Origin of the sequence: Actibacterium ureilyticum (assembly GCF_002285435.1) — a bacterium.
GTDB classification, from domain to species: domain Bacteria; phylum Pseudomonadota; class Alphaproteobacteria; order Rhodobacterales; family Rhodobacteraceae; genus Actibacterium_C; species Actibacterium_C ureilyticum.
On the sequence record NZ_NSBT01000018.1, the window covers coordinates 282012 to 339682 of the forward strand.

The 57671-nt window shown below is 63.0% G+C and carries 52 protein-coding genes and 1 tRNA gene (2 of these 53 cut by a window edge); 18 read left to right on the forward strand and 35 right to left on the reverse strand.

Features of this window, described 5'->3' with window-relative positions; translation table 11 throughout:
• From CLM60_RS04250 to CLM60_RS04270, 5 genes are all read right to left on the reverse strand, one after another.
• Positions 1 to 155, reverse strand: the beginning of a protein-coding gene (locus tag CLM60_RS04250; protein ID WP_095587911.1) for a flagellar basal body P-ring protein FlgI. It extends 952 nt beyond the left edge of the window; only the first 155 of its 1107 coding nucleotides appear in the window; it begins with the start codon at positions 153 to 155; its stop codon lies off the left edge, out of view.
• A complete protein-coding gene (locus CLM60_RS04255; protein ID WP_176473780.1) occupies positions 152 to 1165 on the reverse strand; it encodes a flagellin in 1014 nt (337 codons plus the stop codon). The genes CLM60_RS04250 and CLM60_RS04255 overlap by 4 nt, the downstream gene beginning before the upstream one ends.
• Positions 1166 to 1167: 2 nt before the next feature.
• A complete protein-coding gene (flgK, locus tag CLM60_RS04260) occupies positions 1168 to 2601 on the reverse strand; it encodes a flagellar hook-associated protein FlgK (protein ID WP_095587913.1) in 1434 nt (477 codons plus the stop codon).
• 30 nt (positions 2602 to 2631) lie between these two features.
• Positions 2632 to 3930, reverse strand: a complete 1299-nt coding sequence (locus CLM60_RS04265) for a flagellar hook protein FlgE (RefSeq protein ID WP_095587914.1) — start codon at positions 3928 to 3930, stop codon at positions 2632 to 2634.
• 91 nt (positions 3931 to 4021) lie between these two features.
• Positions 4022 to 4873, reverse strand: a complete 852-nt coding sequence (locus CLM60_RS04270; RefSeq protein WP_095587915.1) for a flagellar motor protein MotB — start codon at positions 4871 to 4873, stop codon at positions 4022 to 4024.
• Positions 4874 to 5100: 227 nt separating this feature from the next.
• Between CLM60_RS04270 and CLM60_RS04275 the strand changes: the two genes are divergently transcribed.
• The gene (locus CLM60_RS04275; protein WP_095587916.1) at positions 5101 to 6033 is read left to right on the forward strand and encodes a carbohydrate kinase family protein; all 933 of its coding nucleotides are present in this window, start codon (positions 5101 to 5103) and stop codon (positions 6031 to 6033) included.
• A gap of 82 nt (positions 6034 to 6115) precedes the next feature.
• Positions 6116 to 7537: an aminotransferase-like domain-containing protein gene (locus tag CLM60_RS04280; protein ID WP_281256658.1), complete on the forward strand. Its 1422-nt coding sequence runs from the start codon at positions 6116 to 6118 to the stop codon at positions 7535 to 7537.
• Here the strand turns inward: CLM60_RS04280 and CLM60_RS04285 are convergent.
• On the reverse strand, positions 7527 to 7991 hold the full coding sequence (locus tag CLM60_RS04285) for an Lrp/AsnC family transcriptional regulator (RefSeq protein WP_095587918.1): 465 nt from the start codon (positions 7989 to 7991) through the stop codon (positions 7527 to 7529). The two genes, CLM60_RS04280 and CLM60_RS04285, sit on opposite strands and share 11 nt — an antisense overlap.
• 106 nt (positions 7992 to 8097) lie before the next feature.
• Between CLM60_RS04285 and putA the strand changes: the two genes are divergently transcribed.
• Positions 8098 to 11520: a bifunctional proline dehydrogenase/L-glutamate gamma-semialdehyde dehydrogenase PutA gene (putA, locus tag CLM60_RS04290; RefSeq protein ID WP_095587919.1), complete on the forward strand. Its 3423-nt coding sequence runs from the start codon at positions 8098 to 8100 to the stop codon at positions 11518 to 11520.
• Here putA and CLM60_RS04295 read toward each other — a convergent pair.
• The 4 genes from CLM60_RS04295 to CLM60_RS04310 all read right to left on the reverse strand — a co-directional run bounded on the left by CLM60_RS04295 (position 11517) and on the right by CLM60_RS04310 (position 15092).
• A complete protein-coding gene (locus CLM60_RS04295; RefSeq protein ID WP_095587920.1) occupies positions 11517 to 12974 on the reverse strand; it encodes an ArnT family glycosyltransferase in 1458 nt (485 codons plus the stop codon). The genes putA and CLM60_RS04295 overlap by 4 nt on opposite strands.
• The gene (locus CLM60_RS04300) at positions 12952 to 13257 is read right to left on the reverse strand and encodes a lipid-A-disaccharide synthase N-terminal domain-containing protein (RefSeq protein ID WP_095588025.1); all 306 of its coding nucleotides are present in this window, start codon (positions 13255 to 13257) and stop codon (positions 12952 to 12954) included. Before CLM60_RS04300 ends, CLM60_RS04295 begins: the two co-directional genes overlap by 23 nt.
• Positions 13250 to 13984 carry a glycosyltransferase family 2 protein gene (locus tag CLM60_RS04305; RefSeq protein ID WP_095587921.1) on the reverse strand — a complete coding sequence of 245 codons (735 nt, stop codon included), beginning with the start codon at positions 13982 to 13984 and terminating at the stop codon, positions 13250 to 13252. Before CLM60_RS04305 ends, CLM60_RS04300 begins: the two co-directional genes overlap by 8 nt.
• Before the next feature lie 70 nt (positions 13985 to 14054).
• Positions 14055 to 15092 (reverse strand): LacI family DNA-binding transcriptional regulator, encoded by a 1038-nt coding sequence (locus tag CLM60_RS04310; protein ID WP_245848177.1) that lies wholly within the window; start codon positions 15090 to 15092, stop codon positions 14055 to 14057.
• 111 nt (positions 15093 to 15203) lie between these two features.
• On the opposite strand from CLM60_RS04310, the gene CLM60_RS04315 reads away from it, so the two are divergent.
• A tRNA-Arg gene (locus tag CLM60_RS04315) sits at positions 15204 to 15280 on the forward strand.
• Between the two features lie 26 nt (positions 15281 to 15306).
• Here the strand turns inward: CLM60_RS04315 and CLM60_RS04320 are convergent.
• Both CLM60_RS04320 and CLM60_RS04325 read right to left on the reverse strand, forming a co-directional pair.
• Positions 15307 to 16305: a tyrosine-type recombinase/integrase gene (locus CLM60_RS04320; RefSeq protein WP_176473781.1), complete on the reverse strand. Its 999-nt coding sequence runs from the start codon at positions 16303 to 16305 to the stop codon at positions 15307 to 15309.
• Positions 16306 to 16645: 340 nt separating this feature from the next.
• A complete protein-coding gene (locus CLM60_RS04325; RefSeq protein ID WP_095587923.1) occupies positions 16646 to 16867 on the reverse strand; it encodes a hypothetical protein in 222 nt (73 codons plus the stop codon).
• A gap of 122 nt (positions 16868 to 16989) precedes the next feature.
• Between CLM60_RS04325 and CLM60_RS04330 the strand changes: the two genes are divergently transcribed.
• Complete coding sequence (locus tag CLM60_RS04330; protein WP_095587924.1) at positions 16990 to 17634, forward strand: helix-turn-helix domain-containing protein; 645 nt, start codon at positions 16990 to 16992, stop codon at positions 17632 to 17634.
• Here CLM60_RS04330 and CLM60_RS04335 read toward each other — a convergent pair.
• From CLM60_RS04335 to CLM60_RS04350, 4 genes are all read right to left on the reverse strand, one after another.
• Positions 17631 to 18707 carry a beta family protein gene (locus tag CLM60_RS04335; protein WP_095587925.1) on the reverse strand — a complete coding sequence of 359 codons (1077 nt, stop codon included), beginning with the start codon at positions 18705 to 18707 and terminating at the stop codon, positions 17631 to 17633. The two genes, CLM60_RS04330 and CLM60_RS04335, sit on opposite strands and share 4 nt — an antisense overlap.
• A gap of 11 nt (positions 18708 to 18718) precedes the next feature.
• The gene (locus tag CLM60_RS04340) at positions 18719 to 19231 is read right to left on the reverse strand and encodes an ImmA/IrrE family metallo-endopeptidase (RefSeq protein WP_095587926.1); all 513 of its coding nucleotides are present in this window, start codon (positions 19229 to 19231) and stop codon (positions 18719 to 18721) included.
• An 11-nt stretch (positions 19232 to 19242) separates the two neighbouring features.
• Positions 19243 to 19644, reverse strand: a complete 402-nt coding sequence (locus CLM60_RS04345) for a hypothetical protein (RefSeq protein WP_141246458.1) — start codon at positions 19642 to 19644, stop codon at positions 19243 to 19245.
• Between the two features lie 143 nt (positions 19645 to 19787).
• Positions 19788 to 20006 carry a helix-turn-helix domain-containing protein gene (locus CLM60_RS04350; RefSeq protein WP_095587928.1) on the reverse strand — a complete coding sequence of 73 codons (219 nt, stop codon included), beginning with the start codon at positions 20004 to 20006 and terminating at the stop codon, positions 19788 to 19790.
• Positions 20007 to 20081: 75 nt separating this feature from the next.
• Between CLM60_RS04350 and CLM60_RS04355 the strand changes: the two genes are divergently transcribed.
• The 6 genes from CLM60_RS04355 (at position 20082) to CLM60_RS04380 (ending at position 23578) form a co-directional block, all read left to right on the forward strand.
• Positions 20082 to 20924, forward strand: coding sequence for a hypothetical protein (locus CLM60_RS04355; RefSeq protein ID WP_095587929.1), 843 nt, complete (start codon positions 20082 to 20084; stop codon positions 20922 to 20924).
• 4 nt (positions 20925 to 20928) lie between these two features.
• On the forward strand, positions 20929 to 21225 hold the full coding sequence (locus tag CLM60_RS04360) for a hypothetical protein (protein ID WP_141246459.1): 297 nt from the start codon (positions 20929 to 20931) through the stop codon (positions 21223 to 21225).
• Between the two features lie 10 nt (positions 21226 to 21235).
• A complete protein-coding gene (locus CLM60_RS04365) occupies positions 21236 to 21415 on the forward strand; it encodes a hypothetical protein (protein WP_095587931.1) in 180 nt (59 codons plus the stop codon).
• Between the two features lie 182 nt (positions 21416 to 21597).
• Positions 21598 to 22164: a metallophosphoesterase gene (locus tag CLM60_RS04370; protein WP_095587932.1), complete on the forward strand. Its 567-nt coding sequence runs from the start codon at positions 21598 to 21600 to the stop codon at positions 22162 to 22164.
• Position 22165: 1 nt separating this feature from the next.
• Positions 22166 to 22768, forward strand: coding sequence for an HAD family hydrolase (locus CLM60_RS04375; protein WP_176473782.1), 603 nt, complete (start codon positions 22166 to 22168; stop codon positions 22766 to 22768).
• Positions 22769 to 22774: 6 nt separating this feature from the next.
• Complete coding sequence (locus CLM60_RS04380; protein WP_095587934.1) at positions 22775 to 23578, forward strand: metallophosphoesterase; 804 nt, start codon at positions 22775 to 22777, stop codon at positions 23576 to 23578.
• 21 nt (positions 23579 to 23599) lie between these two features.
• Here CLM60_RS04380 and CLM60_RS04385 read toward each other — a convergent pair whose 3' ends face one another.
• The 5 genes from CLM60_RS04385 to CLM60_RS04405 form a co-directional block, all read right to left on the reverse strand.
• Positions 23600 to 24517, reverse strand: a complete 918-nt coding sequence (locus tag CLM60_RS04385; RefSeq protein WP_095587935.1) for a NotI family restriction endonuclease — start codon at positions 24515 to 24517, stop codon at positions 23600 to 23602.
• A 3-nt stretch (positions 24518 to 24520) separates the two neighbouring features.
• Positions 24521 to 25732 carry a DNA cytosine methyltransferase gene (locus CLM60_RS04390; protein WP_095587936.1) on the reverse strand — a complete coding sequence of 404 codons (1212 nt, stop codon included), beginning with the start codon at positions 25730 to 25732 and terminating at the stop codon, positions 24521 to 24523.
• Between the two features lie 111 nt (positions 25733 to 25843).
• The gene (locus tag CLM60_RS04395) at positions 25844 to 26497 is read right to left on the reverse strand and encodes a hypothetical protein (RefSeq protein WP_141246460.1); all 654 of its coding nucleotides are present in this window, start codon (positions 26495 to 26497) and stop codon (positions 25844 to 25846) included.
• Entirely contained in the window at positions 26494 to 27900 is a 1407-nt protein-coding gene (locus CLM60_RS04400) for a plasmid recombination protein (protein WP_141246461.1), read from the reverse strand. Before CLM60_RS04400 ends, CLM60_RS04395 begins: the two co-directional genes overlap by 4 nt.
• Positions 27901 to 28137: 237 nt before the next feature.
• Positions 28138 to 29238: a helix-turn-helix domain-containing protein gene (locus tag CLM60_RS04405; protein WP_095587939.1), complete on the reverse strand. Its 1101-nt coding sequence runs from the start codon at positions 29236 to 29238 to the stop codon at positions 28138 to 28140.
• Positions 29239 to 29774: 536 nt separating this feature from the next.
• On the opposite strand from CLM60_RS04405, the gene CLM60_RS04410 reads away from it, so the two are divergent.
• The gene (locus CLM60_RS04410) at positions 29775 to 31373 is read left to right on the forward strand and encodes an ArnT family glycosyltransferase (protein ID WP_176473783.1); all 1599 of its coding nucleotides are present in this window, start codon (positions 29775 to 29777) and stop codon (positions 31371 to 31373) included.
• 17 nt (positions 31374 to 31390) lie between these two features.
• On the opposite strand, the gene CLM60_RS04415 is transcribed toward CLM60_RS04410, so the two are convergent.
• Both CLM60_RS04415 and CLM60_RS04420 read right to left on the reverse strand, forming a co-directional pair.
• Complete coding sequence (locus CLM60_RS04415) at positions 31391 to 32662, reverse strand: hypothetical protein (RefSeq protein WP_095587941.1); 1272 nt, start codon at positions 32660 to 32662, stop codon at positions 31391 to 31393.
• Positions 32659 to 33402: a hypothetical protein gene (locus tag CLM60_RS04420; protein ID WP_095587942.1), complete on the reverse strand. Its 744-nt coding sequence runs from the start codon at positions 33400 to 33402 to the stop codon at positions 32659 to 32661. Before CLM60_RS04420 ends, CLM60_RS04415 begins: the two co-directional genes overlap by 4 nt.
• Positions 33403 to 33744: 342 nt before the next feature.
• Here CLM60_RS04420 and adh point away from each other — a divergent pair, with 342 nt between their 5' ends.
• Positions 33745 to 35265, forward strand: a complete 1521-nt coding sequence (gene adh / locus CLM60_RS04425) for an aldehyde dehydrogenase (protein ID WP_095587943.1) — start codon at positions 33745 to 33747, stop codon at positions 35263 to 35265.
• Positions 35266 to 35409: 144 nt separating this feature from the next.
• On the opposite strand, the gene CLM60_RS04430 is transcribed toward adh, so the two are convergent.
• From CLM60_RS04430 to CLM60_RS04460, 7 genes are all read right to left on the reverse strand, one after another.
• Entirely contained in the window at positions 35410 to 37641 is a 2232-nt protein-coding gene (locus CLM60_RS04430; RefSeq protein WP_095587944.1) for a hybrid sensor histidine kinase/response regulator, read from the reverse strand.
• The gene (locus CLM60_RS04435) at positions 37634 to 38776 is read right to left on the reverse strand and encodes an FIST N-terminal domain-containing protein (RefSeq protein WP_176473784.1); all 1143 of its coding nucleotides are present in this window, start codon (positions 38774 to 38776) and stop codon (positions 37634 to 37636) included. The genes CLM60_RS04430 and CLM60_RS04435 overlap by 8 nt, the downstream gene beginning before the upstream one ends.
• Before the next feature lie 28 nt (positions 38777 to 38804).
• A complete protein-coding gene (locus CLM60_RS04440; RefSeq protein WP_245848183.1) occupies positions 38805 to 39488 on the reverse strand; it encodes a response regulator in 684 nt (227 codons plus the stop codon).
• 86 nt (positions 39489 to 39574) lie between these two features.
• A complete protein-coding gene (locus tag CLM60_RS04445; RefSeq protein ID WP_095587947.1) occupies positions 39575 to 41329 on the reverse strand; it encodes a PQQ-dependent methanol/ethanol family dehydrogenase in 1755 nt (584 codons plus the stop codon).
• 209 nt (positions 41330 to 41538) lie between these two features.
• Positions 41539 to 41982, reverse strand: a complete 444-nt coding sequence (locus tag CLM60_RS04450; protein WP_095587948.1) for a cupredoxin domain-containing protein — start codon at positions 41980 to 41982, stop codon at positions 41539 to 41541.
• A gap of 10 nt (positions 41983 to 41992) precedes the next feature.
• Positions 41993 to 42964, reverse strand: coding sequence for a YVTN family beta-propeller repeat protein (locus CLM60_RS04455; RefSeq protein WP_095587949.1), 972 nt, complete (start codon positions 42962 to 42964; stop codon positions 41993 to 41995).
• A 1-nt stretch (position 42965) separates the two neighbouring features.
• A complete protein-coding gene (locus CLM60_RS04460; RefSeq protein ID WP_095587950.1) occupies positions 42966 to 44141 on the reverse strand; it encodes an ABC transporter substrate-binding protein in 1176 nt (391 codons plus the stop codon).
• Between the two features lie 119 nt (positions 44142 to 44260).
• Here CLM60_RS04460 and pedF point away from each other — a divergent pair, with 119 nt between their 5' ends.
• On the forward strand, positions 44261 to 44968 hold the full coding sequence (gene pedF / locus CLM60_RS04465) for a cytochrome c-550 PedF (RefSeq protein WP_095587951.1): 708 nt from the start codon (positions 44261 to 44263) through the stop codon (positions 44966 to 44968).
• Positions 44969 to 44973: 5 nt separating this feature from the next.
• A complete protein-coding gene (locus CLM60_RS04470; RefSeq protein WP_095587952.1) occupies positions 44974 to 45879 on the forward strand; it encodes a substrate-binding periplasmic protein in 906 nt (301 codons plus the stop codon).
• On the opposite strand, the gene CLM60_RS04475 is transcribed toward CLM60_RS04470, so the two are convergent.
• From CLM60_RS04475 to CLM60_RS04495, 5 genes are all read right to left on the reverse strand, one after another.
• Positions 45880 to 46806, reverse strand: a complete 927-nt coding sequence (locus CLM60_RS04475; protein WP_176473786.1) for an FAD:protein FMN transferase — start codon at positions 46804 to 46806, stop codon at positions 45880 to 45882.
• A complete protein-coding gene (locus CLM60_RS04480; protein WP_095587954.1) occupies positions 46758 to 48821 on the reverse strand; it encodes a 4Fe-4S binding protein in 2064 nt (687 codons plus the stop codon). The genes CLM60_RS04475 and CLM60_RS04480 overlap by 49 nt, the downstream gene beginning before the upstream one ends.
• Before the next feature lie 127 nt (positions 48822 to 48948).
• Positions 48949 to 51381, reverse strand: coding sequence for a caspase family protein (locus CLM60_RS04485; protein WP_176473787.1), 2433 nt, complete (start codon positions 51379 to 51381; stop codon positions 48949 to 48951).
• The gene (locus CLM60_RS04490; protein WP_095587956.1) at positions 51359 to 51847 is read right to left on the reverse strand and encodes a peptidoglycan-binding domain-containing protein; all 489 of its coding nucleotides are present in this window, start codon (positions 51845 to 51847) and stop codon (positions 51359 to 51361) included. The genes CLM60_RS04485 and CLM60_RS04490 overlap by 23 nt, the downstream gene beginning before the upstream one ends.
• 91 nt (positions 51848 to 51938) lie before the next feature.
• Positions 51939 to 52796: a hypothetical protein gene (locus CLM60_RS04495; protein ID WP_095587957.1), complete on the reverse strand. Its 858-nt coding sequence runs from the start codon at positions 52794 to 52796 to the stop codon at positions 51939 to 51941.
• A gap of 298 nt (positions 52797 to 53094) precedes the next feature.
• Between CLM60_RS04495 and CLM60_RS04500 the strand changes: the two genes are divergently transcribed.
• The 3 genes in view from CLM60_RS04500 to CLM60_RS04510 are tightly spaced (at most 28 nt apart) and all read left to right on the forward strand, a layout consistent with a single transcriptional unit that may run on beyond the window.
• Entirely contained in the window at positions 53095 to 56145 is a 3051-nt protein-coding gene (locus CLM60_RS04500; protein WP_095587958.1) for a hypothetical protein, read from the forward strand.
• A gap of 28 nt (positions 56146 to 56173) precedes the next feature.
• Positions 56174 to 56641 carry a hypothetical protein gene (locus CLM60_RS04505; protein WP_095587959.1) on the forward strand — a complete coding sequence of 156 codons (468 nt, stop codon included), beginning with the start codon at positions 56174 to 56176 and terminating at the stop codon, positions 56639 to 56641.
• Positions 56642 to 56647: 6 nt separating this feature from the next.
• On the forward strand, positions 56648 to 57671 hold the 5' portion of the coding sequence (locus CLM60_RS04510; protein WP_095587960.1) for a caspase family protein. Its footprint extends 1886 nt past the window's final position; the window shows 1024 of its 2910 coding nt (coding positions 1–1024); it begins with the start codon at positions 56648 to 56650; its stop codon lies off the right edge, out of view.

Here is a 57671-nt window from a genome sequence, read left to right on the forward strand (position 1 = left end):
GTGCCGTTCAGCCCGACGACCAGCCCGTAACCCACCAGATCGTTGCCGCGCACCCCGTCGAATTCCACCAGGTCCTTAATCCGGATCGGTGTCGACCAGGCGGCGGCGGCCAGGCCCATCAGCGCCGCGATTGCCAGGATAAGGGGTCTGATCATCGCAGGTAATCCACCAGGCTCAGCGCGGAAAGCCGCGCGGTGATCGTGTAATGCGTCTGAAGCTGCGTCTCGACCGCCTGCAGCCTGGTCGCGGTGTCATAGGGATCGGCGCCGGTGATATCGTTCTGAGCCAGTTCCAGCGCATAGCGTTTTGTGGCGTTTTCGGCCTGAATCGTCTCGATCTTGTTCTGTGCGACGCCGACCTCGCCCGACAGGGCCGTGACATGTGGTGTGGCATTCAGGACCCGGTTGGCCGACGCGGCGATCAGCGCGCTGCGCTCGGTCAGGTCGCCGGACATCAGGTTCGGATCCTCGGCCAACGCCGCGGCGGCGACGGATTTCAGAACCTCGCGGATGCCGGTGTCGTTTGCGCTGACCGACAGCGCCATCGATTGTGTCTGCGACAGGCGGACCGCGCCCACCGGCGTGTCCGCGCCCAGATACCCGACCGTGTCATAGCCCCCGCCCGGCACGTCGAACCAGGCGTCGACCGCATCCAGAACATCATTGGCGGTGGTCAGGCCCGCAACCTCGGCCTTGAGGGCGGTCAGCAGGGTGTCGGCCGATGCAATCGCGGGCTGGTCGGTCGCGGCCCCCGCGAACAGGCTTTGCCCGGCGCCGGTGACATTCAGCGCCGAAACGATCTGTTCCAGCGTATTGCGGGCCTGCAACCCGGCGGTTTCAATCGGCACGTTCTTTTCCAGATTGCTGGCGATCAGCAGATCGCCCGCCAATTGATCGGCGGTATCCCCGATTTGCGTCAGGCTGTTCTGGACAAGCCCCGCGCGCAAGGTTGCTTCCTGTGTGGCGGTGTCGAACCCGTTAAGCACGCCCAATTCGTGCCGGATCTGTGCCAGCGGAGCGTAATCCCCACCGGTCTTGCGGCCGATATCGGCGACCTGGCCGGTGCCCAGCTCTTGCGACAATTGTCCGATCTGGGCGGACAGGGCCTTGTTCTGTTGGCTCAGCACAAAGCTGCGGGCCAACGTGGCGGTGGAAATCCAGGTCATGGTCATAGCCTCAGCAATGTTTCGATCATTTCGTCCGCGGTCTGGATCACGCGGGCGTTCGCGGCATAGCTTTGTTCGATCAGCAGAAGCCGCTGCAGTTCCTGGTCGGTGTCCACACCGGTGCCCAACTCGGCGGTGTAAAGCGACTGGTGCCGGGCGGTTGCAAAGCTCTGATCGGCCTCGGCCGATTGCCGGGCCGCGCCGATATCGGAGACCAGCGCGCCAGCCAGATCGCTGGCGGAATAGGCCCGCGCGCTGAACTGGCCCGACGCGGGGGTGCGGGGCGTGGACAGTGCCTGGGCAAAAGCGTTCAGAACGCTGCTGTTGCCGGTCAGCCCCGGCGCGGCGGCATCCAGACCGTCACGCAGGCGCCATGTCGCGCCGCCCTGATCGGGGTCGACCACCGGGTTGACGGCGATGCGGGCGGCCAGCCCGACCTCGTCCGTGGTGGCAAAAACCGCACCGTTATCGGTAAAGAGCCCCGGGTTGCCCAGGGCGGTGCCGACGCCCTGAAACCGCTCGACCAGATCGCGGGCAACGGCGTCAAGCTCGGCCTGTGCCGTCACGGCCCAGTTGTCGCGGGTGTCTAACAGCGCCTGCAGCCCGCCGCCCGCGATGGGGGCGTGCGCCCCTTGGGTGGCGATGGGTTGACCGTTCAGCGTCAGCCCCGACAATGCACCGCTTTGCAGCGTCATTTCCGGCACGATCAGCCCGGCCCCGGCGAAACCGAAGGTCGCGGCGGTCGCATCGACAAGCTGCGCGCCGGTGGTGGTAAAGATCGCGACCTGGCCATTGTCGCGCTGATGGGTCTGGATCGGCACAAGCTGCGCGATCTGGTCGATCTGCTGCTGCCGCGCATCCATCAGCCCCGAGGCATCACGGCCACTGGCGACCTGGGTGCGGATCTGCCCGTTCAGATCGGCGATACGCTGCAACGACTGGTTGAGGTTGCCGATCTCGGTCTCGATCCGTGTTTCTGCGGCCATGCGCTGATCCTGAATCCCGTCCGAGATCCGGTTGAACGCCCCCGCAAGATCCTGCGATGCCGTCAGGACATCGCCCAGCCGGATATCGGACGACGGCGTGCTGGCGGCCTGGGCCAGGGCGGTTTCCAGCGCCGCGATCTGCGTGCCCAGCGCCCCGGCCGTGCCCGGGATACCCACGGTTTCCTCGAGCTTTTGATAGAACGCGGTTTGCTGCGCGCTATAGCCGACACCGGCATCGGCGAGCCGCCGGTCGCCGATCAGCGCCTCGTCGGTTTCGCGGCGTATGCCGTCGATCCGGACACCGCCCAGAACCGCGCTGGACAGGTCGACGGCGCGCCGGCCATAGCCTTCGGTCGTTGCATTGGCGATGTTGGTCGACACCGTTTCGGCGGACCGCTGCATGGCGGTCAGGCCGGACAGCGCGTTGGACAGGGTGGCAGAGATGCTCATGTCATGACGTTCCTGGGGGCCTCATGGGGGTCAGCGAATGATGTTGGTGGTTTCCTGCAACATCTCGTCGACGGTCTGGATCACCCGGGCGTTCGACGAATAGGCGCGCTGGGTCTGGATCATCTGCGTCAGCTCGCTGGCCACGTCGGTCGACGATTCCTCGCGCGCATAGGCGATGATTTCGCCCGTGGGGCCATCACCGGCGGTCCACAGGAAGAACGCGCCGCTTTCCGGCGTGACCTGATAGGATTGCCCGTTCAGAACCTGCAGCCCGTTGGGATTGGGCACATCGACCAGCGGCACCTGGAAAATCGCGCGGGTCAGCCCGGAATCATAGACCGCATGCACCACGCCGCGCTCGTCGATTTCGACCCCGGTCATGCTGCCGACCGGCAGGCCGTTCTTGCTGATCGCATTGGGGGCGAAGACATCCGAAAGCTGGGTCATGCCGGTGGGCTGACCGGGTTGGCCGATATTCAGGCTCATCGGTCCGCCCGCGACGGTCAGGGCGATCTCGCCCGTGGCCGCGTCATAGGCCCCGCCCGACACCACAGCCACGGAGGCCAACGTGCCGCCATCGGCGCGGCTGGTGTCGAAGGTCAGGGTATATTCCCCCACCGTCGCCCCGCCCGAGGCCGAGTCGGTCACCGTCATTGTCCACTGGTTGGACGCGCCGGTCGCCGGGACGACGGGGGTAAAGCTGATGTTCAGCGATTCCGACGTGCCCAGATTGCCGAAATATTCGGCCGAGATGCTGACCGGATCGCCCGTGGCGCCGGCCTCGGTCTCGGTCGCGGGCAGGTTCACGCTCAGCGACATTTCGGTGGTGGGCTGGCCCGCGAACTGGTTGCGGTTGATCTGCACCGGTTCCAGCGCATCGAAGGAATCCCGCGGATAGCTGGGCAGCGTGCCATCGGCGGCGATCGGCCACCCCATCAGGACCATGCCGGTTTCGGTGGTCAGATACCCCTCGTCATCCGGGCGGAAGGCGCCGGTGGTGACCATCCGCATCGGCAGTGCGCCGCTGGTCTGATCGATGGCCGAGGCTTCGGTGACCGGCAGCATGCCGCGCCCGTTGACGGCCAGGTCCGTGGCGTTGCCGGTCGACAGGATCGGCCCGCTCTGGTCGATCAGCCGCGTGGTCGTGGCGCGCACGCCGCCAGCGGTATAGCCCGTGGTGCCGTTGATCACCATCGACTCGAAATCCGCCTGCGCCTTTTTATAGCCGTAGGTCCCCGAATTCGCGATGTTGTCCGAGATCGTTGCCAGTTTCGTTGCGTTTACGTTCAACCCGGCGACACCGGCATTCAACGAGGAGGAAATGGTCATCAACTGCGCCTTTCTGCTGCTTCGGCTCCTGCTGGGCCAAGCGTTACAGCGGCGCGCTTAACAGCCCGCTAACGGCTAAAATCCGATCTATTTAGTTCACGTCGCGCCGCAGCAGGGTCAGTTCGATCCGGTTGTTGCGCACAGCCATCGGGTCGCGCGCCACAAGCATGCGGTCGGCAAACCCCGTGACGCGCACGATCCGCTCGGGCGCAAGCCCGGCGGTTTCGATCAGGCCCCGTGTGCGATGCGCCTGCTCTGTCGATCTGTCCCATTCCGGGCGCTGGGCCAGCACCAGCGGAAAGGCGCGGCTGTGCCCCCCGATTGCCACCGGGTTCTGTACCAGCGCGAAGACGGTCGCGATCATCCGCGACAGCTCGACCATGATCGGGGTCGGCGCGCCGGTCGCAGGGTCGAACAGCGGGTGGCCGTCCAGATCGAACAGTTCCACGATCAGCCCCTCGTCCGTGACACGGGTCAGGATATGCCGCAGCGCGCGGGGGCTGACCATGCTTTCGCCGGAACGGGCGGACATCATCTCTTCGAGCTTGGCCAGCGCGGCGTCCTGCTCGGCCGCGGCGGCGTCGGTCTGCATGCTGCCCGGCGCCGACAGGCCCTGGGCCTGACGTTGCGGCGTGGAATGCAGGCTGGACGCCCCGGTGCCGGTATGCGCCAGGACCTGTTCCGAGAACACGCTTTCGCCGCCGAACGATCCGTCGCCGCCGCCCGAAATGCGATTCACCGGGATCGTGGGATTGAAATAATCCGCGATCCCCTTGCGTTGTTTTTCCGTCGTCGCGTTCAGCAGCCACATCAGCATGAAGAAAGCCATCATCGCCGTGACGAAATCGGCATAGGCGACCTTCCAGGCCCCCCCGTGATGCCCGTCACCGCCGACGACTTTCTTGCGCTTGATGATGACTGGCGCGTTTTGGCCTGCGCTCATCTTCACCACCTCGTATTCACCCGCAACCGTGATAGCCGGGCGAGTCTGAACAGGGCTTTAACCAGTAAAATCGTCGCTATTTTCGCCGCCCCCCTGCGGATGCTGCGGGGCGGGCGCCCCTGTAAAACAGGGATGATAGCGTTAACACGCCGCTTGACCCGATCCGGGCGCGGCGGTATCGACGCGAAAACTTCGCATCAGTTTCCAGTCGCCGAAAGGAGATCGCGATGATCCTGTGCTGTGGGGAAGCGCTGATCGACATGATCCCATCGGCGACCGTCAGCGGCCCTGACGGGTTCGTTCCGCATAATGGCGGGGCGGTCTATAACACCGCCATTGCGCTGGGGCGGCTGGGCGTGCCGACCGGCATGCTGACGGGGATGTCGACCGATCTGTTCGGTCAGCAATTGGCCGACGGCCTGCGCGACAGCGGCGTGGACATGGCGCATCTGATCCGGTCCGACCGTCCCACGACGCTGGCCTTCGTGCGGCTGACCGATGGGCACGCGGAATACGAATTCTATGACGAGAATACCGCCGGGCGGATGATCACCCCCGATGATCTGCCGACCCTGTCCGGGGATGTCGGCGCGCTTTACTTCGGGGGGATCAGCCTGGCCTGCGAGCCCTGCGCCGATACCTATGCCGCGCTTTGTGCCAGCGCGGGGGATGCGCGTGCGGTGATGGTCGACCCCAATATCCGCCCCGGGTTCATCCGCGATGCAGACCGGTTCAGCGCCCGGATGACCGCGATCCTGCGGCGTGCCGATATCGTCAAGGTCTCGGACGAAGATCTGGATTGGCTGTTTCCCGATCAAGGCGGGTTCCAGGATCAGGTCCGCGCGCTACAGGCGCTGGGCGCCGCTTTGGTGATCGTGACACGCGGGGGTGCGGGGGCTGTGGCCTGTCTTTCGGGTGGTGAAACCATCACTGTTCCCGCGCAAAAGGCCGATGTCATCGACACGGTCGGCGCGGGCGACACGTTCAACGCCGGTGTGCTGGCCAGCCTGTCCAAAGACGGTGTTCTGACCAGAACCGCCCTGGCCGGGCTGGACCCTGATATCGCGCGCAAGGCGCTGGAACATGGGGCGCGTGTTGCCGCCGTCACCGTCTCGCGCGCCGGGGCCAACCCGCCTTGGGCGCACGAGCTGACGGGCTGACCGCGCCGCGATCTTTGCGGTTGTGGGTGGCGCGAAACCGGACCAGTATATTGCCTGAAAACCGATAATTCTGGCGGTCCACTTGGCGCGTAATCCTGAAAATACCCCCCGTCCGCAGGGCGCGGAGCGGGTCACCCAAATGATCCGGCAACAGATCACCTCGGGCCAGTTGCGGCCTGGTGACAGGCTGCCATCGACCCGCGCTTTGGCCGCCGATCTGGGCGTGTCGCGCACGACCGTGATCGCGGCGCTGAAACGGCTGCGGGCCGGGGGCTGGATCGACAGCCGGCCCGGCGCCCCGGTCCGGGTGCGCCACGACCCACCCATCGACCCGCCGCCCGACGCCGTGCCAACCGAAACCGCGCCGCACCTGTCGGAATTCGGTATGAACCTGGCCACGGCCGGCCGGGAGCAGCGCCACCAGACACCGCCCGAGATCGACTTTCACCCCGGCCTGCACCCCGCCGATGGCTTTCCGGCCGCCGAATGGCGCCGGGCGCAAAGCGGGGCATGGCGTGCCGCGCCGGGGGACGATCCGATGCTGGCGCAGGCGATCCAAGGGTATCTGCGGCGCGGTCACGGTATCGACATCGACACGGCGCAGATCATCGTCCTGAATGGCGCGGCACAGGCGCGCGATCTGTGCCTGCGCCTGTTGCTGACGCCTGGCGACGGGGTGGTGGTTGCCGATCCGGGGCGTGCCAGCCTGCGCCGGTTGCTGACGGCCCATGGCGCGCGCATCCACCCCTTGCCCGCCGATGACAGCGGAATGCAGACGGACGGCCTGGCCGGTCTGTCGGCGCGGCTGGCCATGATTGCATCGATGCATCACCACCCGCTGGGCGGTACGCTGCTGGCGGCTCGCCGCAGCGCATTGACGCGCTGGGCCGAACAGACCGGCGCCTATGTTCTGGATGACGAGGGCGACGGGCTGTTCCGCTTTGATGGCCAGACCGCCGCGCCGCTTTGTCCGGTGGCCCCGCAGGCGCGCAGCCTGTTTCTGGGGCAGTTCGGGCAGGTCCTGTCAGGCCTGACCGATCTGTGCTTCGTCGTGGTGCCGCGCGGGTTGATCGAGCCGTTTTGCGCCGCGCGTGATCTGCTTGGCGCCCCGGGCAGCATCAGCGATCACCACGCCCTGGCGGATCTGTTGGACAGCGGCGCGGTCGAACGGCACCTGCGCCGTCTGCGCCGCAGGTTGGCGCAGACGCGCACCGCGATGATCGCGGCGCTGGACGGGATCGATGGCGTGCGGGTCACCGCGCCGGATGCGGGTCTGCACATGGTGGTGTGGTTCGACCGGATCCCCGCCAGCCAGGAACAGCTGTTCTGCCACATGGCGCGGGCGGCGGGACTGGGCCTGACCCCGCTGGGCGGGTTCGAGGCATCGGGCCCCGCCAGGGAACGTCCGGCCGCTGCGGTGATGGGGTTTTCCGGCCTGTCGCCGGACCGGGTCGAGCTGGGCGTGCTGCGGCTGGAAAAACAACTGCGCAAGTTCAGATCGTGATCACGTCGGGTTCGATCACCGCCTCCATCGACACGAAGCTGGACGTGGAATGCAGAAACGGCAGGGCCGAGACCTTTTCGCTCATCACCCGCCGGAATTCGGCCATGTCGCGCGTCCGGATCTTGACCAGGTAATCGAACCCGCCCGCGATCATATAGCATTCGTCGATCTCTGGGATGTCGCGCACCGCCGCGTTGAACCGTTTCAGCGCGGTTTCGCGGGTGTCCGACAGGCTGATCTGTACAAATGTCACATGGGTCAGGCCCATCTTGATCGGGGACAGAAGCGCGCGGTATCCCGCGATCAGACCCGTGGCCTCCAACCGCCGGATGCGCGCCGCAACGGGAGTTTTCGAAAGGCCCACGCGCTGGGCCAGTTCTGTCACGGGCAGCCGCGCATCGCGCTGAAGCTCGTGGATGATTTTCCTGTCGATCTGGTCGATATCCTCTAGCATACCTGAAAGTCGCGTCCATTTTGGCGGATATGCCTATCACAGATCATATCTTTGGGCAAAAAGGCTTTCGTATTCGCGCTAGGATTCGCCAATACAGGAGAGTCTCATGCCCACCGCGATCCCAGACAGCTTTCGTTTCGACGCCAAATACGTCCCGCAACAGCAGGTGCTGGATCAGCTGATCCGCGACGCCGCCCTGTCGCCCGAGACACGCGCGCGGATCTCTGGCCGGGCCGAGACATTGGTGCGGCGCATCCGTGCGGAATCCAAGCCGACCCTGATGGAGCATTTCCTGGCCGAATACGGGCTGTCGACGCAAGAAGGCGTCGCGCTGATGTGCCTGGCCGAGGCGATGCTGCGGGTTCCGGACGCCGACACGATCGACGCGCTGATCGAGGACAAGATCGTCCCCTCGGACTGGAGCCGCCATCTGCGCGCCGCCGCCTCGCCGCTGGTCAATGCCTCGACCTGGACACTGATGCTGACGGGCCGGGTGCTGGACGATGACCACCCCGGGCTGGGCGGGGTGCTGCGTGGGGCGATCAAGCGGCTGGGCGAGCCTGTGATCCGCACCGCCGTCAGCCGCGCGATGAAGGAGATGGGCCGCCAGTTCGTGCTGGGCGAAACCATCGGCGCGGCCCTGAAACGCGCCGAGGTGCAAGAGGCGCAGGGTTTCACCTATAGCTATGACATGCTGGGCGAGGCCGCGATCACCGCCACCGATGCCGCGCGCTATGCCCGCGCCTATGCCGATGCGATTGCGGCGATTGCCGGGCGCTGCACCGCCGAACAGGTGCGCGACAACCCCGGTATCTCGATCAAGCTGTCCGCGCTGCACCCCCGCTACGAGGTCGCGCAAGAGGCCCGCGTGCTGGCCGAACTGGTCCCCGTGGTGCGCGATCTGGCGCGACAGGCCCGCGCGGGGGGCATGGGGCTGAACATCGACGCCGAGGAACAGGACCGCTTGGTGCTGTCGCTGAAGGTGATCGAGGCCGTTCTGGCCGACCCCGAATTGGCCGGATGGGACGGGTTCGGCGTGGTGGTCCAGGCCTATGGCAAGCGGGCCGGAATGGTCATCGATTGGCTCTATTCCACCGCAAAACGGCTGGATCGGCGGATCATGGTGCGGCTGGTCAAGGGCGCCTATTGGGACACCGAGATGAAACATGCCCAGGTCGAAGGGCTGCCCGATTTCACCCTGTTCACCAACAAGACCGCGACCGATGTCAGCTATATCGCCAATGCGCGCAAGCTGCTGGACTATGCCGACAGGATCTATCCGCAATTTGCCACCCACAACGCCCATACCGTCGCAGCGATCCTGGAACTGGCCGACGATCAGGCGTTCGAATTTCAGCGCCTGCATGGGATGGGCGAACGGTTGCACGACATCGTCTTGCGCGAAACCGGCGGGCGATGCCGGATCTATGCCCCGGTGGGCGCGCATCGCGACCTGTTGGCCTATCTGGTGCGGCGGCTGTTGGAGAACGGCGCGAACTCCTCCTTCGTGCATCAGATCGTGGACGAGGACGTGTCGCCGCAGGACATCGCCGCCGATCCGTTTGATGCTTTGGCCGGGGCGCAGCCACCCGCCGGATTGCTGGCCCCGTCGGACCTGTTCGGCGATGCGCGCCGGAACTCCACCGGCTGGGACCTGACTGACGATCAGACCTTGAGCGGGCTTACGGCGGACCGGGCGGCGATCACCATTCCCGATGCCGCGCCGCTGACCGTCACCGCCGCAACCGGTGCGCCATGCGTGATCCGCAACCCCGCGACCGGCGCGCCGGTCGCGACGGCGTTTTGGGCTGAAACAGAGACTGTTTTGCAGGCCATCGCCGATGCGCAGCCCTGGGCCGATCCGGTCACAACACGCGCCGAAACCCTGCGCCGGGCGGCGGATCTTTACGAAGAGAACGCCGCCGCATTCTTCGCCGTTCTGGCGCAAGAGGCGGGCAAGACCCTGCCCGACGCGGTGGGCGAGCTGCGCGAGGCGGTAGATTTCCTGCGCTACTATGCCCAGCAGGCCGAGGAGCACGACCCGCAGCCGCGCGGCACGATCACGGCGATTTCGCCCTGGAACTTTCCGTTGGCGATCTTCACCGGACAGATCGCGGCGGCGCTGGCGGCGGGCAACGCGGTTCTGGCCAAACCGGCCGAACAGACCCCGCTGGTCGCGGCCATGGCGGTGCGGCTGCTGTTGCAGGCCGGTGTCCCGCAACACGCGATACAGCTTCTGCCCGGGGACGGGCCGGTTGTGGGGGCGGCGCTGACATCCGATCCGCGCATCGACGGGGTGGTTTTCACCGGCTCGACCGCGACGGCGCTGCGCATCCGGGCGGCGATGGCCGATCACATGGACCCCGGCGCGCCGCTGATCGCGGAAACCGGCGGGCTGAACGCGATGATCGTCGATTCCACCGCCCTGCCGGAACAGGCTGTGCGGGACATCTGTGTCTCGGCCTTTCGGTCGGCGGGGCAGCGTTGTTCGGCGCTGCGGTGCCTGTATGTCCAAGAGGACGTTGCGCCGCACATGATCGGCATGATCAAGGGCGTGATGGACGAGCTGCACCTGGGCGATCCCTGGCACCTGACCACGGATGTCGGGCCGGTGATCGACGCGGCGGCGCGTGACGATATCGTGGGTCATATCGACCGGGCGCGCGCCGATGGGCGGCTGCTGCATACGTTGACCGCGCCGGAAACCGGCACCTTCGTCACGCCCGCGCTGATCCGGGTCGACGGCATCGCCGATCTGAAGCGCGAGGTGTTTGGCCCCGTCCTGCATGTGGCGACCTATCGCGCGCGGGATCTGTCGCGGGTCATCGCTGATATCAACGCCACGGGCTATGGGCTGACCTTCGGGCTGCACACCCGCATTGACGACCGTGTGGCCCAGATCGCCGAGAGCGTTCAGGCGGGCAACATCTATGTCAACCGCAACCAGATCGGCGCGGTGGTCGGCAGCCAGCCCTTTGGGGGCGAGGGGCTGTCCGGCACAGGACCAAAGGCGGGCGGGCCGCTTTACCTGCCGCGTTTTGCGCGCGCCGAACCCGGTGTTCCCGGGGCGGGTGCCGACGGGGCGGCGGATGCGGACACGCTGCAATCGCGGCTGACACAAGCTCAATCAAACCATTTTGTGCTGGAACAGTCCCTGTTTCCGGGGCCAACGGGGGAATCCAATACCTTGTCGCTGTCGCCGCGCGGACCGGTCCTGTGCCTGGGACCGGGGGCCGAGGCGACGCGCCAGCAGATCGCGGCGGTCGAGGGGTTGGGCGGCGTGGCCGTGGCCAGCAATGGCGCCGTGGCGCCCGACCGGTTGACCGATCTGACGGGCTTGTCAGCGGTGCTTTACTGGGGCGATGACGCGCGGCCTTTCGCCCAGGCATTGGCGCGGCGCGAGGGGCCGATCATTCCGCTGATCACCGCGCTGCCGGATCGCGCCCATGTGGTGCACGAACGCCACCTGTGCATCGACCGCACGGCGTCGGGCGGCAACACGACTCTGCTGGCGGGCGAGGCGCCCTAGCGCGCCCCCCAGCAATCGCCCGGCACGGTGAACAAATGGAAGCTGTTGCCGCGATAAGCACCGTTTTCAGGTGAAACAGTGCCGATTTTCGTGGCCGCGCCCGCGCAAGCGGCGACCGTATTGCGGCGGGTGATAAACAGAACCGGCGCGGCATCCGTCCCGGGCCAAGGATATTTCAGCGCATAGTGATTTGGCGCACGGCCCGCGGGCGCCAGGGCAAAGAACTGCAACCCGCTGTCGCGGCCGGTATAGAACAGATCCGCCAGCAGATCGCGATTGGTGGACACCACGACTGGTGTGCCCGCTGTCTGTGCGGCGTCGATGATCGACTGGCTCAGCGCGGCGCGGCCCAGATAGCGCACCAGCACCGGCTGATCACGCCCCAGGGTCAGGTCCGGGGCGAACACGCCGGCAACGGGCAGCGCCAGTGCCACCGCCCCGTTGATGCCAAAAGACAGCCAGCGCCACAGCGACCGCAGCCATGGCAGCACCACGACGCTGGCCGCCAGATAGGCACTGGCCGCCCAATTGGCATAGGCCCCCGACAACAGCGCCTGCACTGACACGACCAGCAGGATCGGCACCGAAAAGCACAGCAGCAGCCGCTGTCGTTCGCCCGTCTGCCCAAGCCGCAGGATCAGCCACAGAAGCCCGCCGAAGCAGATCGGCCCAAACACCGCGAATTGCGCGCCCAGGAAACTGCCCAATCCGCCCAGGTTCAGACCCGCCCGTGTGCCCGGATCCCGCACCCAATCGGCATTGTCCAGCGTGTGCTGCACGGTTGAAAACCCGTTCACCACGTTCCACAGGATATTGGGCAGGATGGTCAGCGAAAACGCGCCCAGGACGGTCAGCGCGACTTTGGCCGATAAACGCGATTTGGGCAGGAACAGTGCCGCAATCGCGGCGCAGATCAGGTAATAGATCGCGGCATATTTCGCTAGGAACGCCACCCCCAGCGCCACGCCGCACAGCGCGGCAATCCCGCTGCCCGCCCCGTCTCGCAGCCGCAGATAGAGCGCAAGGCTGAGCGCCATCGCGGGAAACATCACCGTATCGGTCGAGATCAGGATCGATCCCACCGCCACCAGCGGCAACGTGGCATAGCCCACCGCCACGATCAGACCCGCGCGCGCATCGAACAGCCGCGCCGCGCACCAGCCCAGGATCAGCGCCGTGACCGCATGCAGGATCGGCGCGGGCAGGCGGACCCAGAATGGTGCGTCGCTGCCTGCCAGATCGGTTACCGCCCGGATCACCCAACCGATCAGCGGCGGTTTCGAGTAATAGCCAAAGGCGAGCTCCTGCCCCCAGAGCCAATACTGCGCCTCGTCCACGAACAGGTCCATGCGGTTGAACCACAACAGACCGACACGCCACAGCGTCAGCGCCGCCACCAGCCCGATGGCCGGGCCGAACCAGCCCTGTCGCTCAGGCGTTGCGCTTTTCACCACGGATCAGCCACAGGTTTCGCAGATAGATGAAGACGCCGGTCAGCTGGCCCAGGATGAACACCGGGTCCTTGCGATAGATCGCATAGGCCAACAGGATGATCCCGCCGCCGATCGAGAAATACCAGAACGCCATCGGGATGATTGATCGTCCCGCGCGTTCCGACGCGATCCACTGGACCAGAAACCGCGCGGTGAACAGCAATTGCCCGCCCAGTCCGACGACGACCCACCAGAACTCGCCCCAGCCCTGAACATGCAGCCAGGCGAACAGCGTTTCAGCCATGACCGCCCCCATTGTCCAGCGGCTGTGCCTTCTTGCGGCGGCGGATCAGCCAGGCCACGCCGATCAGGTCCGAAACACCGACCAGCGCCCGCTGAAAGTTGTTGTAGTTCGACCGCCCGCCCTGACGTTCGCGATGCGCGACATCGACCAGCGCGATCTCCCACCCGTCGCGCTTGAACAGCGCGGGCAGATAGCGGTGCATGTGATCGAAATAGGGCAGGCGCAGGAACGCGTCGCGCCGAAATCCCTTCAGCCCGCACCCGGTGTCGCGCGTCCCGTCATGCAGGATCCAGGCCCGCAGCGTGTTGGCGAATTTCGATGCCCAGCGTTTCGACGCGGTATCCTGCCGGTTCACCCGCTGCCCGGCGACCAAGCCCAAACGCCCGGTCGTGTCATGCAAAAGCGGGGTGAAAAGCTTGGGCAATTCCGATGGCGGGTTCTGCCCGTCGCCGTCCAGCGTGCAGATGATCGGCGCGGTCGCGGCCAGAACGCCGCTGTGAACGCCTGCGCTTTGCCCGCCGGATTGTGCGTGCTGCACCAGGCGCAGCTGCGGCAGGTTCGCCGCCATCGCCCGCACCCGGTCCGCCGTGTCATCGGTCGAGCCGTCATCGACCACGATGATCTCGAACGCATCCAGATCGGCACAGGCCCGGGCAATGTCCGCAATCAATGAATCGACATTCTCGGATTCGTTTTTCATCGGGATGACGATCGACACCGATGCCATTGTCTGCTGCCCCCATGACCCTTTGCGGGCCTTAAACACCAAAGGTCAGTGCTTGTCCATCGCGCGCTTTCTACCCGCGTTTCAGCGTATCGCCGATCTGCAGGGTGGGGCGCAGCTCGATCCGCTCGCCGCTGCTGTTGCTGTCGTCTTCGCTGCAACGCAGGATGATCTCGGCCGCCTTGCAGCCGATCTCGCGCCGGCAGGCATCCATCGTGGTCAGCCGCCGCGGCAGACCATCCAGCAGCTCGATCCCGTTGAACCCCGCCAGACCCAGCCGCCCGGGCACGTCGATGCCCTTTTCCATGCAATAGATCAGGCCGCCGGCAGCGATCATGTCATTGGAATAATAAAGAAAATCCAGATCCGGCGTGCGGGCCAGCATCGCCTCGGTCAGCTCGCGCCCCTTGGCCAGACCGGATCCGCCGGAATAGAATTCCTGATCCGCGATCTCCAGCCCCGACTTGGCCAGCGCGTCGGTGAAGCCCTCGAACCGTTTGCGGGCGCGGTGATCCATCGGCATCTTGGTTCCCATGAACCCGATCCGGCGATAGCCCGCCTTGACGATGGCGCGGGCCATTTCGACGCCTGCGCGACGGTGCGAAATGCCGACCATCGCATCCACCGGCTCGCCATCCACATCCATGATCTCGACCACCGGGATGCCCGCATTCAGCAGCATCGCCCGCGCCGCGTCGCTGTGTTCCAGCCCGGCAATGATCACGCCCGACGGCCGCCACGACAGCATTTCGTACAGCACGCGCTCTTCCTGTTCGCGCGAATAATGGGTGACACCCACGACCGGTTGCAGCGGCGAATCCTCAAGCACCGAGGATATCCCGGTCATCACTTCGGGGAACACCATGTTCGACAGCGACGGGATGATCACCCCCACCAGGTTCACCCGCTGCGAGGCCAGCGCGCCCGCGATCTTGTTGGGCACATAGCCCAGCCGCCGCGCGCTTTCCAACACCCGCTCGCGCGTGGCCTCGCTCACATCCCCGCGCTGGCGCAACACGCGGCTGACGGTCATTTCACTGACGCCCGAGGCTTCGGACACATCACGCAAGGTCAGCGGGCGGCGGGGGCGTTCGGGTTGCGGCGCGGTCAAATGCAGGTTTCTCCTCCTGATTTCCTGACCTTAGTTAGCGCTAAAACAATTCGGCGGACAAGGCTCTGATCGGTTGAACGCGCAGAAACCCCTTGTTACAGGGGTTGGGCTGGCCCCGTGGCTCAATTGGATAGAGCAGCCCCCTCCTAAGGGGCAGGTTGCAGGTTCGAATCCTGCCGGGGTCACCAACACCTTCTTAAGCATATGTTTATCCTCACTTTTTCTGAAGGTTTGGAACTTTGGTCGGTTGAGTTGGAACTTTTTGTTCCGTTTTCGTGCTGCTGAGCACCTTCCGCTTGTTGAAGTTGCGGATGTATCGTTCGATCTCTGACAGGCTTTCATGCCCCGTCCAGGCCCCGATTTGGGCCGAGGTTCCTTCGGCTTCGGCAAGCGCTCGCGCCCGGCTTTTCCGCAAACCATGCGCCGAGCGACCTGAGATGCCCGCAGCTCTGGCTTTGGCCGCAAACCACTGGCCCGCCGCTTTCACACTCCGGGATTTCCCGTGCGCGGTCGTCATCCATGTCATGTGTTTGTCTTCACGGGCACTCAGAGCGGCATGAAGATAGGCGAGGTCCGTTTCCATGCCTTCTGCGAAGTCCGGTAAGGCACGACTAAAGGGGATTGCGACTTCGCCGCCGGTCTTCTGCTGGCGGAACACGATCCAACCGTCCCGGTCCACGTTGCCGTGTCCCAGCCGAACTGCATCCGAAATGCGCGCGCCGGTCCAGAAGATCACCTCGAACGCCAGACGTTCGGGCGTGTCGATCGACCAGTGCGCGCGAAAAGCCTCAATCTCGTCTTCTGACCATGGGGGATGCCCATCTGACTGCGCGACGGGCGCTTTCTTGGCGTCTGTGGTCGGATCAGCGATCTTATATGTCTCGGCGAGCCATTTCCCAAAGCCCCGCCAAGCTTTCAGGTGGTTGTTCCGTGCGTGTCCCGTGAACCGGTTCAGGTCAGCTTCGATATGCTTGCTCCGAAGGTCGATCACCCGACCATGCCCGTATCGTTCACGGATTTCGTCCAACATGCGCCGTCTGGCGGATCGTGTGCCTTCCGCCAGCCCCACGAGAAAAACATCCGATTTCAGGTATCCCTCAACCGCCAACCCAATGCTGCCCGTCCCCGCGCGTACCCGGATCGGCTCTTTGGAACCCGCAGCAACGGCATAGGCCGCAAGAAAATCAGGATGGTCCGAGGGGAGGTCGGGCATTGCGATGCCCTTTTGCCCCTTTGGACGGTAGTAATAGCGAACATTGCCACTGGGGAACCGCCCGGATGGGTTTAGATGTTTCATCCTTGTCAGCAACCGAACGCCTCGTCGCAACTGTTTCCTTCACTCCACGTTTGTCCCCCAATGGTAGGCAGGTCGGCAAGCGCGGAATCCAATTCCCACCGCAGCCACACGGCCACTCCATCAGCGTTCCTTCCGGGCGGGTAGATGCCACTTCTCACCAGCTTGTCGAAATGCCCCGGCGAATGGCCGCAATACCGGGCTGCGTCCGCCCGACGCAGGGCCGCGCCCCAATCAGTTGGAAGACGTGAACCCTTTATCATCTCAGGCCCTGCGCGGGTATTTCATCTTTGTCCGAGGCGCTTGCGATCAGCCGCTCCATTTGTGCAGGCGTCAGCAGCATCAACCGGCCCAGTTTGTGAAACTGGCCCGTTTCGCGTGCCTTGGTGCGGATCAGGCGGGGGGAGACGTGAACGCCATGCGCGCCAAGCTGTTCGCTCCACGCTTCCGGCGTTTGACCCTCTGTGAGCAAATCTGACATGCTGTCCTCGGTAATCGTCGTCTTTTCTGCATTTATCTACAGGTTTGGGTTGCAAGTCACGCGCTTCTTGTAAATAGATGAAAAGCGGAAGCATGTTTCCGAAATAGATTGAGTGCAGGGTGATGAAGCGGCAAAATTCGGTTGCAGATGACGTGACGGGCGAGATTGAGGAAGAATTGGAGCGCCACCGCGAGGATGCGCGCATGGGTGCGATGCCAAGTAACGCGGTGCATGAAAACCTTCGCCGCTTTCGAATCGCACGCAACCTAAAGAAGCAGGACATGGCCGCCATGATGGAGGTCACGACGCGCAGCTATTACGACTATGAACAAGGCACCCGCGCGATCCCGTCCGACGCGCTTGTCCGCCTTGCCATTCTGACCAGTGGAGATTTGAACGAGATTTTGCTGGGCGGCCCCGCCACGCCGCGCCCCGAGACGATCAACAGCGCGATCAGCGATTTCTGCATTGTCCTGAAATTTCTTGATAAGGAATACCCGGAAATGGACATGCACACCCGCATGGGCGTGGCACGCTTTGTTCTAACCTATGATTGGCAGGGCTTGCCGCGTGTCCATCCTGGCGTGATCCGGGATGCGGTTAAATTGACGACGAAGTACCGTTTCCACCCCGAAGATATCCCTGCGCCACCGTTCTGGGAGAACTACGAGGATCAGGACCAGTTTGAACAGGATATGGCAGACTGGCAGAGTAGGGTGGATGAGGGATTTGTCGAAGGTCCCGTAAAGACGTTTAACCGAGTCTAGTCTTCCCAATCTTCATCAAGGTTCATCCCACCAATATCACCGGCCCCATAAAACGCTTGCCGGTGAAGGTGGATGTTCACCCGAGCTGCCACGTTCTTCTGCGGGGTATCAATGCCGATCTCTTCGTTTATGGTGGTCTGGTAGATCATTTCTTCCCCCCAGATGTTGAGGTCCCCGTCCCACACGTCGCTATTCTCTATCAGCTCTTCTGCGGCGGCTTCAAAGTCCCACTCTGCATCCTTATTCCGGACAATGTACCATGCGCCGTCAGTGGGGTAGTCAATGCGGTCCAGTGGGCGGCTCGCGAACCCTCCCTCTTCACGCGGTCGAGTGCTCCCCCAGTCACCGTAGATGACCTGTGTGCGGTTAGACCTGCGCGAGATTTGGTCGATTAGCTGGCGGTTGCTGAACGGAACCGGCGTGATGCCGCTAAATGCAGAGAACATCTTCGGAATGGAAGTACATGAAAGCACCACAGGCACAGCCGCATCAATCTCTTGCAGGCTTTCGGCAATCACGCCCTCGAACCACACCGAAAGAGTCAATGGGTCCCGGGTCCAGCCTCCCTCTAGGATGATCGCGAAGTCAGCAGCACCCCCAGCGGCGAAGGCCGCAACGATTTCTTGTATGTTGCTAGGGAACCGATCCCGCACGATCCTCATGCAGTACGGGCGCCCCAACTCCTGAATGGCTTCGATTTGCCTTCTCAGGTCAGCTTCACTCTGTCCCCTAGACTGGATACAGGGCCACGCATTCTCGTGCCGCTCCACAAACTCGACCCAGTTAGCGAAGGCGTTATCCGATTCCATCAACCGCGCCAATTCCTGCTGCGGCCCGCTCTCAAGGTTCGTAAACTGATAGTCTCGGTCTATGTCTAGGAAGTAGTTGCGATTGGGGAACGCCCGCTCAACGCGGTCAATAGCCCGGTCTAAGGTGAGGGAATTGGCCCAAGGGGCGAGAAGGATGCAGGGCGTCATCCTATCCTTTGTCGCCCCCGGCAAGAACTCAAGCCCGTTCATTTCGCTGGCGCGGATAGCCAAAGTTGGAACGTAGCTCTTGTTCTCTAGGACCATGGTTCACTCACTCATGCTTCTGCGAAGGTCGACAACCGGATTTCCATGGCAGCTTTGGACACTTGGAACCGCGCCGCAAGGCTTTCTATCGTTGCCTCTGTGACTACGCCGCCAAATTCGTCGCGAAGCACCTGTTCGACAAGTGCCATCGGCATAACAATGTCCGCCGCCAGCCGATTGGCTTCATACTCAATGCGCTCAGGCTCCCCAGAGCGATACAGGACGTTGTCCTTGATCCCGTCCGGCGAGCTGTCAATGACCGCCTTGTGCAGGAAGAAATGGGACAATTCATGTGCGATGGTGAACCTCTGGCGCTCGCGCGCCTCGTGCCGGTTCACGCGAATAGTGTAGTGACCATCTTCCTTCATGATTTGACCGGAAACACCAGTGCTCATGCTGGACACCTTGATAGAAACGCCCAGCTCCTTTGCGAGTTGCCCGAGCTTTACAGGGTATTCTGCAAGATGCCGTTCAAGGATTTCCTTGGCAGGTCCTTCAATTCGCTTGTACTCACGTGAAGTCATAGTTCTCCCTCCTAGCGGTTGCCAGTGTCGTCTGGATCAAAGTCTTCATCTAGCTCACCACGCGGCCCTTGCCCGAATGCAATTTCGTCAATGCGTGCCTTGATCGCGTCATCCGACAGCTTCTCATTGACCAGTTCGTTTACTCGCTCGCTGGCGATCTTCCGGGCTTCGTCCTTGATCCCGCCAAACGTGAAAAAGGCAACAACCCCGATCCCGATTGCGACCGCAGCCAGCACAGCCGTAACCGCAGTCATCATCGCGGACATAAAGCCGAGATATGTAGGCATTGCGATTGCGGGTTCTTGCATGGTGCCGGGCAGTCCGTCGACTGCATCAACGACACCAAGTGACAAGAGTAGATAGCAAAGAACCGCACCACCAACGATGCAACTCACATAACCTACCGCCTTCATCGCTCCGCTTTGACCTGTACAGGCAATCTACACTCCGCCTCATGTTGTTCTTTTTTTGTTCCTGTCAAGAGGAACTTTTTGTATTGTGACAGTTTCAAGCTGATTTGGCTAGTATTCGGCAATACCTTTCTCGGGCGTGCTCGCTATCTCTGGATAAACAGCTCCGCCGCAGGAACCTCAAGCGCCTCAGCTATCCTCAGGATCGTCTTGAGGCCCGGATTCCGCTCCCCACGCTCGATGCCGCCGATATAGGTTCGGTCAAGCTCTACGGTCAGGGCAAACCCTTCCTGTGAATAGCCCTGTGCCTTGCGCAGCTCGCGCAAGCGCTTCCCGAAATCCTCGACTGTAAACGTGCGCTCCATACCGCTGTAGCGCAAAAAAGGTGTTTAATCGTCCACGGACTAATCGTATCATTTTGAGTGACAGAGGAGATTTCGATGAGTTTCGTACGATTTGCCCGCCAGTTGTTCATGGCTTCGCTGATTTCCGGTGCAGCCGCCGCCTACGCCCGAGACAGCCTGACCGAAACGCTGACGCCGGAGCCGCGCCCTTACCCCTACGCGATCCTCGACATTCAGCCGGGGGCCGAGGCGATGGATGCAGCCAGCATGTTCGGCGAACGGATGATGCTGATCCTCGTGCCAGAGCAGGTCGCGCTGCGGGTCGAGAATGGCGAGGGGCGCGTCTTTGCGCTGACCTTCGACCAGAAGCTGGTGACGCAAGGCGTGGGGCTGCACACACGCATGGGCCGCGATCCCTATGCCGAGATCAGCGCCACGCTGGCCACCGAGGCCATGGGAGGGCGGGTGCTGCAAATCCGGCGCACAATCCGCGAGCCGAACGAGAACCTGCCAGAGCCTGCCGCGCTGATCGCGCAGTTGGAAGAGCGCTATGGCTCGCCCTCAAAGCGCGACGGGAGCAGCGCAACATGGGCTTGGGGCGAAGAGGGTTTCATCCCCGATCTCGACGGCCAGCCGCTGCATGAGATCACCACCGTCAGCCAGTTTGGGTCGCGCAAGACGATCCAGTATCGACCCTGCTCAACGGGCTTCAGTGCCGATGCCGAATACCGTTTTCGCCATCACCGTGAAACGCCGATCATGCCGGGTTGCACGGCGCTGTTCACGGTTGGGGTTAGCGGCGGCGCGCAGCTCTCGACCGTCAGCTTTTCGCTGACCGATTTCGATCTGATCCGCCAGCATGTCGCCGAGGTGGATCGTCAAATACTCGAAGCCTTGACCACCGACGCGCCGGTCGCGCCCGCCGATATGGACCTGTGACGCCATGACCGAAACAGCACCAGAAATCCAAACCTGCCCGTTTTGCTACACCGAGATGGACGCTCGGGCAGATGTTTGCCCCAGTTGCCAGGCAACCAAGGACACGACACCCGAATGGGCCAAGCGCTTTGACATCTACAAGACCGGCGTAATCGCGGTCATCATCGGTCTGGGCCTGATGTTTATTGACGGCAAAGGCATCTTGTGGTGGGGGTCCCCTTTCGTTCTGATCGGAGGATTCTTCCTATTCAGGGCGCATAAATTCGACGTCTCCGAAGTGCTTTGGCACCGCAAGGAATAGGAAGGCCGCCATGGAAAGACACTGGATCGACAGCCTCCAGCACCAAGCCGACCGCAAGGAACTGGCCGACCTCTGCGGGCGCAACCGCACCCCGGCAGAAGACGCTTGGCTTGAGGAGCTGAAGGCGCGGGTGCGCGAATGGGCGCGGCTCAATCAGGCCGCCGAGGATTTCGTGAACGGCGCGCCATAGGCAACTGGCCAAAACGGCGCAAATCAGCTATGTCGCCCGCATGATCACAGTACGCGCACATATCACCCTGAATTAGCGCCCGCGAGACAAGGCGGGCGGCTTCGAGCTGTTCGCCGATAGATGATCCCCATCACCGCAACGCCTCTGACGCCGCCGCCACCTGGCATGACGGAGGCAAGGACATGACCAACTGGTATACGGCAGACACCCATTTCGGGCATGAGAACGTCATCGCGCTGTGCGGGCGGCCCTTTCACAATGCCGGTCATATGGACACCGTGTTGATCGAGAATCTTTGGTCCAAGGTCCGTCCCGAGGATGATCTTTGGATCATCGGTGACTTTGCCTTCGGGCCGAAGGCCAAAATGGCAAGCTATCTGGAACCCCTTTTCGGGCAGCTTCCGGGCGCGCGCAAACATCTGGTGATTGGCAATCACGATCTGGAACCGACACTGGCCTTGCCCTGGAACAGCATTTCGCATCTGGCCGAGGTCAAGGATGGCCCCGGCGACCAGGCGCATACGCTGTGCCATTATCCCATGATCACCTGGAACCGCGCGCGGCGCGGTGCGCTTCAGATATTCGGTCACGTCCATGGGCAATGGAAAGGGTGGCGCAACAGCGTCAACGTGGGCGTCGATGTCTGGGATTTCATGCCTGTTCGGTTTGAGGAAATTGCCAGACGCGCCAAAACCCTGCCCGTGAACAGGCATTGGGCGGATGTCGAGCATAAACCAATGGAGTTTTGAGATGCTACAAACCGGTCAAACCATCGCCGGTCATCGAAGAATCAAGGCGATCTGCTTTGATGCTTTTGGCACCGTTGTTGAAATCACCGACAAGCGCAAACCCTATCGCCCCCTGATTGACGGGCTGAACCCTGCCGCCGCGCAGGCGCTGCGCGACAGGCTCATGCGCGAAGACCGGGCGCTGCAAAGCTGGGGTGCGGCACTTGGTGTTGACCTACCCGAGGGACAGCTTGATCAGGTGGCGTCCGAAATTGCCGCGGAATTGCTATCGGTGCGCCTGCGCCCCGGCATTGACGCGATCTGGGCAGATCTGCGCGCCCAAGGGGTCAAGATTGCAATATGCTCCAACCTGGCCACGCCCTATGGAGCCGTCTTGCGCGATCTGCTGCCAGACCCGCCCGACGCTATGATCCTGTCCTATCAGGTGGGGTTCTTAAAACCGGAGCCAGAAATATACGGCTGTGTGGCCAAGGCGCTTGGACTGGAACGCGCGGAAATTCTCTTTATCGGTGACACCCCGTCTGCCGATGTGGAGGGGCCAAAAGCTGCCGGAATGCAGGCGATGCCGATCCACGCCTTCGAAGCCGACATGACCAAAGGATGACCCCAAATGACCCGATTTCTTGTCTGGAGTGACCTGCATGATGAATTCTGGGGCGGCTTCGACCTGCCCGACCTGTCCGCGCCAGTGGACGGGGTTCTGATCGCGGGCGATACCCAAACGATGGGTCGTCATCTGGATATCCCGGCACACGCCGCACGCAAATACGGCTGCCCGGTCGTGGTGATCTGGGGCAACCACGAACCCTACGGCTCGATCTGGTCGGAGCTTCTGGCCAACGAGGAACGCCAGCTTGCCGTGCTGCGCGCCGAAGGCCTCGACATCCGCGTCCTGCATGGCGAAACCACCGAGATCGCTGGCGTACGCATCATCGGCGCGCCGCTCTGGACGGACTTGAAGCTCTTCCCCGAACTGGAGGGCCTCGCATGGGGCATGGTCGGGGATTGCCTGATGGATTATCAGCGGATCGGCGTCACACCCAGGCGCATGTTCTGCGTGCGCACGATGCTGGACCATCATGCGCTGGACAAAGCGGCGATCTGGGACGCTCTACGCCAGCCCCATGACGGACCAACCATCGTCATGACCCACCACATCCCGGTGCGCCAGCTCGTCCACCCCGCCCGCGAAGTCGGCAATGACAACAAACGCGCCCTTTGTGCCGGATTCGCCAGCGACCTATGGGGCGAGATCAAGGGCTTCGACATCCACACCTGGATCTGCGGCCACAGCCACGACAATGAGACGTGGACCGGCAGAGGCAAGCACGGCCCAATCCGCTTCGTCATGAACGGACGCGGATATCCGGGCGAAGAGGTCGAGTTCGATCCGGCCTTTGTGCTGGAGGCCTGAGCGTGGCAGTATAGACGGGCGTTACTCGCTGGTAGCGCTCCCGAGCGCCCGCAGGATCGCGTCGCGGTAGACGTTCTCTACAGGCAGCGTCACATTGTTAAAGGCTTCCTGTACCTTGTAGACCGTAGTTGAATGATTGAGCGTGTTTTTCAGCGGAACCAAACTTTCGGGGGCAGGCTTGTCCGGCATGTCATAGTCGTACACTGCGAAGGTGATCGACGCGGGCTGAAGCGCATATCGGATCAGGCCTTCCTGACCACCCAGCCGTTCCATGATCCGTTCGAAAACCGGCGCAGGACACACAAAGAACAGGCCACTGCGGCACAGTTCCTCACGTTGCAGAATCTGCCCTTTATAAATCAACTGCGGCAGGATGCGTTTGGCGACATTTTCCCAGTTCAGCCCGGCCGTTGTTTTCTCAATCGAGCGATCCGCCTTGAGTGCATCATAGCCTGGACGATATGTGCCGGTCGTATCAATCGTCTGCACCTCAACCGCCACAAACTCGATCAATTCGCCTTGGTTGCTGAGTTTTGCCAGCACCCAATCGACAAAGTAGCCGCCCTTTTTCGACTTTTGCGGCAGGCGGAGTTCGCCTCCCCAGCCCTTGCCGAAAACGGCCACACATTCTTCCTGATGATCAATGGAGTGCTTTACGGCATCGCGCCCCGCAACCAACTTTAGGTTGGAACCAAATACGCGGTCGGCAATATCGGACAAAATTCGGTAGTCGTCGGCATATAGGCGGATCGGACAGCAGATCACCGGCTCGCTCGTGATAGGTTTGATCGCGCAAACGCCCGACACCACCCCATCGTTAAAGCTTTTCTGACAGGTGTCCCCGCTGATTGGGCAGGTTTCCGTATCCGCAGCACGCTTCGCAACGTCGGACGTATCATCGGCACGATACCCAAAGAACTCGAAAATTGTTGCGGCCATTTGTTACGAAACCTTCCGCGCGCGTCCACGCAATTCCTCAAGGACACCACGGATCGACCGCCCAATCGCAGCGGCCAATAGCGACGGAACAGCATTTCCAACCTGCTCGTACTGTTCGACGCGCGAACCAACGAAGCGGTAGGTATCTGGGAAAGTCTGAATCCGCGCCGCCTCTCTGACAGTGAAGCAACGATCTTGCTCATAGTGGAAATAGGCGCCCCAATGAGGATCACATTTCGTCAGAATGGTCGATGCAAGGCCATCTGGCGCAACCCGACCGTATCGCTTGGTATGATCAGAACGGCGCGCCCGTTTCATGCCTTTCGGCAGCAGATCCTCGGGGATGTCTGTCCAGTTTCCCCCAGGCGGGATGAACGACATGCGCTTGATGTTGATTTCTCCAAGGCGCGGGGCCTCGTGGTTCAGGACACCTTTACTCCCGTTTCTCATGGCAGCCTGAAAATCATTCTGCGCCTTGGTCTTGTAGTCTTTGCGTTTCGCCCCGGTTTCCCCGTTCAAGAGAACGGGAAGATCATCAATCGCATCACGAACACTCACGAAAGAGGGCAGTTCCAGGTTGGTTGGAAGAGCCACGATGTTCTTGCCCTCGAAGTTCGAGGTGAAATTCACCCGGAGAGGCGCATTGCGAACGGGTTCGGGGAAGGCGCTAAGAGGATCTGCCTCATCCCCACGGATGCCGATGATCACAGTCCGCCACCGGGTTTGCGGCACGCCGAAATGCGGCGCGTAGAGGATTTTCACATCCGCTCTGTATCCGTGCTGACCCAATGCCTGCAAGATTGCCTGCAAGGTGCCTCCACCTTCGAACGAGACAAGACCGGGGACATTTTCGATCAGGACCGCCTTTGGCTCAAACTCATCGACAAAGCGCAAGAATTCGAGAAAGAGGCTGTTCCGTTCATCGTCCAACGACCGTTTGGGCGCGTTGATCGAGAAGCCCTGACAGGGCGGGCCACCGGCCACAAGATCCAGCTCCCCCTTTTGCAGCCCCAACCGACGACGTACATCACCAGCATCAACTAAGCGAATATCTCTCGACTCAACGATGGTCTCAGGATGGTTCAGAGCATAAGTCTCGGCGTGACGTGCTACGATTTCGTTTGCATACAAAGACTTGAAGCCCGAAACGCGCAGCCCTTCAGAAAGCCCACCGGCACCTGAAAACAAGTCGATAGATGTAAATTGAGCTGCCAAGACGCCTCTCCTCTTTTTGCGAAGGCTCTATCATGCTTAGCGATAGCATGAAAGAATCAACAATGTCTTCCCTGTTTGTTCTCTTGTGGAGACCATGCGCTACCAGGGTATTCAATTTCTCACCACCCGAAACATCCGCCCGTTGTAGCGGGCGAGATCCGACAGGCCGGGGGCGCTCCAGCGCGTGATGGTTTCGCCCTGTGGCACCACGATCACCACGCGGTTGCGGTAGGGGATCAGATCGAACCCGATTTTCTGGCGCAGCTCTGCAAAATGTTCCAGATCGGCGCGTGCTGCATCGCGGTCGGCACCAAGCTGCGCCAAATCGGCCCCCATCGTTTCGATCTCGGCGGTCAGCACGGCCTCACGGCTTGCCAGCCGATCTGCAAGAGCCTGCAAAGCAGCTTCGCCTTCGGCCCGTGCCTGGGCAATCTCCTGGGTGTTCTCGGCTCGGATACGAGCGGCCTCGGTTCGTGCTTCATTGACCATGCGGCTGGCGACAGCCCCGGTGAGTGCCAGAACCAAAGCCGCGATGAGGGCGACCAAAACCACAGCAACTGTCACCCGGCGGCGAAGGGCCGCGATCCTTCGGCTATCGGCTTCGACAGCCTCCGACAGGGTTTGCCGGGTGGCGTCCAGTTCCGCGAGTTTGCTCTGGGCCTCGGCCAACCCCTCCCTCAACTGCGCAAAATCATCCACAGCCGTGGTGCGGGCTTCAGCTTTTTGTCGCCGTATTTTTGCAAGACGTGCATCAAGTTCATTCATGGCTGGCGACCGGGCTGTCGGTCTAGCGCCGCCTTCACAGGCTCTGCAATCTGTTCGGAGACTGCCGCTCTTTCCGTGGCCGACAGCCGTTCCGAGAGCAGCGTCCAAGCATCGTGTAGAACCTTCATCGTGTCTTTGACCAACTCGATCAGGTCGAGCTTTTTCGCCCGCTCCCGAAGATCGTCATCCCGGATGATCCAAATTCTCGAATCGTCGGGGCGCGGACGCACCGAACCATCGAGCACCCCAAGAAACAACTCCAGAACAACGTGCGCGGCCTCTTTCGCTGTATTGCGCAGCGCGTCAGCCCGATCCTGGTGGAGCTGCGCCTGTGCATCCCGCAAGCGGCGGGCTTCCTGTTCGGCCTGCTGCCGGGCGCGGTGAAGGTCGGCGTGTTCCGCTTCGCGCTGTTGCCGATGCAGAGCCTCAAGCTCCTCCTGCTTTTGGTCAAGCTGCTGCTGAATACGCGTTTCGGCATTCTGGGCATCCCGCGCAGCCTGCTCGCGCAGACGCTTAGCCTCTGCACGATCCGCTTCCGCCTCTTCCAGCGCCTGATCCGCCAGGTCGAGTTTTTCCACGATCTCCTCGGCCTTGGCGGCCAGTGACCGCTCCAGACCATCTTCCGCGTCAACGACATCTTCCAGCCGCCCGTCGATTTCCTGGCTGATCTGGGCCGTCAGCTTTGCTGCGTCCTTCCGCGCCTTCCATTGCTGGCGGCTGAGGCGTTCGCGCTTTGGGCCAGTTCGAGTCAGGCCACAGGCCAGACTGACATGCTCATAGTAGTGGTCCTGCAATTCACGCGCCTTCGTGCGATAGGCTGCGTTGCCGAGCTTCAGAGCGGCCTTGTCATCATGACCGGCGGCACGGGCAACCTCCATCGCCTCCTCTTTGGCCTGCCACGCCGGATTGAGTTGGCGTGCGGAACAGGTCGGGTCATCCAACGGCAATATGTAAGCGTGGATGTGCGGGTGCTTTTCGTCCCAATGCTCGATGACGGACACCAGCTTGTCGCCGAACTGCGCCTTGAGCCAGGCAAGGTTATGGTCGCGCCAGCGTTCGTAATCAGCGCGGGCGTCGGGTTTCGTGTTCACAAGATCGGTCGGCAAGGGATGCGATGCGACAGCCGTCAGCAAAGTGTGCCGGTCCTTGCGGATACCCCGCCGCGCCGTCCGGCCATCCTTCAGGGTGACTTCGACGCCGCCAGCGGCGACCATCTCGTCATGCAGCTTGCGGACCTCATCAGCGCTCACGCCATAGACGAGAGACGGCGGGCGAGGATCGGCAACATGCTTGCTGTATTCAGGTGCGCGGGAGGCCTCTGCGAGCACCTGTTCAACAGACTGCCCGCCCTCATTGGCTTTGCGCGAATAGGACTGGAGGTGCATAAACTGGGGACCAGACATCACAGCCCCCCAGTTTGAAAAGAAACACAATATGGACCGACTATTATGTTGCAAGCAACATGTCGGCCAGGGCGCTGCACCCCTGAACCCAGCCAGGCGGCTGCGCCGCCGGTCCCAACGGGACCGAAGCCGACAGCGGCGGCTGCAACCTCAACCCGCACCAGCCGTGTGGTGGGCGCGCGGGTTGAGGTTGCAAAGGGGGCTTCGTGTGAAAGGGGAACCCGTGCAAGCGACGTATCAAGCGTCATTTCTCTGCCCACCTACATTGCCGATCAGTTCCCCGAGCAGGCTGTCGATGACAGCGCCCTGACGCGCTTCTGATCGTGCCATGCCGATGAACGCGGCAGCGGCATCCCGAACCCGATAACCATCGAGCCGCTCAGAGTTGCGATCCGCGATCATGAGGCACAGCGCTGTCCGTTCCTCTCCCAACATTCCGCATTGTCGCTGCCAGACACCGGACCTTATTCCGAGCTGATCGGCCCGATCCCTTGCGGCCATCTGGATTGTTCGCCAACTCAGCGGACCGCGCTTGTCCAACGCGTTCCAGTACACTTCGATCAGTTCCTGGAGCGGCTTGCTGGCCAGCAACGCCACCTGGGCGGGCGTTGTACGGACGGGCTGAGCGTCACGCCGTTTCTCAGCCCTACAGGTTTTGTTGATATTTTCTTTACTTGTATTGAGTGCGGGTGAAATGTCGCACTGGTGGGACTTTTCACCCCTACTGACTTCCGCAGAAAAATCCTCCCAGACCGCCTCCAGCGCTTCGGCGACCTGCTTCAGGCGTTCGAAGCTTTGGATGGTCGAAGGACGGCGATTGGGTAGAATATCCTCTGCGGCCTCTGTCGCAACATCGAGGCACAGCCTGCGAATGTCGCCGAACAGCTTCCTGATCCGGGCGCGCAGCCGTTCGGCCTCCTCCTCTTCAAAGGTCGCCATTCGAGCCGCCGCCTGAATCTCGGCGGCACGCGCAATCAGGGGTGCGAGGTTGATCCCGAATTCGTGACCGATCCTGCCACCTCTTCGGTAACCGCCACGGCGGCTATGGTCAGAGGCTGATTTCGCCAGAAAGCCCTGCTCGATTAAACTACCTTCGATCCGCGCAACCTGCCGCCGGTCAAGCCCGGCCTGCGATGCGGTTTTCGTTACCGAGGTCCAGAAACCGCAAATCCGGCCAGCAACGTAATCTTCATCCATTGTGTTGGAGATCGCGACTTCCAGATAGGAGACGGCCCCGTTGCTGAGACCCAGCTGACGCCGTGCCTTTTTGATCAGCCCGAAGAACTGCCAGCGCGTCATACCATCCGGCAAACCGCCATGTGTGAGGTGCTGCGTCATGACTGCACCTCCGATCCGGAGCTTGCGGGATTCCGGAGTTTCTGGTAGTCAGGAAGGGCAATGAACTTTTGTTTGTCGTCGGACAGGGCTGCAACCCTTCCGGCGACTTTCTTTTTGGGCGGTGTGCCCCTGGAAAAGTTGGAACCGTTCCTTGTAAGCCATTGATTCCTTATGACGGCACTATTTGGAACTTTTCTTGGTAAGCTGCTGAAATTTCTTGGTTCACCCCGTTCTGCCGGGGTCACCAGCATCGTCTTTGCAGGATCGGACGGCGTTCGCGAATCGCTGATGACGTGCGGTGCGAATAAACCCGAAGTTGCATTTTATTTACGAGATGAATTTTAACGCGTGAATGAATAATTCACCGTGTCGCCTGAAATCTGTCTGTTTCTGGGCGGCCTTTGAAGGGCGTATCGTATAGAGGGCTGGCTGGGTCGCGATTTGCGCCTGCCTGTGGTATGCTAATTCTGAAGCCTGTATTTTATATTATTTTCAGTCTGTTGAAGATTATTGGTGGGGCGGTGCGTGGTCATGTGATGCGCGTCGGATTTGCGATGTATTACGAGAATGACACCCTGAATCCTGATTGCGCATTAAGGATTTCACCTCGAACCGCGCTTTTGGCCATTCCATTGGCGATCCTGGTCCTTCTGGGATGTGATGGCGCGCTGCATTGGGACGAGCCGGGGTATCTCTATGCCGCGATTTATCAGGATTTCGGTGAAATTCTGCGGGGCGAGGTTCAGCCGTCGGAGCTGTCATGGTTCACGCTGGGCAAGCCGCTGCATCTGCTGATCATTCATGCGATCCATCAACTGACCGGGGATCCGACCGTCACCGCGTTCGTGGTGGCGGGGCTTTACACGCTGTTGATGCTGGGCAGTCTGGTGCTGTGCGGGATTATCGTCTGCACCGTGATGCCGGACCGGCGGGCGTTTGTGCTGGCGGGGGTCGTGATCGCGGCGTTCAGCCCGGTTGTGGCCGACCTGATGTTCAAGACCCTGCCCGAGATACCGGCCTTTTTCTGCGCCTGTCTTGGCAGTCTGGCGATCCTCCGCGCTGCGGGCGGTCGGTCATGGATCTGGGCCGTTCTGGGCGCGTTCGCGCTGGCAATGACGGCGCTGACCAAGGCGCCGATGCTGATCGCGCCGGTGTCGCTGGTGATTGCCCATCTGTGCGTGCCGGTCGGGCCCGTTCCGCGCGGCAGACTGTTGCTGTCAGGCGTGGTCATCGGGGCCCTAAGCGGGGCGCTTGCGCTGGGGGTGATCCAGGGTTTGGGCATCGGGCTGGACCGGTTTCTGGGAAATGACACCCTGTTCGCGAAAGAGGTGCCGCTGATTGCCAAGCTGATGCATTTCGCCATCGCATTCGGGTTCGTCTGGCTGGTGCTGCCGCTTTCGATGGGGTCCGCGCGGCGGCGCGGGCTGGCGTTTCTGTGGATGTGGTTCGTGCTGGCGACCGCGCCGTTTCTGGTGCTGTTCCAACATGTCGAGCCGCGCTATCTGGTGGGCAGCGTGCTGCCGCTTGCGGGTCTGGCCACCCTGTCGGCCGAGGTTGTCTGGACGAAGCTTGCCAACCGGGCCATTCCCGTCCTGGCGCTGGGATTTGTCCTTGGGCTGGGCCTGCACAAGCTGGCGCTGGCGGTGATGCCGCATGAGGTGAATGTCTTCGACCTGCGCCGGTTGGTGGCCAAGATCGAGGCGCATAGCGTCGATGACGACTACGCCATCGTGACATCGTCGCTATACACCGATTTTCACATCCTGCGCGTGCTGTGGCCAGAGCTGGACGTGTACGACGCCGATGGCACGCTGCACGTGGTGTCGCGCAGCGGCCAGGCGCCAGAGGAGCTTGCCGATGCCTATCTGGACGGGCGCGAGGTCGCGTCGGCCCGCGCGCTTTCGCAGATACCGCAGCCGGTCTATTATTTCGGGTTCGAGCGGACCTTTGCGCTGGAAAACATGGCCTTGATCCTTGGGACGATCAGTGCCGGGCTTGGCGATAAGCTGCGGAGCAGTTTCGATCACAAAAGCCACCTGCGCAGCACCTGGGTCTGGCAGCGCGAGCAGATCGAGTTGCAGCGGATCGGGCGCGCGGGGCATTACCGCGCCTTTCACGTCGCGATACCGGATTGAGCGCGGGGCACCGCCCCTCAGATCAGGCCGCGCATGAAGGCCGCCCGCCGCCACCCGCGCAGCGTATCCCCGCCATAGGGGCGTTCCAGCAGGATACGCTGCAACGCCTCGGCATCATCGGGGGGGATCTGCTGGGTGATCGCCTGGACATCCTGGATCGCAAACATCCCGCGATAAAGCCCGTCAAGCTTGACGATCGGCAGGCCCATCTGCAGCAGGGTCGCGGCGTTCTGGTGGATCTGGCTGCCGGACATGTAAACCTCGGTCAGTTGGGCGATCACCTCTTTGCGCAGGATCGCCGGATCGAAGCTTTCGCCCTTGCGCATGTTGGCGCGGACGACCCGGGTGATCCCGGCCATGTCGCCCGCCGCGATGCGGTCGGACAGCTCTGGCTGGTCCAGGCGGATGGTGGTGTTCTGCGGCAGATCCGTGCCGCGCAGCAGATAGGAGTCCCGCAGCGCCGCGACGACTTCCTGCGCCGAAAACCGCTGCCACCCGGTCAGGGGCGAATGGCGGGCGTTGCGGATGGCAACATCGATCAACCCGTCATCCTGTTGCAGGCGGGTCAGGAAGGCGCTGGTGCCATAAAGGGTCTGGAACTCGGACGGGGCCGACACGCAGGCCTTCAGGGTTTTCGACAACATCTGTTCGCCCTTCAGGATCACCCGGGGGCGCACATCGGAATTGCGATACCCTTGCCAATAGGCGCGAAACCTGGGATGGGTCAGCACCGCCTGCGACAGCGCGATGCAGAACGACCCAAGGTGATGGATGATCTCGTAATTCTCGGTGCTGCCCAGAACCTCGACCTCGGACTCCATCATCTGCGCGACAAAGCCGTCGATCCGGTCGGACACACAAAAAACGCTGTCATTGATCATCAGAAGCCGCGGACAGGCCGTGTCCCAGCCGCGCTGAAAGATCAGCTGGAACCCCTGTTTATAGCTGCCGAAATCGCGGCCGAAATTGAACCGTTCGACATAGCAGTCGCAGCAGGCGCGCAGGTCGTCGGGATCGTCCAGCCGCAGCGTGTTGACCGCCAGCACGTAGCAGCCCCGCGCCCTGAGCGCCTGCATCAGGACACGGCTGTCGGGGCGCAGGCGGCCCTTTTGATAGAGCGCGACAAGGGCGATCGGCCGCCCGTCATGCGCGCTTTCGAAATGGATCGTCGGAGCTTTGCCAGCGGCGCGCACCCGGCGGATCAGCGATTGCAGCGACAGGACGGTATAAAGGAACGGATAGGACAGCCGGGTGACAAGCGCATTGAGCAGCTGGTTGAGGGTGTTCACGCCGCGATCTCCTGTCGGGGTTGGGCCGGGCGAAAGCGGGCGTTTGCCACGGCCCAAAGCGTTTCGTCGGCGCGGTTGCGGTCCATCAGGAACGTGCGCAGGGCGGGATGGTCGAAGATCGCGGGGTCGAAATGATACCGGCTTTGGTTGCGCGTGGCCGGATCGGCTGGCCGCCCGGGCAGAAACCGCGCCAGCCCCGCCCTGACATCGTCGGAAAAGACGACGGTGTCATAGGCGTCGAGTTCGTTCAGAAACGCGGTTTCGGCCAGCGCATAATGGCGCCCGATCACATGCCGCGCCTGACAGTTCAGAAACAGCCCGGCATAGGTTTCCAGATTGGCGATCACCGCTGCGGGATTGCTGTTGTCTGTGTTGCGCAGATGCAGGTGGATGTCGCGGATTTCGGGCGGATGACCCTGCAGAAAGGCGCGCCCGCGATGGCCGATCTCGATCAGCCAGTTATAGTGCGAGGCGACATGTGCCACCGGCGCGCGCAGCGCGGTGACAAAGCGCGCGGACACTCGCTGTTCGGCGAGCGCGGTCCGCAGAACGGGCAGGGGGACGTGACCGGCGACCCAGCGCGCACCCGACAGCGTATCGGCCAGGGCGGCACGATCGCGGATCAGCGCCTGGATGTGATCGCGCCCCGGTCCCAGCGTGGCAGCCAGCGCCGCGTTGATCGTCGTTCCGGCGGTCTTGGGCACATGCACATGGGCAATCAGCGGGGAATTCTGGGTCACATTCTGTTCCTGTCCGGCACGAGGACGAGTCGCCCTCCCTTTCATTTGTGAGAACAAAAGGTGAAAACCGTGTTAACCGATGTTGCAACTGCAGCATTTTCGGGCCTGCGGCGCGGGAGGCGCGCCGTTTCGGACCGGGGGCCGGGGGGGATTCGCCGCGCCCCATCGCGCGCGGTGCCGGAACCGACTCGCCGCTTTGGCAAAAGCCGCCGGATTTCAAGCATTTGCCGTTCACCGAACAGGCCTCGTGTCTGTTCGACCAAAGTCGGGGATGCGGAAACACCCGGGCAGGGTCATTGTCCTGTTATCTCTATTTTTGAGCCCAACTTGGAGGAGGATTTCATGAACGAGATGGCGCAAGCAGCGGGGACGTTTACCTCGCCGTTCAAGACACGCTACGACAACTATATCGGCGGCAAGTTCGTCCCGCCGGCATCCGGAAAATACTTTGAAAACATCACCCCGATCACCGGCGCGGTGGTGTGCGAAATCGCCCAGTCGGGCGCCGCAGACGTCGAGCTGGCGCTGGACGCCGCACATGCCGCGAAAGACGCATGGGGCAAGACCTCGCCGGCGGAACGCTCGAACATCCTGCTGAAGATCGCCGACCGTCTGGAAGAGAACCTGGAGCTGCTGGCAACGGCGGAAACCTGGGACAACGGCAAGCCGATCCGTGAAACCACCGCGGCCGACATTCCGCTGTCGATCGACCACTTCCGTTACTTCGCGGGCGTCCTGCGCAGCCAGGAAGGCACGATGTCGGAAATCGACGCGGATACCGTGGCCTATCACTTCCACGAGCCGCTGGGCGTTGTCGGCCAGATCATCCCGTGGAACTTCTCGATCCTGATGGCGGCCTGGAAACTGGCACCGGCACTGGCCGCGGGCAACTGCGTCGTGCTGAAACCGGCCGAACAGACCCCCGCCGCGATCATGGTCCTGGCCGAGGTGATCTCGGACCTGCTGCCCGACGGCGTTCTGAACATCGTCAACGGCTTTGGCCCCGATGTGGGCGGCCCGCTGGCCACCAGCCCGCGCATCGCCAAGATCGCGTTCACCGGTTCGACCGAAACCGGCCGCATCATCATGAAGGCTGCGACCGAGAACCTGATCCCGGTGACGCTGGAACTGGGCGGCAAAAGCCCGAACATCTTCTTCTCGGACGTGATGGCGCAGGACGACGCGTTCCTGGACAAGGCGATCGAAGGCTTCGTGCTGTTCGCCTTCAACCAGGGCGAGGTCTGCACCTGCCCCAGCCGCGCGCTGATCCAGGAAGACATCTATGAAGCGTTCATGGAGCGCGCCATCGAGCGTGTGAAGGCCATCAAGCAGGGCGACCCGCGCGAGATGGACACCATGGTCGGCGCACAGGCCAGCCGCGAGCAGCAGGACAAGATCATGTCCTATCTGAACATCGGCCGCGAAGAAGGCGCCGAGGTTCTGGTCGGTGGTGACGCCGCCCGCTTCAACGGCGACATCGCCAACGGCTTCTACATCCAGCCGACGGTTCTGAAAGGGCACAACAAGATGCGTGTGTTCCAGGAAGAGATCTTCGGCCCGGTCGTGTCGGTCACGACCTTCAAGGACGAGGCAGAGGCGCTGCAGATCGCAAACGACACCATGTACGGCCTGGGCGCCGGCGTGTGGTCGCGCGATGCCAACACCTGCTATCGCTTCGGCCGCGCGATCGAAGCCGGTCGTGTCTGGGTCAACAACTATCACGCCTATCCGGCGCATGCGGCCTTCGGTGGCTACAAGCAGTCGGGCATCGGCCGTGAAACTCACAAGATGATGCTGGACCACTATCAGCAGACCAAGAACATCCTGATGAGCTACAACCCGAACAAGCTGGGCTTCTTCTAAGAAGCCCCGCGAGATCCCAGAGCCGATCCTGATTATCAGGACACCGGCAGGCGCATCACTCCCATCATTGCGCCAGATTCAGGCGGCCGCGACATGCGGTCGCCTGAATACGTTTCAGGCCGTGTGATGGGGGTGAAAGGGGGGTTACTTGCTGCCCTTGGGGGCCAGAAGGCTGCCGATCAGTTCCCGCAGATCTTCGATATCCAGCGGCTTGTGGCGGATGAACACGCCGCGGCTGTGGGCCTCGCGCTCCAGCTGGATCGACCGGTCCGCGGTCAGCAGGATGGTCAGCAGCGGGCCATGGCGTTCCCGCAGGCTGTCGATCAGGTCCAGCCCGTTTTCATCGTCGTCCAGATGGTAATCCACCAGGAACACATCCGGCAGCAGGCCAAGCGCCTCGATTTGTGCCTCGGCATCGTCCAGTGACGAGGCGATGACCGGCGCGGCGCCCCAGATTTCCAGCATCCGCTCCATCGCCTCGCGCACGCGGGTATCGTTTTCGACCACCATGATCAGCGCGTTGCGCACGGAATTATGGGCACAAGGCTCGGCCTCGGCCAGGTCGGGCACCAGCTCTTCCTGCGCGGCATAGGGGGCCGAGACGCGGATTCTGGTACCCACGCCCGGCGTCGATTGCAGATCGAGCCCGTGCTCCAGCATGGTGCAGGCCCGTTCGACAATCGCCAGGCCCAGACCCATCGCGGATTCGGCGGTGTGCGAGGTATCGGCGCGGTGGAATTCCTTGAACACCTTGTCCTGTTCCTCGGGCGGGATGCCGATCCCGGTGTCGATCACCTGAATGTCGATGCCATCGGGCCGCCGCCGCGCCCCCACCAGCACCCGGCCGGTTTCGGTATAGCGGATCGCGTTCGACACCAGGTTCTGCAGGATGCGCCGCATATAGACCGGGTCCGACCGCACCCGCACCGTTGTCGGCACGATCTGCAGGTCCAGCCCCTTGGCGGCGGCCATCCCGGCGAATTCGGTCTGCAGCCTTTCAAAGATCTGGCCCAGCGAAAAGTCCGAGATGTTCAGCGCGACCTTGCCGGAATCCAGCTTCGAGATGTCCAGAAGCGCGCTGAGGATGGTTTCGACCGACTGAAAGCTTTGCGAAATGCGCGAGACCGTGGCGGATTGCTTTTCGTCCAGCGCGGTGTGTTCCAGCGACGAAATGAACAGCTTGGCCGCGTTCACCGGTTGCAACAGGTCGTGGCTGGCCGCCGCGACAAAGCGCGATTTCGACGCGTTGGCCCGTTCGGCGGAATCGCGGGCGGCGCGCAGCTCGTCCGTGCGTTCGATCACGCGCTGTTCCAGCGTTTCGTTCACCAGATGCAGATCTTCATAGGCCTGGCGCAGCTGGGTGATGTCGTGAAACGAGATCAGGAACGAGCCATCGGTCATCTCCTGGCCCAGAACCTCGTATTTGAAGCCGTTCGTCGCCTCGACCTCGGTGCGCAGAACGGCGCGGCCCGGGCCGGACGCGGCCCAGTCGTAAACCGCCAGCGGTGCGCAATCGCCGATGAACACGCGGCCCGATTGGAACAGCTGTTCGAACCGCGCTAGCCGCGTGCCCGCCGTGGCCAGCCGGCGGGGGATGTTCAGGATCTTGATCGCGGCGCTGTTCCATTCGACCAGCTTCTGGCTGGGATCGAAGATCAGCACGCCCTGTTCGATATGTTCCAGCGTCGTCTTCACGATCTTGGCCTGCCGGTCCAGCATCTTGGCGCGCTCTTCCCGCTCCAGCCGGGCGTGATCGGTGATGTCGGTCTGCAACACGATCGTGCCGCCATCGGCCATGCGCTGTTCGCTGACCTGCATCCAGCAATCGTCTTTCAGCTCCAGCGTGAAGTTGACCGAGTTCGTCTCGTGCACGGCCAGCCGCTGGCGGACCCATTCGTCGACGCCCATATCACCGGGGCGGACGATGTGGCTGCTTTCGGCGCAGGTCCGCAGATAGTCCTCGAACCGGGTGCCGCGCTGGATCTTGTCGACCACGTCGCGAAACATGATCGAAAAGCGCGAGTTCTTCATCACCAAAACGCCCTCCGCGTCGAAGATCGCGAAGCCTTCCTGAATGGTCTCGACCGCCGTGGCCAGGTTGCGGCGGGCGTTTTCGGCCTCTTGCTGGGCGGCGGCAAGCTGGGCGTTGGTGGCGTGCAGAACGTCCAGCGCCTCTTCCAGGTTGCGGGTGCGGTTCTGGACCTCTTCCTGCAACGCGATCGCGCTTTCGAAATGCACGAAGCCCTGGGCGTGATCGTTGGTGGCCTGTTCGACCCGCGCCATCAGCTTGCCGACAATGATCCGAAGCTTTTCGTTCTGACGCTCCAGGCTGTCGGTCTGATTGAGAAGTCCGTTTGTCGGCAGCGGGTCAGTCATGGCGTGGCGGATAGATCGCGATCCCGGTCAAGGTCTGGTTCACGTGCAGCATGTTATGCTGTTCGCCATAAGTCGAGAACCCGATCACCCGATGCTTGCGCAGCAGCGCCGACATGTTGTGAATTTCCTGTTTCTGATCCGCTTCCAGCCGCCGCAGGATGCAATCGCAGGCAAAGATAAGATCGGGCTCTTCGTGTTCCGACAGCCCTTCGAGGACGTTTTGCAGGTGCCCGCTGATATTCTTGGGATGCGCCACGGTCAGGACCATGCCCTCGTCTATGGCGCTGAAGAACCGCAGATCGTTGCCTTCGACGCGCTGGATCGCGCGCACATGGTGCTGATCGCCCACTGAAACGACAATGGGGTGCGACGCGAAGATGAACGGCGACAGCTGGTGCGGGTCGATGCCCACGATGCGGGCATATTCAGGCGCGGCGGGTTCGGCGTTGATCTCGGTCACCAGCCGTTCCTCGGGGCGGGCGCCGGTCACCACCAGCCGCTTGCCCGAGGGTTCGAAATGATCCTCGCGGAAGATCGTGAACCGGCAATTGCTGCGCGCCACCAGCAGGATCGCGGCATTTGTCCGGATACGCCCGTTATAGAAGACCGGCGCGCTTTCGAACCGCAGCCCATCGCCGGACGAACCGCCGAAAAGCTGCGTCGATCCCAGCGCGGTCGAGATCTTCAGGACCAGCGCGTCCTCGCGCCGTGACAGGCCATCGACCAGCAGAAAGGCGAATTCATTCTCGAACTCGGGGTTCTTGGCGTGGGCCTCGTGCCGCAGGCGCAGCACCTCGCGCGCGGTTTCCGTGTCGTCGGGGCCGTTCAGCTGTTCGAAAAGCTGCGCGCTGGCCGAGAAATAGGACCGGGGAAAGCCCAGGGCGACGATGTGATTCTCGCTATAGCCGGTGTCACAGATCTCGCCCGCGGTGCGGGCGCCAAGGATGTGTTCGACGTCCAGCCGGTCCTGCAGGATGCGCGTCAGCGGCTCGATCTCGCAGACCGGGGGCAGCAAGACGATGACAAAGGCATATTCGGTACCCGCCAGCGCATCGACAAGCGCTTCCGACGGGTCGGGCGCATCGTCCAAGTTCACGCAGACAGCCGTAACAATGCCGGATCGGTCAATGCCCACCCAGGTCTCCTCCTCCCCAGGAAAGCGGCTATGTCTCGCCGCCATCCGAAAGCGAATCATAGCTGACTTTCTTGGCCAGCAAAACGGCTTGTGTCCGGTTCTGAACGCCCAGCTTGCGCATGATCGCCGTCAGGTGCGCCTTGACCGTGGTTTCCGCGATCGACAGGTCAAAGGCGATCTGCTTGTTCAGCTTGCCCTCGCAGATCAGGTTCAGGATCGTGGCCTGTTGCGGCGTCAGGCTTTTCAGCTTTTCCACGATCTGCTGCGATTCCTGATTCAGCCGGTTGTTCTGCGGGGCAATGAAATCGTCGGGGGTATAGATCTCGCCATCGGCAATCGCCTGAAAGGCGCGAACCAGCTCGTCGCGCGGGCTGCTTTTGGGCACGAACCCAACCGCGCCGGAATCCAGCACCGATGTGGTCACGCGGTTGTCGGACAGCGACGAGACGACGACGATCTTGGCATCGGGCGCCGCGGCGCGCAGGCGGATCAGCCCGTCCACACCATCGACATCCGGCAGGTTCAGGTCCAGCACCACCAGGTCCGGATCGACCGGCCCCACCATGTCCAGGGATTCTTTCAGCGTCGACGCGGTTGCGACACGCGGGTTGTCGAAAATCTCGCCCACCGTCATCGCCATCGCGTCACAAAAAAGCGGGTGATCGTCGATGAGCAGTATCCGGAGTTCCGCGGTCCCTTCATGCTGTAGCATGACTACCTCCGCCATTTGCTGCATCACCCCTTAATCTTGCATCGAAATTGCGGGGCCCACAAGCCGGGGCCCCGCGGTTGTCTTGATCAGTTAAGCTTGGGCAGTTTGAAAACCCAGATCGAGCCGCCCTGGTTCAGGAAGTTGACCTTCTTGGCCACTTCACCGCCCCACAGCGGAACCGCACCGCCCCAGCCCGAGGCGACGGCGACGAACTGCTCGCCATCCTGTTCCCAGGTGACGGGCTGGCCGACGATCCCCGAACCGGTCTGGAACTTCCACAGCTCCTCGCCGGTGTCGGCGTCAAACGCCTTCAGGTACCCTTCGGGCGTGCCGGTAAAGACCAGGCCGCCGCCGGTTGCCATCACGCCACCCCAGAGCGGGGCGTCGTTCTTGTATTCCCACTTGGTTTCACCGGTGTTGGGATCGATGGCCTTCAGCGAACCGATATAGTCCTCGAAGAGCGGCTTGATGGTGAAGCCCGAACCCAGATAGGCCGCGCCTTCCTTATAGCTGACGGGCTCGTTCCAGATGTCCATGCCCCATTCGTTCGACGGAACATAGAACAGGCCGGTTTCGGGGCTGTGCGCCATCGGCATCCAGTTCTTGCCACCCAGGAAGGACGGGACCGAGAACACGACCTCGCCCTTGCCACCATCGGCGGCGTCGGCGGGATTGCCCGGGCGGTTGCCCTCGTTATAGATAGGGCGGCCGTTCTCATCGATGCCTTCGGCCCACGAGATGTCGCGCACGAAGGGCGTGGCCGACACGAACGCGCCGTCTTCACGGTTCAGCACATAGAAGAAGCCGTTCCGGTCTGCGGTGCCGTAACGCTTGTTGCCCTCGGCATCGACGAAGGGAACCACCTCGTTCACACCGTCGAAGTCCCAGCCTTCGCGCGGGGTGGTCTGGAAGTGCCACTTGATCTCGCCATTGGCGGGGTCGATGCCGATCCGGCTTGCGGCGTACAGGTTGTCGCCGGTGTTGCCTTCGGTCGGTTCGCCCGCGCCGCGCAGCCAGCTGTTCCAGGGGGCGGGGTTGCCCGCGCCGAAGACCAGCGTGTCAGTATCCGCGTCATAGGTGCCACCCAACCACGTCGCGCCGCCGCCGGTTTTCCACAGATCGCCCGGCCAGGTCGCGTTCAGCGTGCCGGTCATGGTGCTTTCTTCGCCGTTCAGCGTGCCCATGTGACCTTCGATCACCGGACGGGTCCAGACCAGGTCGCCGGTTTCGGCATCACGCGCCTGAACCTCGCCCACGATCCCGAACTCACCGCCCGAGTTGCCGGTGATGACCAGACCGTTCACGATCAGCGGTGCCGCGGTATAGGAATAGCCCGCCTTGTAGTCGGCGATCTTGTCGCGCCACACCACATCGCCGGTTTTCAGGTCCAGCGCCACGATCCGGGCATCCAGCGTGCCGAAATAGATCTTGTCGCCATAGATTGCGCCGCCGCGGTTGATGACGTCGCAGCAGGGCAGGATGCCCTCGGGCAGACGCGCGTCGTACTGCCACAGTTCTTCGCCGGTTTTCACGTCGATGGCATACATGCGGGAATACGACCCGGTCACATACATGACCCCGTCATAGATCAGCGGCTGGGTTTCCTGCCCGCGCTGCTTTTCCCCGCCCATCGAGAACGACCAGGCCGGAACCAGGTTTTTCACGTTCTCTTTGTTGATTCCAGCCAGCGGGCTGAAGCGCTGCTGGTGACGGCCCATGCCATTGGTCACCACCTGTGTGGTGATCGTCTGATCGTTTGCGATATCTTCTTCCGTCACGGCCGCGAATGCGGCGGCCGAAGCGAATAGAAGAGCAGACGATGTCAAAAGAAGTTTTCTCATCGTGTCCTCCCTACCGAGACGACAGAAACGTCGATGTTCTGTCGATCCTGAAAGTCGCTGAACTGGGGGTCGGGGGGTATTGCCAATTGGTCGTATGTCGCGCCCGGCGGGGGGCGGTTTCGGGGCTTGACGCGCGCCGGGAATCCACCCCGGAACGACAACGCCCGGCCATTGGCCGGGCGCGAGGGTTCATGCTGGGACAGCGCCCGTTATTCGATGGTGATCGCGATCCGCTGGCTTTCGCCGGTGCTGCCGGGAATGCGCAGCTCGTAGCTGCCCGGCTTGATCGCGACAAAGCCGATTTCCATCGTGCCGGCATCGTCGAATTCGATCGAATGCAGGCCGAAGGGCCGGGTTTCCAGCCCCTCGATCACCACCTCGTCGACCCAGATCGCGCGAAAGAAATCCATGCCGGCCAGGCCAATCTCGCCCGAACCGTCGGCGGTGAACTCGACCTCGTAATACTTGCCCGATTTCAGCTCCCAAGGCGCATCCGCCAGCGGTTCGCCCACCGACAGGATGACCTCGGGCAGCTCGACCTTGTTGCTGCCGGACAAGAGCCCGGCCAGCCCCAGGCCATCATCGTCGTCGTCATTGTCGGCCCAGGCGGTCGTGGCCAGCATCATGGAGCCGAGGATTGCGAATTTCTTCATGTAAAAGTCCTTATTCTGTCGGGCGTGCGACCGCGCCCCAGGGGAAGCGGCCGACCTTGATGGATTTGATGGCCTTGTGATTCGACAGGTCAATGACGCTGACATCGCCCGAAACGCCATTGGTGGTGAACAGCTTCGAATCGTCGGGCGAAAATGCCATGTGCCAGACGCGCCGCCCCACCAGGACGTATTCCAGAACCTTGTAGGTCGCGGTATCGACCACAGCCACGTGGTTGGCGGGCCCCAGCGCCACATAGGCCAGGCTGTTGTCGTGGTTCAGCTCGACGCCGACGGGCTGTACCTTGTCGGGATGCACGCCGGTGATCTCGAACGCGATCTTGGTGATCTCGCTTTGATCTGCGGTGTTGAACACCGTCACCGTGCCGCCGATTTCCGAGCTGACCCACAGTTTGCTGCCGTCATCGGTGAATTCGGCATGGCGCGGGCGGGCATCGACCAGCGTGTTGGCAAAGATCGTGTTGGTTTCGGTGTCGATCCAATGGGCCATGTTTGTGGTTTCGGACGTGGTGATCGCCACCTTGCCATCGGGGCTGACGGCCATGCCTTCGGGTTCGACGCCCACGTTGATCTGGGTGATGACGCGGTGGGTTTCGGTGTCGACCACCGTGGTCACGGCGTCATCCTCGTTCGCGATGTAAAGCAGCCGGTCATTGGGGTGCAGGGCGAATTGTTCAGGATCCGCGCCCGAGGGCAGATCGTGCAGGATCTCGCCCGTTGCAACATCCATCACCTGCACCGAGTCGGAATCCGATGCGCAGATGTAAAGGTGGCTGTAGTCGCGCGAAAAGGTGATGCCGCGGGGCCGTTCGCCCACCGGGTATTCGCGCACCACCTCAAGCGTATCGACATCAATGACCGAGACCGTATCGCTTTTCTCGTTCGACACCCAGATTTCGTCGCCGAGCCCGGCCGTGGGCATCAGGGCCACACAAAGTAGCAGGGCGGGTTTCTTCAATCGCATCTTATCCTCCGAAGGCTTTGCACTGGCTTTCGGGCGCATCGGCCCCCAGGCTGTCCAGTTCGTTGACCGAATGCAGGAACCCCTCAAGCGGGGCCATGGCGACCAGCGCGCTGGCATGGGTCAACCCGATGGGCTGGCGCAGCTGCCCGTTCCAGGCGCGGAACGACAGCGGGCGACCCTTGAAACCGGCCAGTTCCAGGTCCGACAGCAGATAGGACCGGATCGCGTCGCGCTCGGCGAACTTGGTGCGGATCAGCGCCTCGTCCACCGCGCGCAGGGCGGCCCAGGCGGCGTAATCGACATCCAGCATGTCACGCGCGGCCAGATCAGTGAACCGGCTTTGCAGCTGCGCCGCGCCCCATTGTTCGTTGACCCGGTCCCAGCCGGTTGCACGCAGCCCGTCGCCGCCCAGAACCGGGCGCGCCAGCCAGGTGTTATAGGACAGGTAGCGGGCGAAATCGTTGTGCTCGTCGGCCACCAGCATCACGTCGTAATCGCCGAAATCCTGGGTGAACAGCGGCACTTCGGCCCCGGCCTGACGCCGCAGGTCGCCATCGAAGATCCAGGTCTTCTCGGCCGCGATCTTCAGCCCGAATTTCGTGGCCGACCGGCGCAGCGCGGCGGCAAACAGCGCATCCTCGGGCGCGTTGCCTTCGACCATCACGATATCGGTCCAGCGCTTTTTCAGCGCGAATTGCATCAGCGCATCGGCCCGCATCGCATAGCTGGGCAGGGTGTGCATCAGCGATGCTCGGCAATCCGCCCCGCGCAGGGCGTCGTCATAGGACCGCACGTTGAAATAAAGCCGCGCCGCGTCGTCGCCCACCAGCTCTGACATCTGGGCCGCGTTCATGTCCAGCAGGACATATTGGGCGGTGCTGTCCGCCAGCGCCGCGCGCGCGGCTTGCAGATCGCCCTCGGCCACGCGCACCACGTCCAGCACGAAGCGATAGCCCATGAAGCCGCCGGTGGTGTTGTTGTCGGCAATGGCCAGATGCGCGCCCGCCTGGCCAAGGTCGTCGGGGATCGGGTCGAGGTTGGACAGAACCGGGCGCTCGGGCTGTGCGATCTGCAGGTACAGCGCCTGCACCTCGCGCAGGCCCGCCGCGGCGGCCGAGGCGCCGGTTGCAGCGCTGATCAAAAGCGCACCGAGCCACACAGCAATACTGTGTCTCATGATGTCCTCCCTGTTGGTGGCAAGATTGTTGAAAACAGCTTGCGCAAAAATACGACCTAGGTCCAATGGCACAGCGTGGGGCGGCGTTCTAAGTGTTCAGCCAACCCGAGGAGGACGCGATGAAATTCACTGTTATTCTGTCTCTGCCCGCAATGATGATGGCTGCCACCGCCGCCTTTTCCCACGGCGATGTTGCGCCCCAGGCGGTCGACACCGCCGGCCTGCCGGAACTGGGCGAAGAGTGGCTGGAAGAAAACCCCTGGCGTGACCCCGCCGGCGAATACTGGCAAGCGGCGATCGATATCGGCGCATCCGGTTACAACCAGAACTGCGCGCGCTGCCACGGGCTCGAGGTCGTGTCGGGCGGTCTGGCCCCCGACCTGCGGTACCTGAGCGCGGATTGGGACGGCGACGAGTGGTATCTGGAACGGTTCCGCCACGGCATGACCCAGAACGGGATCACCAAGATGCCCGCCTTCGGCGAGCTGCTGGGGCAAGAGGCCGCCTGGGCCATCCGCACCTATGTCGAAACCCGCCCCGATGACGGCGCCTTCGACGATTACCAGCCCCGCCTGGCCGAGATTCGTGATCTGATGAAAGCTCACGCGGATGAGGTCGCAGGCGGTGCAGATGCCGCAAGCTTCCAGGACGAAGCTGCTTCGCTGAAGGAAGAGCTGATTACGATCAACGCCTCGGCGGCGACCGGATCGGATGCACCGGTTGCAGAATCCGCCGTATCGCGGGCCGCGATGGCGCTGGACGGCACGCCGGGCAGCTTTGCCAAGGCGGCCGAGGTCCTGACCATCGGCCTGTCCGCCGCGCACTAAGCCCGTTGCGGCCCGCGCGTCATATCCTTGCCCTGTGCCTGACGCTTCTGGCGGTTCAGGCACAGGCCCGTTGTGCCGATCTGGCACAGGGCTATGACGATGTGGTGCCGCGCCGCGCCGATACCCGCATCGATGTGGGTCAGGATTACGACACCATCCTGGAACGCGGCTTCGTGACCTTCGCGGTCTATGAGGATTTCGCGCCCTTCTCGTGGCAGGAGGGCGAAACGCCGCGCGGGATAGACATCGACATCGCGCGTCTGATTGCCGACGATATCGGGGTCGAGGCGCGGTTCAACTTCGTCACCGCCGACGAGAACGTGGATGCCGATCTGCGCAACCAGATCTGGAAAGGCCCGCTGATCGGCGGCGCCGTGTCCAACATCATGATGCATGTCCCCTACAGCAAGGACCTGCAATGCCGGAACGAGCTGGTCGTGCTGAACGGCCAGTATTTCAACGAAAAGCTGGCCACCGCCTATCGCATTGCGACCTTCCCCGATGGCGCGCCCACCACGCCCTTCTATCGGTTCCACAAGGTTGGCGTGGAGAACCACACGATCTCGGATTTCTACCTGACCAATTTCAGCGGCGGGATGCTGTTGCCCAACATCGTTCACTATCCCAGCCACGAGGATGCTTTTGCCGGCATGGACGCGGGCGAGGTCGACGCGGTGATGGGCGTGCGCAGCATTCTGGAGCATCTGGACCAGAGCGAGGCGATTGCTGTCGACAGCCCGCCCCTGGTCAATTTTGCGCTGAACGAATGGACGCTGGGCATCGCCGTGCGCCACAATTTCCGCGAGCTGTCCTATGCCGCGGATTACACCATCTCGCAGGCGCTGGCCGATGGCCGGATCGCCGCGATCTTCGCCGAATATGGCGTCGTGCATAACGCGCCCGACTACTGATCAGCCGATTTGCGTGACCCCGCCCTGCGGGTCCTCCAGCCAGATACGCGCGACATCCAGCGCGGCACGATCCAGCGCGCGTATGTCCGACAGCGGCATCAGCGACAGCGCGGTCGACAACCCGTCGGCCACCGCCGCGCTTTGGGCCATGACCGATACCGTCCGCCAGACTGGCGCGCGCCCCGCAGGGTGCAGGATATGACCGCCCCCATCGCGCAGGGTCATCGCGGCGGGCGCGCTGGTGGCAAGTGCCCGATCGCGCAGCCGGGTTTCGGCGATGCGGGTCCCCGTCGCGCCATCGATTGCCATGTGCCAGGGCCGCCCGGCCCCCGCGAATTCACCCAGATCGACCAGATGCGTGTCGTATCCCCGGTCGCGCAACAACGCGGCGATCCGGTCGCTGGCAAAGCCCTGGGCGATCCCGTTCAGGGTCAGCGCCATGCCGGGACGGTCCAGCCGTATCGCATCGCCCGACAGGCGCACATGCTGGAAACCGACCGGGGCACGGCCCTGCGCGGGCCGGTTCCAGATGCCCTGGACCGTGGGGTCGAACGCCCCACCGCTGGCCTGCCAGATCCGGCGCGACAGACCCAGCAGCGCCACCAGATCCGCCGGCGGGTCGGCCAGATACCCATCCCGGTTCAGCCGCGACAGCGCGGATGCAGGTTGGAACAGGCTGAACAGGCTTTCGATCCGCGCGACCTCGGCCCCGATGGCGGCGAAGGTGGCGTCGATCCCGTCCGCGGGCCCCATCAGCGTCACCGACAGATCGGCGCCGAACCCGCGCCCGGTCCAGACATGGCGGCGCGGGGCATAGGCCGCCAGCCCCCCGGCGCAAACTGCGCCGATGGCGATCTTCAACGTGGCCCGCCGCCCGATCATAATGCCCGCCCGTTGCGCTTGGCCGCGATGATCAGCGGCACGCATTTCTGGTCGTCCTCGTAGATATCGACGCAATCCAGACAGCCGAAACATTCCGAATAGGCGATCCGGCCCGAGGGCGCGATGGCGTTGTACTGGCATTTCCGCCGGCACAATTGGCAGGGCGTCCCGCAGGCGTCGCGCCGCTTGATCCAGGGCGTCAACCGCAGCGCGCCGCCGATGGCCATCAGCGCGCCCAGCGGGCACAGGTACCGGCAATAGGCTTTGAACACAAAGGCCGACGCCAGAAGGCAGACCAGTGCATAGAGGACAAACGGCCAGTCGCGCAGGAAAAAGACCGAGATCGCGGTCTTGAACGGCTCGACCTCGGCGGCCTTGTCCACATGTTCGGGCCGCCAGACCGCCACCGCGACCAGCGCCGCCAGCACCGCGTATTTCAGCAGTTTCAGCCGCCGGTCCCACAGCGCGCTGACCCGCAGCTGCCGCAGGCCCAGACCCTGTGCCGCGCGGCCCACGAATTCCTGCATCGCACCGAACGGGCAAAGCCAGCCGCAAAACAGCGCCCGCCCCCAGATGAAGAAACTGGCGATCACCAGCCCCCAGATCAGCAGCGAAAACGGGTCATAGAGCAGGAATTGCAGCGATTTGCCCGCCAGCATGCTGGACAGCGTGCCCAGTGGGGTGACGATCGACAATTGCCCCTGTCCCCACCAGCCGACAAAGCCCAGCGTCGCGGCCAGCACCGCCAGGCGCGGGGCCTGGAACCGCCGCAGCCGGACAAAGCGCCGGTTCCACGCCATCACCCCGGTGACCAGCGTCAGGAACGCCGCCAGAACCGCCAGATCCTGCCAGCGCCCGACCAGCGCGCTTTCGAACGGGGACAGCGGGCGCGGCGGGGCCTGTATGTCGAAAAACCGCTCATCCGCGCGATAGGTCCACTGGAACAGCTCTTGCCCGATCTCGGGGCGGAACACGCCATGTTCGCGCAGGACCAGCAGCCCGATCTGCCAGTCGGCCACCGGGTTGAAGCCCAGCCGCCGGTCGATGCGCACCACCATTGCCGCGCCATCGGGCACGTCGCGTTTCAGGTCGATCAGCAGGTCGGCATCCCGAAGCGGCAGCGGAAAGCCGTCCTGGTCAGCCTCGATCCAGGGCGGGCTGGTATTGCGCACGAAATCGTCCGAGACCAGCCCGTGCTCGCCCATCTCGATCAGCAGCAGGGTCTCGTCATCTGGCGCCACGTCGCCCAGCCCCTGCCATTCGGCCAGCATGCGCGGCGCCATCACCGCGCGGGCAACGGCGGGGGCGGTCACATCGACGATCCACAGGTCGATCATCAGATCGCCCTCGGCGGCATCGGCAAAGGGGTCGTCATTGCGCCAGGTGGTGTCGGCGAACCGCGCGCGCACCTCGCCCTGGGTGGCGGTGACACGCTTTGCGATGCCCTGTTCCACCAGATCGGCCCAGCTGAGGGTTTCGCCCGTATCGGGTTTCGGCGTCACCGTGACCTGTGGGGCGACCAGCCCTTTCAGCTTGCGTTTGGCAACCTCGCGCGCGGCGGCCATGATGCTTTCATGCGCGATCCGCACCGATGCCGTGGCCTTGGTCACCCCGTCCAGATAGGTCAGCGTGCCGCGCGCATCGGTGGCCTTGCCCACGGTGACGGGCGTGTTGATGGAGATGCCCCTGTATTGCTCCAGGAAACCGCGCAGCGGCGCCTCGCCCAGTCCGGACACGAAGATCGGTTCGTTGTGGTTCAGCAGCTTCACGTCGATGAAGACGCCATCCAGATCCAGCAGGATCATCATGTTCAGCGCCGCGCCGGAAAAGCCGGGCAGGGGCGACAGGGCTTCGGACTGGATGACATAGCCTTCTTGCAATCCGCTGCCGTTCAGCAATTGCCAGACGCTCTCGATCTCGGTCGCGGGACCCAGGCTATAGGGGGCGACGACCTGCGTGCGGATCGTGTCGGCGTCGACCAGATCTGCACGCGCGGGCTGCCACGGGGCTGAGATCAGCACCAGCATCATGGCAAGGAGTATGAGTGCCCGCGCGCGCATGGACGGAGCTTGGTGGAATGGCCCGGACCGGTCTATGCGACCAAAGTCTGCATTCACCAAGGCGTGAACGGGGCGTGCCGTCGATCTGTATCTATAACGCCCCGAAAAGCATATTCTTTCTGGCTGGTTAGTACAGGTCGACCCGGAACTTCGACCGCTCCCAATGGATCTTGGCCAGTGCGATCAGCCGGTCGATACGATCGGGTGGCAGGTCCTTGCCCGCGTCGGCGGCCAGCGCCTCCAGCGCGGCCTGGCTTTGCGCGCCGAAGGCCCCATCGACGGTGACATCAGCGCCCAGATCGGCCATCAGCTGCTGCGTGCCGCCATCCAGCGCGCTGTTGCTCAATTTGCCCAGAAGCGCGCGCGCCTCGTCTGCCGGTTGCGGGTTGCGCAGCGCGGCGGCCTTGGCCGCGCGCACCGCGGCATCGAATGGGGTGAAGCCGCCGGGCTGTTTGTTGGCAATGATCCAGGCGCCGTTTGCCCCACCCCAGGCATCACCGCGCGACAGTGCAAGGTCATACCATTCGACCGCCTTGGCATAATCGCGCCCGCCCGGTGCGGCGCCGCTGTTATACATCCGCCCGATGGACGACGGTGCGGTGGGATGCCCGCCATCGCTGGCCTGCGTGAACAGATCCAGCGCCTTTTGCGTGTCCTTCGGCAGGCCCGCCAGCCCGTTCAGATAGACGAACCCCATATTGGCATAGCCATAGATATCCTTGCGTGCGGCGCTTTCCTGGAAATAGCGCAGCCCCCGTTCGGGATCGAAATGCGGTTCGTCCTGATCCATGAAATAGCGCCCCAGCGCGTTCATCGAAAACGTGTGGCCCAATTCCAGCGACCGCGACATCAACTCGAACCCCTGGCGCGGCTCGTCCTCGGTCTGGGGATAGCGCAGGTATTGCAGCCCCAGCGAGTGATAGGCGTAAGGGTCGCCCTTTTCCACGCCGCGCTTGAAGAAATCCAGCGCGGTGTCCGGGGCGCGCCCGGCCCGGGCGCCCGCAGTTTCGGCGACCTTGGCGACCTCGCTTGTGCCCAGCCCGTGCAGTGCGCGGGTATGGCCCAGACGCTCGGCAATGGTAAAGGATTTCTGCGCCGCTTCCACATCCCGCAGTGCCAGATAGACACGGCCCAGCTGATAATGGAACCGCCCGTTCTCTGGCTCGCGCGCGGCGGCGGCCAGACAGGCTTGCAGCGCGGGTGACGGCTCGATCTCGTTGGGGAAGCGGGTGACGCCCACGCCCTCGGGGTCCAGGTGGTCGCCCGCCTGGATGTCGCATTCGTCGATATCCATGCTGACGGTCACATCGCGCACCTCGTCATTGATCTGGACCTGGAAGCGGTCCTGGATCGGGGGGCTGCCTTCCAGGTTCACGGCCATCAGTTGTCGCGTCACGGGACGATAGACGATCTGGTCGGCCGCGGGCACGTTGACCTGGGCGTTTTGCGGCAGAACCGTTGCGCGGGTTTTCGTCACCAGTTCGACCCGGCCCGATTGCGGGGTGTCCAGCAACGCGATCCTGGCGCCCGCTCCGGCACCTTGCAGCAATTGCCCCAGCGTGACGGTGCGGTTCAGCACGGATGAGATCTGGATCGGTTCGCCCGTCCGTCCCGCACCGGGCGCGGCGCCGCCGCTTTCGGCCAGCAGCGCATTGCGGGTCAGATAGACCGGCTCGATCAATGACGAGCTTTCCCACGGCACCTGCCGCTGGCCTGTCATCGCATATACGTCGCGCCGGATCTCCTTGAGGATTTCATTAAACGGCTGGTCGGGCTGTTCGGTGGCGGCGTTCAGAAGCGCGGTGGTAAAGGGGCTGTTATCGCCCACCCCATCCAGCGCCACCGCCCCGGGCGAGGTCGAAAAGACCACCAGCGAATTGATTGGTGTGTCCTGTGCGGAAAACCCGGTTTTCAGCGATGCGGGGGTGCCATCCAGCAGGATGATCCCCTTCTGGTCGGGAAACGGGTTGTCGCGGCAGGCATCCAGTACCGCCACCAACGATCGCGCCCGCGAACTTGCCAGCGACATCAGGCTGGACAGCGACACGGTGGAATAAGGCACGTCATAGACCGATTGAACCTGCGTGTCGGTCGGCAGCAGATAGTTCTGGCTGCCGATCTGCACCCCGTGCCCGGCAAAGAACAGGAACAGTTCGGCGCCCGGCTCGACCTCGTACAGCATTTTGCGCAGCGCGGCCTCGAACGCCATCTTGTCGATGTTGTAGTGGTCGGAAACCACGAACCCGCCCCGGCGCAGCATGGCCGCGATGTCGCGCGCGTCATTCACCGCATTGGGCAGGTCGTCGACATGTTCGTAATCGCCATTGCCGATGACCAGCGCGTATTTCTGGGTGCTTTCGGCATCCAGGTTGAAGGTCAGCGGCGGGATGCCCGCGGCCTGGGTCGACCGGACGATGATGGCGGGGGCTGCATCCGTGGATTGCGCGGGGGCGGGACCTCCGGCGCAAAGTACGATCATCGACGCCACCAGCGGCAGGATGCGGCGCAGGATCAGATTATCGAACCGCGCCATCCGATCAGCCCCAACCGCCGCCGTCATTGCCACCGCCACCACCCGAGCCGCCGCCGGAATCGCTGTCGTCGTCATCCCGGTTGAAGACCCGGCTGGGGGTCGCGGCAGCGGCCGGTTTTGCCGCTGCTGGTTTCGGTGCGGCGGCCTTGGGCGCCGGGGCCGGGGCGGGAGCCGCGGCGCTGACCCCGGCGGTGTTGCGCAGGCTGGCCAACAAGGCGCGGCTGACATAGCCTGAAACCGGCGCGCCCACGTCACGCTGATAGGTCTGGATCGCCGTCCGCGTGCTGCGTGTAATCGCCCCGTCCACCCCGCCGCGCAAATAGCCCAGACGACTCAACAGGCGCTCGATCTCGACCTTCTGGCCGGTCGACAGCGCCTCGTCCGCGCGGGGCCAGGTCAGCGCGGTTCTGGATTGGATCACCGGTACCGTACAGGCAACAGTCGTCATCAGCGCCACACTCATCAGGAAGCCGTTCAATACTTTGTTTTTCATTATATCTTTCTGGCCCGGCTTGCGGATGCAAGCGCGGCCTTCCCCTTTTGTTGTTATAAATCAATTACTTGAAAAGATAATCGTTAAAACACTATGCAAATTCAGCCAGCAACGCATCGACGCTGGATTCCAGCGCCGACATATCCGCCATGCGCTGCCGTGCGATTTCCGGGTCGGGGCCGCTGTCGGTCTCGGCGCTTTCGGCGGGCATGGCGGCCAGTGCCTCTTGCACCGTGGTCTTCAGCAGCGACAGGACCGATCCGGCCTTTTTCACGTCGCTTTCCACCTGGGCCGAAAACATCTCGGCCAGTTTGGTGGCCTTGGTGGCAGCACCCGCATTGGGGCTTTGCCGTGCGGTGTCCAGGTCCAGCTCCTGAAACTCGGCCATCAGAACATCGCGCAGCCCGCGCTCGATCTCGGCGGGGTCCTGGGCATCGCCGACGGCGGCCTGGACCTCTTCCTCGGCCTCGCCGGTGGCTTCGGCGACGGCCTCAACAGCCTCTGCCGTCTGAGCCTCGGTCCCGGTTTCACCGTCGCCGGGGCCACGGCGGCCGGTTGCCGCCTGGACCTCTTCCTCGTCGTCGGCGGCGTCTTCGGAAACCGCGCCGCTGGGCGGGATCACCACGAATTTATAGGCCTGGCCGCGTTCGGCGAAATGCTTCTTGGCGACCTTGGTCAGGCTGCCCGGCACGTCCTCGGTATCGCAATGCAGTTCGACCACCTTGCCCTTGACGCGCACCTTGCCCTTGGCGCCCTTGGCGGTGCCGCCGGCCTTGCGGCCATTGCGCCACAGGATGTCGGGGCCTTTCTTCAGGTCGGTTTCGAAAACCACGCCTTCCTTGGCGATCATCAGCGCGAAATTATACTCTTTCTTGCGGGCATTCGCGAGCTTCAGGCCAAGCTCTTCGCCTTCCGCTTTCAATTCTGCGGCGGACTTCTTCTGTGCCATGAACGTTCTCCGACTCAATATATTTTGATCTGCAATCCCGACGCGAAAACACGCCACAAAACGGAATAAAGCGATCACTCAAAATGAACTGCGCCAAAATTGTCGCTGCGCCCAACATAGACGTAAAACGCCCATTTTCCAATATCCAATAGTGGTACGCGCCGCCCGACGCTATCGGCTTGCCCGCTTTCGAACATCGCGTTACCCTTACCGGTATCGAGAAGACTTTTTCAGACTTGTGCGCAGCATTTTTCCAACCTGCGCGATTTGATACGATTTATTGTTTGGGGGTAACCCGATGTCCGATACGACCGTCGTCGATCCGCAAAGCGTCGCGCAACGCCTTCAGGTCATCAAGACCGAGCTTTCGGGGTTCGAAACCTTCTTTGCCGATCCCGTGCATGCCAGTGATGCGGCCACGGCCCAGTTGGACCGCTTGCGCGCCAAGATCGGCCAGATCGAATCCCTGCTGAACGCGCGTGCCCCGGCCGAAACCGCCGCTGCGGGCGGCGATGGGGCCTCCGCACCCCTGTCCGAAGATCCCGGCATCTGCGCCGCGCCCGAGGATGAAGAGGCCGCGATCTGCCAGATCAGTGACGAATTCGGCGCTTTCTGGGGTCAGGTCTGTCTGCCATCGGAAAGCGATCAGGCGATCTCGGACGAACGTGCGGCGATCGCGGCGCAGCGCGAGCGCATCGGCCAGATGTATGCCAGCGGCCCCCTGACGCCCGAGCGGCTGGTAGAGATCGGCGCCGAGCTGGCCCGGCTGGGCAATCTGGTGCGCACCGCCCAGCAGATCGCCGCGCTGGAGGAAAACAGCCCCGAAGCCGCGACCGAGGCCCGCCAGGCTATGACCGGTTTCGACGAGGAGCTGGGCCCCGGCACCATCGTCACGCCCGAGCTGATCGCTCAGTTCGAGGCCGAGAAGGCCGTCGCCGAAGCCGCCGAAACCACGGCACAGGAACATATGGCCGCCGCCGAGGCGCTGCCCGACGGCCCCGAGAAAGACGCCGCGCTGGACGCCGCGATGCAGGAGATGATGCAGGCCACGGTGGACCGCGAATCCGCAGAATCCCGCATTCAGGCGGCGCGTGGCAAGCAGATGCTGACCAGCGCGATCACCACCGGCCCGCTGTCGCCCTATGCGCGCCGTCCCATCGCCGACCAATCCGCTGCCCAGTTCATCGAGGCCTATACCCGCAACCCCGATCTGGCCGATTTCGCGGTCGGCGCGGCGCGGGATTCGGCCAATCCCGACGCGATTGCCGCCGGGATGGACATGTTGTGCACCAATGTCGCGGGCGGCTTCCCCGATGACAGCGGCACGACCCCGCCCGCGCCCTTCGACGCGCAGGGCTATGCGCAGAACCTGATCAACGGCGCGTCGGCCGAGGGTGGTGATTACATGGCCGATGCCGCGGATTACATCCGGGACGGCGGCCATCTGCAGCAAAACCCGATCCCCGACGGCACCGGCCGCGACGCCAATGGCCGCGAGCGTGCGCGGTCGAATTACCTGGCGGATGCCGCCATCGGGGCAGACGGCACGCTGGATGTGACAAGCCCCGCCGCGCAAAAGGCGCTGGGCCATCTGCGGTTCAACCCCGATGTGGTCGATGAACCCACCGCGTCGCTGAATGCCCATGTCATGTCGACCTATGACATGTTGTCCGAGCCGGACAACCAGACCCGCGCCCAGGGCATCCTGAACGATATCGAGGAACCGCAGGGCGCAGGCCGCACGCTGGTTGCACGCTCCAGCGGCGCGGCGGCGGCAGATGTGGACGCGGACGATACCAGGCAGGCGGTTGTCGCCGCGCTGATGACGCCGGTGCACCAGGGCAATGTCGGTTCGTGCTTTGCCACCGCCGGCGTGCGCCGGATGAGCACGCTGGAGCCGCTGGAGTCGATGGAATTCTATGCCGAGCTGGCCGAAACCGGCACCTTCCGCCCGCGCAACAGGCTGGACCCGATCCCGGCGGTGATGTCTTTCCCCGCCGATGAAAACCCGCTGATCCGCAGCATGGAATATTCCGCCGCCACCGTCATGACCCAGATGGAGGAGAACTCTCGCCACGACATGCTGCAGAATGCGCTGAATGAATCGGTCGACAACCTGATCGGTCCCGTGGGCGACGACGGCGCGATATTCAGTGCGATCGGCACCGACAATTGGCATGTCGATCAGGCGCTGATCCGCGCCACGCTGATCCGCAGCTTCATGGTGGAATACGATGCCACACGCCGCACCGCGCCTTCGGCCGACGGGTCGTCCAGCTCCGGTGTCTATATGCTGATCCAGACCGAAGGGCCGGGCGCGCGCCGGGTAATCGACAGCCAGTCCGTCTTTGTCGCGGCGCTGACTGAACGTGTGCTGTTCGCCATTGGCGAACCAGCCGGTACCGACAAGGCAAAGGAGATCTCGGACACGATCCAGTCGCAGGATTACCTGGACGACCTGATGTCGCGCGGCATGACGCCCTGGAACATGGGGGGCGGTGGCATGCCGCAAGAAGCCGACGAGATTCTGTTCGGCGATGAACAGGAAACCGACGAGCTTCTGGATGGCCGCGATGGCTGGGATGATTTCACCGGGGTCACTCAGGGCGACCGCACCGAAGAGCTGTTGGAAAACATGCTGGAAAGCTTCCATGAGGATCATCAGGGCGACGGCATGGTGCCGATCATGAACCGGGGCATTCACGCCTTCAACGGGCTGCCCGACCACCCGTCTCTGGCGCCCCTGATGCAGGGTGATATCGAGGACAATATCGAGGCTCAGCTTCTGGCCCCGGGCCGCGAGATCGCGGCATCGCAACTGACCGAGGCCGAGGTTCTGACAGCCTGCCGCGCCACCATCGACAGCATAAAATCCTGGGACCCGAGCGGCCGCCGCCGGACAATGTTGGAAAATGCCATCGGGAACGGGGTGGGGGCCGATCTGACGCCACAACAGGTCGATACCGCGATCATGGCGGCGCTGCAGCCCTATCTGACGACGCTCTGCCTGGATCAGGCGAATGTCTGGCGCCAGCAGGAGATTGCCGCAGGCAGGGCTTGTACGACAGCGGATCGGGATGCCCATGCCGCTTCTATCCGCCCGCAATGGGAAGAACGTATCAGCGGCGGGTCGGTCGGCGGGATTGCCGCGGCGGCGGCGCCCCCCACGGTGACGGTCGCCGACACCAACTGGGGCGATGCAACGCAGGACGTCATGTTCGTAATGGCCCCCGATCCGCGTACCGGCGAGTTGCAGCTCTGGAAGCAATACAATCCGCCTGGCAATCTGGTCCCGATGGGCGAAGATTGGGTCGATGCCGGCTGGACCGAACATGGCGCCGAAGAATGATCGCGCGCAGGCCTGAAAGGATACCGCAATGACTGACGCAGCAGCCCCCGACCTGATCTATTCCGTCGACCGCGCGGGCGACCCGGTCGTGATCATCGAACGCAAGACCGAAGCCGGCAGCGAAACCGCGCTGGAGACCTATCCCGGCCTGATCACCGGCGAATACACGACCGAGCTGGCCCGCCTGGTCAACCATTTCGCGCGCGAGTTCCAATACGAGGTCATCGACGATCCCGCCGCGTTTCAGACCGCCTATATGGAACAGGTCGCGGCCGAGGATCCCGATGCCAACTGGCAGCAGGGCAACCCGCGCCTGCGCGATTTCGGCAAGCCCGATTTCGCCCAGATCACCGTGCCGCAGATGGATGGCAAGCATCTGGTGTTTTACGCCAAGAGCCGCCAGCTGGGCGTGCCCTATCGCGTGGATGTCGATGTGAACGGCACCGAAATCGGCGAGGCGACATACGAGCCGATGGCGATGCAGCCGATCGAGTAGCCCGCGATGGCCCGCCCGATGCTCCGCCGCATGCGCCCGCCAGGGGCGGTTTTCGGCCTGGCGGTCTGGGTCGCCATGGCGCCGGTCGCTTACGCGCAACAGGACGATCTGGCGCCCGCGCCGCGCGTGGCGCTGGTGATCGGCAATTCGAACTACGACAGCGTGACATCGCTGCCCAACCCGGTGAATGACGCCCAGATCATCGCCGAAAAGCTTTGGGAAAGCGGTTTCGAGGTGATCGAGAGCCTGGATGCCGACCGCGAGACCATGTTGTCGAACCTGGCCACATTCCGCTCGCGCCTGCGCGACGGCAGCGAGGCGGTGGTCTATTACGCGGGTCACGGGGTGCGGATCGGGTCGCGGAATTACCTGCTGCCGGTGTCGGTCGCGCCGTCGTCGGTCGACGAGCTGGTGGCGCAATCCATCGACGCGCAGCTTCTGATCAACGTGATGAACGACAGCGGCGCCAAGCTGAACATCGTCATGCTGGATGCCTGCCGCAACAACCCGTTCGACCAGATCGGCAGCGATCAGACCGAAAAGATCGCCGCGCGCGCGCTCAGCATCGGGGCCTCGCGCGACGCGGTGATGCAGGGGCTTGCCGCGCTGAAGGACACCGGCGATGGCGGTCTGGCCGAGATGTCGGCGGGCAAGACCGAAACGCTGATCAGCTTTGCGACCGCGCCGGGATCGGTCGCGCTGGACGGTGACGGGCGGCACAGCCCCTATACCCAGGCGATTGCCGACAACATCGACGCGCCGGGGCTGGAGATCAGCCAGCTGTTCCGCCGGGTGCGGGGCGATGTGCGTGCCGACACGGATGGCAATCAGATCACCTGGACGACCTCGACCCTGGAAAGCGATTTCTATTTCAAGCCGCCCGATGCGGCGGGGGCGGGCAAGACCACCGGCATGGCGCGGGCCACCGATACGTTGGGCGCCCTGCCGCCGCGCCGGATCGTCGACCGGTCGTTCTGGCGGGCGATCCGCGACAGCACGCGGGTCGATGCGTTCCTGGCCTATCTGCGGA

Coding starts and splice junctions, on each gene's coding strand:
- CLM60_RS04255 (WP_176473780.1), bottom strand. CDS start 1,165: ATGACCTGGATTTCCACCGCCACGTTGGCCCGCAGCTTTGTGCTGAGC.
- flgK (WP_095587913.1), bottom strand. CDS start 2,601: ATGAGCATCTCTGCCACCCTGTCCAACGCGCTGTCCGGCCTGACCGCC.
- CLM60_RS04265 (WP_095587914.1), bottom strand. CDS start 3,930: ATGACCATTTCCTCCTCGTTGAATGCCGGTGTCGCCGGGTTGAACGTA.
- CLM60_RS04270 (WP_095587915.1), bottom strand. CDS start 4,873: ATGAGCGCAGGCCAAAACGCGCCAGTCATCATCAAGCGCAAGAAAGTC.
- CLM60_RS04275 (WP_095587916.1), top strand. CDS start 5,101: ATGATCCTGTGCTGTGGGGAAGCGCTGATCGACATGATCCCATCGGCG.
- CLM60_RS04285 (WP_095587918.1), bottom strand. CDS start 7,991: ATGCTAGAGGATATCGACCAGATCGACAGGAAAATCATCCACGAGCTT.
- putA (WP_095587919.1), top strand. CDS start 8,098: ATGCCCACCGCGATCCCAGACAGCTTTCGTTTCGACGCCAAATACGTC.
- CLM60_RS04300 (WP_095588025.1), bottom strand. CDS start 13,257: ATGGCTGAAACGCTGTTCGCCTGGCTGCATGTTCAGGGCTGGGGCGAG.
- CLM60_RS04305 (WP_095587921.1), bottom strand. CDS start 13,984: ATGGCATCGGTGTCGATCGTCATCCCGATGAAAAACGAATCCGAGAAT.
- CLM60_RS04320 (WP_176473781.1), bottom strand. CDS start 16,305: ATGCCCGACCTCCCCTCGGACCATCCTGATTTTCTTGCGGCCTATGCC.
- CLM60_RS04325 (WP_095587923.1), bottom strand. CDS start 16,867: ATGTCAGATTTGCTCACAGAGGGTCAAACGCCGGAAGCGTGGAGCGAA.
- CLM60_RS04330 (WP_095587924.1), top strand. CDS start 16,990: ATGAAGCGGCAAAATTCGGTTGCAGATGACGTGACGGGCGAGATTGAG.
- CLM60_RS04335 (WP_095587925.1), bottom strand. CDS start 18,707: ATGGTCCTAGAGAACAAGAGCTACGTTCCAACTTTGGCTATCCGCGCC.
- CLM60_RS04340 (WP_095587926.1), bottom strand. CDS start 19,231: ATGACTTCACGTGAGTACAAGCGAATTGAAGGACCTGCCAAGGAAATC.
- CLM60_RS04345 (WP_141246458.1), bottom strand. CDS start 19,644: ATGAAGGCGGTAGGTTATGTGAGTTGCATCGTTGGTGGTGCGGTTCTT.
- CLM60_RS04350 (WP_095587928.1), bottom strand. CDS start 20,006: ATGGAGCGCACGTTTACAGTCGAGGATTTCGGGAAGCGCTTGCGCGAG.
- CLM60_RS04355 (WP_095587929.1), top strand. CDS start 20,082: ATGAGTTTCGTACGATTTGCCCGCCAGTTGTTCATGGCTTCGCTGATT.
- CLM60_RS04360 (WP_141246459.1), top strand. CDS start 20,929: ATGACCGAAACAGCACCAGAAATCCAAACCTGCCCGTTTTGCTACACC.
- CLM60_RS04365 (WP_095587931.1), top strand. CDS start 21,236: ATGGAAAGACACTGGATCGACAGCCTCCAGCACCAAGCCGACCGCAAG.
- CLM60_RS04370 (WP_095587932.1), top strand. CDS start 21,598: ATGACCAACTGGTATACGGCAGACACCCATTTCGGGCATGAGAACGTC.
- CLM60_RS04375 (WP_176473782.1), top strand. CDS start 22,166: ATGCTACAAACCGGTCAAACCATCGCCGGTCATCGAAGAATCAAGGCG.
- CLM60_RS04380 (WP_095587934.1), top strand. CDS start 22,775: ATGACCCGATTTCTTGTCTGGAGTGACCTGCATGATGAATTCTGGGGC.
- CLM60_RS04385 (WP_095587935.1), bottom strand. CDS start 24,517: ATGGCCGCAACAATTTTCGAGTTCTTTGGGTATCGTGCCGATGATACG.
- CLM60_RS04395 (WP_141246460.1), bottom strand. CDS start 26,497: ATGAATGAACTTGATGCACGTCTTGCAAAAATACGGCGACAAAAAGCT.
- CLM60_RS04400 (WP_141246461.1), bottom strand. CDS start 27,900: ATGTCTGGTCCCCAGTTTATGCACCTCCAGTCCTATTCGCGCAAAGCC.
- CLM60_RS04405 (WP_095587939.1), bottom strand. CDS start 29,238: ATGACGCAGCACCTCACACATGGCGGTTTGCCGGATGGTATGACGCGC.
- CLM60_RS04410 (WP_176473783.1), top strand. CDS start 29,775: ATGCGCGTCGGATTTGCGATGTATTACGAGAATGACACCCTGAATCCT.
- adh (WP_095587943.1), top strand. CDS start 33,745: ATGAACGAGATGGCGCAAGCAGCGGGGACGTTTACCTCGCCGTTCAAG.
- CLM60_RS04430 (WP_095587944.1), bottom strand. CDS start 37,641: ATGACTGACCCGCTGCCGACAAACGGACTTCTCAATCAGACCGACAGC.
- CLM60_RS04440 (WP_245848183.1), bottom strand. CDS start 39,488: ATGCTACAGCATGAAGGGACCGCGGAACTCCGGATACTGCTCATCGAC.
- CLM60_RS04445 (WP_095587947.1), bottom strand. CDS start 41,329: ATGAGAAAACTTCTTTTGACATCGTCTGCTCTTCTATTCGCTTCGGCC.
- CLM60_RS04450 (WP_095587948.1), bottom strand. CDS start 41,982: ATGAAGAAATTCGCAATCCTCGGCTCCATGATGCTGGCCACGACCGCC.
- CLM60_RS04455 (WP_095587949.1), bottom strand. CDS start 42,964: ATGCGATTGAAGAAACCCGCCCTGCTACTTTGTGTGGCCCTGATGCCC.
- CLM60_RS04460 (WP_095587950.1), bottom strand. CDS start 44,141: ATGAGACACAGTATTGCTGTGTGGCTCGGTGCGCTTTTGATCAGCGCT.
- pedF (WP_095587951.1), top strand. CDS start 44,261: ATGAAATTCACTGTTATTCTGTCTCTGCCCGCAATGATGATGGCTGCC.
- CLM60_RS04475 (WP_176473786.1), bottom strand. CDS start 46,806: ATGCGTGCCGCTGATCATCGCGGCCAAGCGCAACGGGCGGGCATTATG.
- CLM60_RS04480 (WP_095587954.1), bottom strand. CDS start 48,821: ATGCGCGCGCGGGCACTCATACTCCTTGCCATGATGCTGGTGCTGATC.
- CLM60_RS04485 (WP_176473787.1), bottom strand. CDS start 51,381: ATGACGGCGGCGGTTGGGGCTGATCGGATGGCGCGGTTCGATAATCTG.
- CLM60_RS04490 (WP_095587956.1), bottom strand. CDS start 51,847: ATGAAAAACAAAGTATTGAACGGCTTCCTGATGAGTGTGGCGCTGATG.
- CLM60_RS04495 (WP_095587957.1), bottom strand. CDS start 52,796: ATGGCACAGAAGAAGTCCGCCGCAGAATTGAAAGCGGAAGGCGAAGAG.
- CLM60_RS04500 (WP_095587958.1), top strand. CDS start 53,095: ATGTCCGATACGACCGTCGTCGATCCGCAAAGCGTCGCGCAACGCCTT.
- CLM60_RS04505 (WP_095587959.1), top strand. CDS start 56,174: ATGACTGACGCAGCAGCCCCCGACCTGATCTATTCCGTCGACCGCGCG.